Source organism: Streptomyces sp. NPDC001157 (assembly GCF_053598255.1).
Genome location: NZ_JBSFJW010000014.1, coordinates 1 through 56834 on the forward strand (window position 1 = coordinate 1; position 56834 = coordinate 56834).

Below are 56834 nucleotides of genomic sequence, written 5' to 3' on the forward strand. Positions count from 1 at the left end.
GATGACGTCGACCTCGGTGGAGTCCAGCACGATCGGCAGGGTGGAGGCGGTGGCGAAGCGGCCGGCCAGCTCCTGCATGTCGGCGACGCCGTCCCGGCCGACGTAGTCCACGCACAGGTCCAGCATGTGCGCGCCCTCGCGGATCTGGTCGCGGGCCATCTCCACACAGTCGTCCCAGCGGCCGGCCAGCATCGCCTCGCGGAACTTCTTGGAGCCGTTGGCGTTGGTGCGCTCGCCGATCGCCAGGTACGCGGTGTCCTGGCGGAAGGGCACGGTCTGGTAGAGGGAGGCGGCACCCGGCTCGGGCTGGGGGTTGCGCTCGGTGGGGGCCAGGTCACGGACCCGCTCGACGACCTGCCGCAGGTGCTCGGGGGTGGTGCCGCAGCAGCCGCCGACGAGGGAGAGGCCGTACTCGCGGACGAAGGTCTCCTGGGCGTCGGCGAGCTCCGGCGCCGTGAGGGGGTAGTGGGCGCCGTCCTTGCCGAGGACCGGCAGGCCCGCGTTCGGCATGCAGGACAGCTGGATGCGCGAGTGGCGGGCCAAATAGCGCAGGTGCTCGCTCATCTCGGCCGGGCCGGTCGCGCAGTTCAGGCCGATCATGTCGATGCCGAGCGGCTCCAGGGCCGTCAGTGCGGCGCCGATCTCCGAGCCGAGCAGCATGGTGCCGGTCGTCTCCACCGTCACCGACACGATCAGCGGGACCTCGTACCCGGCCGTTTCCATCGCACGGCGGGCGGCCAGGACGGAGGCCTTGGTCTGCAGCAGGTCCTGGGTGGTCTCCACCAGCAGCGCGTCCGCGCCGCCGGCGAGCAGGCCCTCCGCGTTCTGCTGGTAGGCGTCGCGGATGGCGTTGAAGGTGGTGTGGCCCAGGGTGGGCAGCTTGGTGCCGGGGCCCATCGAGCCCAGCACCCAGCGCTGCCGGCCGTCGCGGGCGGCGTACTCGTCCGCGGTCTCGCGGGCGATGCGGGCGCCGGCCTCGGACAGCTCGGCGACGCGCTCGGGGATGTCGTACTCACCGAGGGCGGTGAGGTTCGCGCCGAAGGTGTTGGTCTCCACGCAGTCCACGCCCGCGTCGAAGTACTCGGAGTGCACCGAGCGGACGATGTCGGGGCGGGTGACGTTGAGGACCTCGTTGCAGCCCTCCAGCTGCTGGAAGTCGTCCAGGGTGGGGTCCTGCGCCTGCAGCATGGTGCCCATCGCTCCGTCGGCGACCACCACACGGGTGGCCAGTGCCTCACGGAGCGCGGACACACGGGTCCGGCTGTCGGCGGAAGGGGTCAGTGGCGACGAGGCCATGAAAGGGGCTCCCTTTGGTGCGACGGCTGTCGGCTTTGCGCGGTCCGCGGAACTCTCCGCGATGGGCGCACCTCGCCAGGGTAACCGGGGTCGGCCGGGGATGGTCAGGGGCGTCCACGGGGCGGACGAGGATGACGGGCACGTCACTCCCGGGATACGAGTGACACAACAGAACCCGACGGATACGGACCGACCATTAGCGAGAGGTCGACATCGACCGGTAGTGTTCGACATTGCCGAACAGCGGCAGCGACGTCGCACGTCGACGGTCGAAGGGGACGGAGGCAGTACGGCGATGGCACGGAACATCCAGTCGCTCGAACGGGCGGCCGCGATGCTGCGGCTGCTCGCGGGCGGCGAGCGACGGCTCGGCCTCTCGGACATCGCCTCGTCACTGGGCCTCGCCAAGGGCACCGCCCACGGGATTCTGCGCACCCTCCAGCAGGAGGGTTTCGTCGAGCAGGACGACGCCTCCGGGCGCTATCAGCTGGGCGCCGAACTGCTGCGCCTGGGCACCACCTATCTCGACGTGCACGAGCTGCGGGCGCGCGCCCTGGTGTGGACGGACGACCTGGCCCGGTCCAGCGGGGAGAGCGTGTATCTCGGTGTCCTGCACCAGCAGGGCGTACTGATCGTGCATCACGTCTTCCGGCCCGACGACAGCCGTCAAGTGCTGGAGATAGGGGCCATGCAGCCGCTGCACTCCACGGCCCTCGGCAAGGTCCTGTCGGCCTACGACCCGGTCGCGCACAGCGAGGCGATCGAGGCCGACCGCAAGCCCTTCACCGACCGGACCGTGTGCGAGCAGGAGGACTTCGAGCACATCCTCGACATCTCGCGCGCGCGTGGCTATGCGGCCGACGTCGAGGAGACCTGGGAGGGCGTCGCGTCCGTGGCCGCACCCATCCACGACCGGCGGCGGATGCCGGTGGGCGCGGTGGGCATCACCGGCGCCGTGGAGCGGCTGTGCCGGGACGGCGAGCTGCGCCCGGAGCTGATCGCCGCGGTGCGGGACTGCGCCCGTGCGGTGTCGCGGGATCTGGGCGCCGGGCGGTTCTGAGCGGCGCAGCAGGACACAGGAGAGGGCCGGGGTGTCGGGCGACGTCCCGGCCTCTGCCGTGCCCGGGAGACGACCAGGCGAACCGGCCGGTCGGTACGCGCGGTGCTCATTACCCGGCCGTACGCAGTCGTACGCATCTGACCTGCAAGATCGACTGTTCACAGGCGATCGATAACGATCGCATTTTCGCGAACACAGGCCTTGACGCACACCTGACGCCGGAGCAAGACTCCCGTCCATCGGTCGGCATTGTCGAACACCTACCGGCAATACGCGCTAGAGTGTGACAACGCCAAGGGCCGGTATTCGCTCTCACCCCCGAGGGCAGCTCGAACTCCCGGAGGGACCCGGGGTTCGGTCCCCTGGACGAAGGACAAAGGAGTCGCGGGTGTCCAGCTCCGACATCTTCATCGGCGAGACCATCGGTACCGCCATACTCATCCTGCTCGGCGGCGGCGTCTGCGCCGCCGTGACGCTGAAGGCCTCCAAGGCCCGTAACGCCGGCTGGCTGGCCATCACCTTCGGGTGGGGCTTCGCGGTACTCACGGCGGTCTACACCTCGGCGCCGCTCTCCGGCGCCCACCTGAACCCGGCCGTGACGCTCGCGCTCGCGCTCAAGAAGAACGGCATCGACTGGAGCGACGTCCCGGTCTACTGGGGCGGACAGCTGCTCGGCGCCATGATCGGTGCGGCCCTGGTCTGGGTCGCCTACTACGGCCAGTTCCACGCGCACCTCACCGACAAGGAGATCGTCGGCGGTCCGGGTGCGCAGGCCACCGCGGCCAAGGCCGTCGAGGCGCAGGAGAAGGGCGCCGGCCCGGTCCTGGGCATCTTCTCCACGGGCCCCGAGGTCCGCGTCGCCTGGCAGAACGTCGCCACCGAGGTCATCGGCACCATCGTGCTGGTGCTCGCGGTCCTCACGCAGGGCCTCAACGACAGCGGCAAGGGCCTGGGCGTCCTGGGCGCGCTGATCACCTCGCTCGTCGTCGTCTCCATCGGTCTGTCCCTCGGCGGCCCGACCGGCTACGCGATCAACCCGGCCCGCGACCTCGGTCCGCGCATCGTGCACGCTCTCCTGCCCCTGCCCAACAAGGGTGGCTCCGACTGGGGCTACGCCTGGGTCCCGGTGGTCGGTCCCCTGATCGGCGCCGCGCTCGCTGCGGGCATCTACAACATCGCTTTCGCTTAGAACACGCGGTCGTAGCAAGCAGTCGTAGACAGTCCCCTTACTCATGGAACCTCAGGAGCACACAGTGACCGACGCCCACACCGCCGGCCCCTTCATCGCCGCGATCGACCAGGGCACCACCTCCAGCCGCTGCATCGTCTTCGACCGCGACGGACGCATCGTCTCCGTCGACCAGAAGGAGCACGAGCAGATCTTCCCGAAGCCGGGCTGGGTCGAGCACAACGCCAACGAGATCTGGACCAACGTCCAGGAAGTCGTCGCGGGGGCCATCCAGAAGGCCGGCATCACGCGTGACGACATCAAGGCCATCGGCATCACCAACCAGCGTGAGACCACGCTGCTCTGGGACAAGAACACCGGTGAGCCCGTCCACAACGCCATCGTCTGGCAGGACACCCGCACCGACGCCCTGTGCAAGGAGCTCGGCCGCAACGTCGGCCAGGACCGCTTCCGCCGCGAGACCGGCCTGCCGCTGGCCTCCTACTTCGCCGGCCCCAAGGCCCGCTGGCTGCTCGACAACGTCGAGGGCCTGCGCGAGCGCGCCGAGGCGGGCGACATCCTCTTCGGCACCATGGACACCTGGGTCATCTGGAACCTGACCGGTGGTGTCGACGGCGGCAAGCACTACACCGACGTCACCAACGCCTCCCGCACCATGCTGATGAACCTGCACACGCTGGAGTGGGACGAGAAGATCGCCGAGTCCATCGGCGTCCCGCTGGCGATGCTGCCGGAGATCCGCTCCTCCGCCGAGGTCTACGGCGAGATCAAGGGCGGCAAGCTGGGCGACCTGCTCGGCGGCATCCCGGTCGCCTCCGCGCTCGGCGACCAGCAGGCGGCCCTGTTCGGCCAGACCTGTTTCGCCGAGGGCGAGGCCAAGTCGACGTACGGCACCGGCACCTTCATGCTGCTGAACACCGGCGAGAAGATCATCAACTCGTACAGCGGCCTGCTGACGACGGTCGGCTACCGCATCGGCGACGAGAAGCCGGTCTACGCCCTCGAGGGCTCGATCGCCGTCACCGGTTCGCTGGTGCAGTGGATGCGCGACCAGATGGGCCTGATCTCCACCGCCGCCGAGATCGAGACGCTCGCGCTCTCGGTCGAGGACAACGGCGGCGCGTACTTCGTACCGGCCTTCTCCGGTCTGTTCGCCCCGTACTGGCGCTCCGACGCCCGCGGTGTGATCGCCGGCCTGACCCGGTACGTCACCAAGGCGCACCTCGCGCGTGCCGTCCTGGAGGCCACCGCCTGGCAGACCCGTGAGATCACGGACGCCATGACCAAGGACTCGGGCGTCGAGCTCGCGGCCCTCAAGGTCGACGGCGGCATGACCTCCAACAACCTGCTGATGCAGACCCTCTCGGACTTCCTGGACGCGCCCGTAGTGCGCCCGATGGTCGCCGAGACGACCTGCCTCGGTGCCGCCTACGCCGCCGGTCTCGCCGTCGGCTTCTGGACCAGCACCGACGACCTGCGCGCCAACTGGCGGCGGGCCGCCGAGTGGACCCCCCGCATGGACGCGGACGCCCGCGACCGTGAGTACAAGAGCTGGCTCAAGGCCGTCGAGCGGACGATGGGCTGGCTCGAGGACGAAGAGAGCTGACGAGAGCCACTCGACGGCTCAGCACGCTCTGATGAGGAGTAAGAACCCGAAATGACCAGTCAGTCCACCCTGCAGTCCGTGCCTGCCCTCGGTACGCGCCCGGCCTCCGGCTCCAACCCGAGCCGCGCCGAGACCCGGGAGCAGCTCGCCAAGGCGTCGTACGACCTCCTCGTGATCGGCGGCGGCATCCTGGGCATCTCCACCGCCTGGCACGCCGCGCAGTCCGGCCTCAGGGTGGCGCTGGTCGACGCCGGCGACTTCGCCGGCGCCACCTCTTCCGCCTCCTCCAAGCTGCTCCACGGCGGTCTGCGCTATCTGCAGACCGGCGCGGTGAAGCTGGTGGCGGAGAACCACTTCGAGCGCCGTGCGGTGTCTCGTCAGGTGGCCCCCCACCTGGCGAACCCGCTCACGTTCTACCTCCCCGTGTACAAGGGCGGGCCGCACGGCGCTGCGAAGCTCGGGGCGGGCGTCTTCGCCTACTCCGCGCTCTCCGCGTTCGGTGACGGCGTCGGTCACCTCCTGTCCCCCGCGAAGGCGGCGCAGGACGTGCCGGAGCTGCGCACCGAGAACCTCAAGGCCGTCGCCGTCTACGGCGACGACCAGATGAACGACGCCCGCATGGCGCTGATGACGGTCCGCGCGGCCGTCGAGGCGGGGGCGGTCGTCCTGAACCACGCCGAGGTGACGGGACTTCGGTTCACCAAGGGCCGGGTGACCGGCGCCGACCTGCGCGACCGTACTTCCGGTGACGAGTTCGGCGTCAACGCCCGGTTGGTGCTCAACGCGACCGGCCCCTGGGTCGACCACCTGCGCCGCATGGAGGACCCGAGTGCCGCGCCGTCGATCCGGCTGTCGAAGGGCGCGCATCTGGTCCTGAAGCGGACCTCGCCCTGGAAGGCCGCGCTCGCGACCCCCATCGACAAGTACCGCATCACCTTCGCCCTCCCATGGGAGGACATGCTGCTGCTCGGTACGACCGACGAGGAGTTCGAGGGCGACCCGGCGGATGTCTCGGTCACCGAGAAGGACATATCCCAGATCCTGGACGAGGCCGCTTTCTCGGTCCGGGACCAGCAGCTCAGCCGTGACCTGATCACGTACTCCTTCGCGGGTCTGCGGGTGCTGCCGGGCGGCCCCGGCGACACGGCGAAGGCCAAGCGCGAGACCGTGGTGACCGAGGGCAAGGGCGGGATGCTGTCCGTCGCGGGCGGCAAGTGGACCACCTTCCGGCACATCGGCCGTACGGTGATGCAGAAGCTGGAGGCGCTGCCGGGCGCTCCGCTGGGCGACGACTTCGAGCCCATCTCCTCGCTGCCGAAGAAGCTGCCACTGCCGGGTGTCGCCAACCCGCGTGCGGTCGCGCACCGGCTGCTCGTCGACCACCCTGCGCCGGGTCCGCGCATGGCGGCCGACACCGCCAAGCACCTGGCGACCCACTACGGTTCGCTGGCCTTCGACATCGCCCGCCTCGCCAACGACAACCCCGAGCTGGGCGAGCGCGTCCACCCCGACGCTCCGGAGATCTGGGCGCAGGTCGTCTACGCCCGGGACAACGAGTGGGCCGAGACGCCGGACGACGTACTGCGCCGCCGTACGACGCTGACGATCCGGGGCCTCGCCACGGACGACGTCCGCGCCAAGGTCCAGGACCTGCTCGACAAGAAGTGACCTCGCGTCGGCCCCTTCCCTGACCTGGGCCGGCACGATCGGGGAACGGTCCCTCTCCCCTAGGGGGCCGGATCCGCGAGAGGGGCGACTCCGCGCCGACGGAGCCGCCCTTTTCGCGTGCCCCCGCCGTTGTCACACGTGCCCCCGCCGTTGTCAGTGGCGGGTGTTTTCATGGGCGCATGAACACTGATCAGGCCGGTCCCGAGGATCTCGCCGTGCTGCGTGCGGCATTCGGTGTGGACGACGGCGGGGAGTCGGCGCTGGGCTGGGGGGCGGTGCATGCCTTCGAGGCGGAGCACGGGGTCGTCCTGCCCGAGCCCTATCGGACGTTCGTCGCGGAGATGTCCGACGGATCGCTCCAGGGGCCGCCGGAGTACGGGCTCATGGGGCTGGCCGAGCTGCCGGACGACTGGGGCGGCGAAGGGCAGGACCGGGAGCTGGGCAAGCCGTTCCCGCTCACTCGGGGTTGGCTCTGGGAGGAGGACGACGGGCCGTACGAGGATCCCGACACCGTCGTGGACCAGGTGCTCAACCACGGTTCGATCGTGCTGGGGACGGACGGATGCGCCATGAACTGGCATCTCGTTGTCACCGGCCCCCAGCGGGGCCACATATGGCACGTCACCGATGTGGGTGCCATGCCGTTCGGCGCGGAGTTCGGATTCACGACCTCCGCGCCCGGATTCGCCGGCTGGGTGAAGCACTGGGCCGACGGCAAGGAGTGGTTCGACGCGACGTCAGCCGAGTGAGGACACGGCCTCCCGTACGGTGTCCACGTCGCCCAAGTCCGCGCGCCGCACGGTCGGTTCGCGCCCCAGCAGCAGTGCACGCGTTATGCGGGACCGTGAGCTGAGGGCCCTCGGCGAGGGCGCCGTCCTCGCCGACCTGGAGATTCTCGCCCCGAGCTGAGCGTTCGACACCCCGTTCAGCCCACTGAACCCCCATAATGAAACCGAGACATCGGATGTCTGAACGACAGGTCTGAACGACAGGGAGGCCGCCCATGGCAGTCACCGACGAGGCGATCGAGAAGATCAAGGGAATGATCGTCTCCGGCGCGCTGCGCCCCGGCGACCGGCTGCCCAAGGAGAGCGAGCTGGCCGCCGAGCTGGGACTGTCCCGCAACTCCCTGCGGGAGGCCGTGCGTGCCCTGTCGCTGATCCGGATCCTGGACGTGCGGCAGGGCGACGGCACGTATGTGACCAGCCTCGATCCGCAGCTGCTGCTGGAGGCGCTGAGCTTCGTCGTCGACTTCCACCGCGACGACACGGTGCTGGAGTTCCTGGCGGTGCGCCGCATCCTGGAGCCGGCCGCCACCGCGATGGCCGCCTCCAGGATCAGCGAGCAGCAACTGGACGCGTTGTCCGCCCAGTTGGAGAAGCTCGGGGACGCTCCGTCGGTGGAGGAGCTGGTCGCCTGTGACCTCGACTTCCACCGGGGCATCGTGCAGAGCTCCGGCAACTCGGTGCTCTGCTCGCTGCTGGACGGTCTGTCCGGGCCGACCACGCGGGCCCGTATCTGGCGCGGACTCACCCAGGAGGACGCGGTCAGCCGCACCCTGCACGAGCACCGGGCGATCCTGGCCGCCCTGCGCGACCGGGACGCGGAGGCCGCGCGGTCCTGGGCGACGGTACACATCGCGAGCGTGGAGCAGTGGCTTCGCTCCACGCTCTGAGCGGCTTCGCGGGCGGGGCCGGCCCGCGGTGGCGATCATGGGTGTTCGAGGGCCCCGGACGGGGCAGTGATCCGTTCACTCCCCCGTGCAAGGGGGCTGCGGGCGCCCCCGCGGAACGCCGTAAGGTTGGGTGGTCAAGCGGAGGGCACGTCGGAAGGAGGCCTGGGTGATCGAGCTCGAGGGGGTTCCCGAGCTGATCGACCCGGTCATGGTGGCCGCGTTCGAGGGCTGGAACGATGCCGGCGACGCCGCCTCCACCGCGGTCGCACATCTGGACAGGGAGTGGAAGGGCGAGGTGTTCGCGGCGCTGGACGCCGAGGACTACTACGACTTCCAGGTGAACCGCCCCACGGTGTGGATGGACGGCGGCGTGCGCAAGATCACGTGGCCGACGACAAGGTTGTCCGTGGTCCGGGTCGGCGGCGAGAAGCCGCGCGATCTCGTACTCGTCCGGGGCATCGAGCCGTCGATGCGGTGGCGCTCGTTCTGCAACGAGCTGCTGGGCTTCGCGCACGAGCTGGGTGTGGAGCTGGTGGTGGTGCTGGGCGCCCTGCTGGGCGACACCCCGCACACCCGGCCGGTCCCGATCAGCGGCACCACGTCCGACTCGGACCTGGCGCAGCGCATGGACCTGGAGGAGACCAAGTACGAGGGCCCGACGGGCATCGTCGGCGTCCTGCAGGAGGCGTGTACGCACGCGGGTGTGCCGGCCGTGTCGCTGTGGGCGGCCGTGCCGCACTACGTGTCGCAGCCGCCGAACCCGAAGGCGACGCTGGCCCTGCTCAACCGCCTGGAGGACCTGATCGACGTGCGCATCCCGCTGGGCGAACTGCCCGAGGACGCGCGCGCCTGGCAGGTGGGCGTGGACCAACTGGCCGCCGAGGACAGCGAGGTCGCCGAGTACGTCCAGACGCTGGAGGAGGCCCGGGACACCGCGGAGCTGCCGGAGGCGTCGGGCGAGGCGATCGCCCGCGAGTTCGAGCGCTACCTGCGTCGCCGGGACGGCTCAGGCCCGTCGAGCGGTGGACACGCGACCGCGGACGGCAGCGACAGCACGTCGTATCTGCGGGACAACCCCGGCGGTCGTACGAAGCCGCCGAAGCCGCCGAAGCCGGGTCCGGACGACGAGGAGTCGTCGGAGGAATAGCCGGGGCGACAGAACGCAAAGTGGGCGGTGCGCAGCTTTCGCACCGCCCACTTTGCGTTCTGTCGCCTCGCCCCATGACTGCGAACTCTGCAGTCTTTGGCCGGTTTGCTACGTGACATCGGTTTCAGGACGGATTGCACACGCTACCCAATTCAACTTGTTTTCAAACCGAGTTGGTGAAGACGGGGTGGACGCCTCGCCGAGATCGTGCTTGGTTGTGCACCGATGGCGCACCCGCACGGACCGAAGGGAGCGGTACCGATGAGCGACCAGGGACAGCCGGCGCAAGGGCCGGGAACGTCCGGGCCGGGGCCCGACGGAGCGGGATTCACCTATCGAGGAGCCGAGCCGGAACTGATCGTCGTCGCCCGTCCCGAGGCCAGGCTGCGCGCCCAGGCCGAGGGCGTCCGCTCAGCCGCGGGAGCCGACGTCTCCGCTCTCAACATGTTCCTCAGCGACGAACAGCTGGCCCTTCAGCCGCTGTTCGGCAGCGAGGAACGGCTGCAGCAGTCCGCCGCCCCCGGCGACGGCAACGTGCCCGACCTCGCGATGTTCTACCGAGTGCGCGGCGGCGAGAGCCGCGCCGAGGAGCTGCGCTCGCGGATCGCCGCGCTGCCGGGCGTCGAGACGGCGTACATCAAGCCCGGTGCCGTACCGGCCTCCCTGGCGGAGGAGAGCGGCCGACTGAAGGAAGGGGCGCCCGTCACCCCCGACTTCAGCAGCCGGCAGGGCTATCTGCGCCCCGCACCCGAGGGGATAGACGCCCACTGGGCCTGGCAGCGCCCCGGTGGGTCGGGTCAGGGGGTGACGGTCATCGACGTCGAGGGCGCCTGGCAGTTGGGCCATGAGGACCTGGCAGCCAAGCTGGCCGGCGTCGTGGTCGGCACCCCGCTGACCGACCTCGCCTGGCGCAACCACGGCACCGCCGTGATCGGTGTGATCGGCGGCGACCGCAATGAATACGGCGTCAACGGCATCGTGCCGGAGGCGGTGACCGCGGCCGCGTCCTTCCAGGGCATCGGCACGGCGGCCGCGATCCATGCGGCGGCCGACCGGCTCGGCCCCGGCGACGTCGTACTCGTCGAACTGCACCGCCCCGGACCGCGGTTCGAGTACGCCGAGCGAGACGACCAACGCGGCTATGTCGCGGTCGAGTGGTGGCCGGACGACTACGCGGCGATCCGGTACGCCACAGCCAAGGGCGTCCTCGTCGTCGAGGCGGCCGGCAACGGCGGGGAGTCGCTGGACGACGCGGTGTACGAGCGCCGCCCGGACGAATTCCCCGAGTGGTGGCGCAACCCGTTCAACCCCTCCAACCAGTCCTCCGGTGCCGTACTGGTCGGCGCGGGCGCACCGCCGCCCGGCACGCACGGCCGCGATCACGGCCCGGACCGGTCGAGGCTCGCGTTCTCCAACTACGGCGCCCGGCTTGACGCCCAGGGCTGGGGACGCGAGGTCACGACCACCGGCGGCTTCTGGGACAAGCCCGGCGATCTGCAGGGCGGGCCCGAGGAGATCGCCTGGTACACGGACACGTTCTCCGGGACCTCCTCCGCCTCCCCGGTGGTGGTCGGCGCGCTGGCCGCGCTGCAAGGGATGCTCAAGGCAGCCGCCCAGCCGCCGATGTCCCCGGAGAGTGCCCGCGCGGTGCTGCGGGCCACGGGCTCCCCGCAGCAGGACGCGCCGGGCCGGCCCGCCTCCCAGCGGATCGGCAACCGGCCCGACATCAAGGCGGCGGTCACCCATCTGCTGCCGGAGGCGGTCGGCTCGGGCCAGGCCGAACGGTACTGGGACGAGCTGCTGCCCTACCCCCGTGAACTTCCGCCGAGGCTCAGGCTGTTCGTGGCCGGTGCCTGGCGGAACCTGAACCACCCGTCCCCGGAGATCCGCCAGGCGGTGCACTCCGCCTTCGCGGGGGGACGGCCCGACGTCCGAGTGTGGTTCTCGGACGACGAGATCGTCGGCCTGGTCGTCACGGGCTGACGAATCCCAACCATCAAGGGAAGGTGACACCCGCATGAGCACCACCCCGCAGATGAGCCAACTGGGACAACAGCAAGGCCAGCAGTTCCCGAGCACGTCGCCCTACCAGCAGTACCAGCAGCAGCCGTTCGGACAGCAGCAGGGCTACGGCCAGCAGCAGCCGTTCGGGCAGCAGCAGCCCATGGGCATGGGCATGGGCGGCTCGCTGGAGCAGCTCCAGCAGCTCGGCCAGCAGCAGCCCTTCCAGCAACTGCTCCAGCAGCTCGGCCAGCAGCAGCCCTTCCAGCAGCACATGGGCCAGCAGCAACAAGTCGAGCAGCAGGTGCAGCAGCAGCTCCACCAGATCGCCCAGGTCGCCGTGCAGCACGCCCAGCAGCAGGTGCAGGCTCAGGTGCTGCAGGCCGGTATCGCGGACGGCTACATCGACGTCGTCCAGCCGCTGCCGGGGCAGCCCAGCCTGATCGCGCTGCGCATCAACGGCCAGCTGAGGATCTTCGCCAACCCGAACCCCCAGACCCACGACCAGATCCAGGAGGCCTTCGCGTTCGGCCACCAGGTCGTCGGCATCTGGGACTCCGGCTCACCGCAGGTCCTGCGCAGCATCCAGATCCGCAGGATCTGATCCACACGTCTGATCCAGGCGGTCCGACCCACGCGAAGTGACACAAGGGGCGCTTCCTCCACCGAGGAAGCGCCCCTTGCCCGTGCCCAGCCGGCTGCGGCTAGAGGGCCACGCCCAGCAGAGCGTCCACGGCCCGCGACACGACACCGGGTGCGCCGATGTCCGTACCGCCCTCGGCGTCCTGCAGTGCGGCCCAGCGGTCGACCGCGGCGAGCGCGGCCGGGGCGTCCAGGTCGTTCGCGAGGGCCTCGCGGATCTCCTCGACCAGCGCCTCGGCGGGCGGCCCGTCGGGCCGGGAGACGGCGGCGCGCCAGCGGCCGACCCGGGCCACGGCGTCCTCGAGGACCTGATCCGTCCACTCCCAGTCGGACCGGTAGTGGTGGGCGAGCAGCGCCAGCCGGATCGCGGCCGGGTCCACCCCGTCGCGCCGCAGCGCGGACACGAAGACCAGGTTGCCCTTGGACTTGGACATCTTCTCGCCGTCGAGGGCGACCATGCCGGCGTGGACGTACGCCTTGGCCATGGGGAACTCCCCGGTGAGCACCTGGGCGTGCGAGGCGCCCATCTCGTGGTGCGGGAAGGCGAGATCGGATCCGCCGCCCTGCACGTCGAAGGTCATGCCGAGGTGGTCCAGGGCGATGGCGACGCACTCGATGTGCCAGCCGGGGCGACCGCGCCCGAGCGATGCGCCGTCCCAACTGGGCTCGCCCTCGCGGGCGGCCATCCACAGCATCGGGTCGAGGGGGTTCTTCTTGCCCGGACGGTCCGGGTCGCCGCCGCGCTCGGCGGACAGCAGCCGCATCGCTGCCGTGTCCAGGCCGGAGACCTTGCCGAAGTTGGGGTCGGACTCGACGGAGAAGTAGATGTCACCCTCGAGTTCGTAGGCGGCGCCCGCGTCCCGCAGCCGCTCGACGAGCGGCACGATGCCCGGTATCGCCTCGACCGCACCTATGTAGTGCTGCGGCGGCAGCATCCGCAGGGCGGTCATGTCCTCACGGAAGAGGGCGGTCTCCTGCTCGGCGAGGGCGACCCAGTCGACGCCGTCACGGTGCGCCCGCTCCAGCAGCGGGTCGTCCACGTCGGTGACGTTCTGGACGTACTGAACCTGCCGCTTGGTGTCGAGCCACACGCGCTGAACGAGGTCGAACGCGTTGTAGGTCGCCGCGTGACCCATATGGGTCGCGTCGTACGGCGTGATGCCGCAGACGTAGATACGGGCGACGGGACCGGGGTCGAGGGAGACCAGACCGCCGGTCGCGGTGTCGTGGATCCTCAGGTCGCGGCCCTGACCAGGCAGGGCGGGGACCTCGGAAGCGGGCCAGGCATGCATGTCATGAGCCTAACCGGACGGAAGTTCCGTATACGAACCGGACCGGGCCGGATGGCCGGTAAGGCGCTCTTGCGTGATACCGGCCAGTCTGCTTCTACACCGGCGGCCAGGGAATGGCCGGCCACTCACCGCTCGGCTCAGGATGCCTCCCCGTCTCCAGGAGTACGGTGACACGCGCGCGCGTGGCGTCCAGTTCGGCCTCCGTGATCAGCGCCGCCAGCCGCGTGGCCAGCGTTCCTTGGGCACTGAGGGCCCCCTGGAGGGCCTTGAGAACGTCGATCGCCTCCGGATCGAGCGGCTCCCCCGCCCACCCCCACAGCAGCGTCCTGAGCTTGTTCTCGGTGTTGAACGTCACTCCGTGGTCGATCGCGTACAACCGGCCCTCGGCCGTGGGCAGCAGATGGCCGCCCTTGCGGTCCGCGTTGTTGATCACGGCGTCGAGCACGGCGAGCCGCCGCAGCCGCTCGTCGTCGGCGTGCACCAGCAGCGCCGTCTTCCCCTCGCCGACCTCGGCGAAGCCGATAGCCTTCCAGCCCGGCTCCGGCTCCTCACCGTCGACCAGGGCGAGCAGCTCGGCCTCAGGGCTCACCTCGATCCACAACTGGACCATCCCCTCGCCGTACGGCCCCTCCCGCAGCACGGTGGGCGGGACGAGCCCCCAGCCGGTCGCCACGGACACCTCGTAGGCGGCCACCTCGCGCCGGGCGAGGTTGCCGTCGGGGAAGTCCCACAGGGGCCGCTCGCCGGCGACGGGCTTGTAGATGCAGGACGCTTCCCTGCCGTCGTGGGAGATCGTGCAGTACAGCGCCGCGTTGGACGCCTCACGGATGCGACCGCGCACGGTGAGCTCGCCGTGTGTGAGCAGGTCGGCGAGCGGCTCGTCGGTCGTCACGCTCCGCGGCGGTATCCGTTCTGGCGCGGACATACGTGTCCTTCCGGGTCGAGCGGGAGGCTGCACAGCGGACACGGCGGCCGCCCGGCGTTGACGACGTCGAGGGCGCGCTTGGCGAAGGCCCTGGCCTGCGCGCCGGTCAGCCGGACCCGCAGCATCGGGGGCCCGTTCTCCTCGTCCTGGAGGAGACGTTCCTCCGCCTCGGCGAGGTCCTCCTCGGAGTCGGCGTCGAGCTCCACGAGGGCCTGCGCCTCGACGATCATGCGCTGTTCCTCGCCGTCCCAGGCGAGGGCCATGGTCCCGACCCGGAACTCCTCCTCGACGGGGGTGTCCAGCGGATCGGTGTCGGAGATCTCGGTGGAGGCCACGGCCGGGACGGCTGCGCTGCCGCCACTGCGCCGTACGACCTCGTCGAGCAGTTCGTCCATGCGCTCGGCAAGGGCGGCGACCTGGGTCTTCTCCAGGGCCACGCTGGTCACGCGGGGTCCCGCGGTGGCCTGGAGGAAGAACGTACGGCGTCCGGGCATACCGACCGTACCGGCCACGAAGCGGTCCGGGGGGTCGTAGAGGAACACCTGACGGGACACGTCCTGTCTCCTGGAATCGTGGATCGACATCGGACCGGATGACCGCACGAACTGCTGGTGCGGACGGGTGCGGCGCTATTGCGACCGCTTCACCCTACTGCGCCCGACGATCACGGTGCGCCCGCACCGCCCCCGACCGTGGCGTCCCCGGCCGGGGGTTCCTCGCGCGGCGCCAGCGACGCGAAATCGCCGGTGTCACCGAGCCGTACGAGAAACGGCCTCAGACGTGTGTAACGGATCGCGGTGATGGAACACGGTTCAACGGAAATCCTCTGGAACAGGTCGAGATGAAGTCCAAGTGCCTCCGCGACGAGCGACTTGATGATGTCGCCGTGCGAACACATCAGGTAGACGGCGTCGGCGCCGTGGTCGCGCTCCACGCGCGCGTTCCATTCTCGTACGGCTTCGGCGGCGCGGGTCTGCATCGCGCGCATCGATTCGCCGCCGGGGAACGCGGCGGCCGAGGGGTGCGCCTGCACGACCTCCATCAGCGGCTCGTCCCCCAGCTCGGCGAGCTTGCGGCCGGACCAGTCGCCGTAGTGGGCCTCCCCGATCCGCTCGTCGGTGTGCGCGGTCAGCTCGGGGCGGGCGTCGAGGAGTGGCTGGATCGTCTCCTGGCAGCGCTGCAGCGGGCTGGTGACGACCTCGGCGATGGGCAGCCCGGCGAGGCGTCCGGGCAGTGCGGCGGCCTGCGTGGCGCCGCGCTCGTCGAGAGCGACACCGGGCGTCCAGCCGGCGAGCACCCCCTCCGTGTTGGCGGTGGAACGTCCGTGCCGGACCAGGATCAGCGTGGGCATGCGGCCAAGAGTAGGCGCACGACGAGGTGCGGCCGGGGGCGGGCGGCGGGAGAATACGCTCCGTGATCGTCGACTGCGCCATCTACCGGGACGGGCGCCGGACGGAGGGGCCCGCGGACTTCTCGCACGCCCTGGCGCAGTGCCGTCGGGGGCGTGACGCCTTCGTCTGGATCGGCCTGTACGAGCCGACGGAGAAGGAGTTCGAGCGGGTCTCGGAGGAGTTCGGGCTGCATCCGCTGGCCGTCGAGGACGCACTGAACGCACATCAGCGGCCGAAGCTGGAGGTGTACGACGACTCGCTGTTCATGGTCCTCAAGCCGGTCGGTTACGAGGCGAAGAGCGACATCGTCACCTCCGGGGAGGTCATGGTCTTCATCGGCGACTCGTTCGTGGTGACGGTCCGGCACGGCGAGGAGGCGCCGCTCGCGGCCGTGCGGCACCGGCTGGAGGAGGAGCCCGACATGCTGCGGCACGGGCCCACGGCGGTGCTGTACTCGATCGCCGACGCCGTGGTCGACCACTACCTGGAGGTGGCGGGCGAACTCGGCACCGACCTGGAAGAGCTGGAGACCGAGGTGTTCTCGCCGACCGCCGGCGGCTCGCGGCACACGGCGTCCCGCATCTACGCCTTCAAGCGGCAGGTCCTGGAGTTCCGCAGGGCCACGGGCCCGCTGGCGCAGCCGCTGGCCCGGCTGGCGGGCGGCGGTGTCTTCAGCACCCGGGTGCCCTTCGTGCACGAGAAGGCACAGCCCTTCTTCCGGGACGTCAGCGACCACCTCACGCGCGTGAACGAGTCGGTGGAGGGCCTGGACCGGCTGGTCTCGGATGTGCTGTCGGCGCATCTCGCGCAGATGAGCGTGCGGCAGAACGACGACATGCGGAAGATCTCCGCGTGGGCGGCCATGGCGGCCGTCCCCACGATGATCGCGGGGATCTACGGCATGAACTTCGACCACATGCCGGAGCTGCACTGGTCGGTGTCGTACCCGGCGGTGATCCTGGCGATGGCCGCCCTGGAGGTGCTGCTGTACCGACTGTTCAAGCGCCGGGGCTGGCTGTGACTCAGGCGAACCCGGGTGCGGTCGTGGCGGGTCCGCCGAGCGCGTCGCGTCGCTCGGGCATCCGCAGGCTCACCATCCGCCGCCAGCCCGCGCACCGCTCGTACGCGTAGACGGCGTGGATGCCGGCGGCGAGCAGCGCCGACTTGGCGCGCGGCCAGCCGAGGATGCGCCCCATGCGGTCCATGACGGCGAGGCTGACGTCCCGGTAGATGCGGATCTCCGCGAGCGCGCACTCCCGCAGCGTGCGCTGGATGGCGCGGCCGTGTCCTGCGTACGCGAAGCGCAGCAACTCCTCGTGGCAGTAGGCCAGGTGGTTGTCCTCGTCGTCGGAGATCATCCGCACCGCGCGGCCGATGTCGGGGTGGTCGGCGAAGTGCCGGCGCAGCAGTTCCATCTGCTCGGAGGCGCGCTGCTCGGTGACCCGGCTGTGGGACAGGTAGGTGACGATGTCCTGCACGGTGAGCGGTTCGTCGTTCCTGAGCTTCTCGTGGGGGAGGCCGATGCCGTTCTTCTCCAGGAGCATCGTGTAGTCGGTCTCGGGCGGTACGGGGACGGGTTCGAGACCGCGCTTCCTCATCAGGGCGTTGAAGATCCGCCCGTGCTTGTCCTCGTCGGCGCCGTGCCGGGTGATCTTGGGGGCGAGTGTGCGCTGGCTGTCGGGGACGAGTGCGGCGATCCGCCCGTTCTCCCAGCCGCCCTGGGACTCCCCGCTGGCCGCGATGGAGCAGAACAGGGCGAACGACTCGTCGTCGTCGAGGATCTCCTGGAAAAGACTCCTGGCCGAAAGCATCGTGGGCACCTCTCTGCCGGTCTCTGTTCTGCCGGTCCCGCCCGGATTCCGTGGGATTCCGCAAAGAACGAGTCAAATGCGGCGCAAGAGGTGCTGCAACAGCTGTGTCGGACAACTCGGCCAAAAGGAGGACCCAAGGAGTCGGTTCGGAGGCGTAACCGCGCGCGCCCGGGCGCGTTGTTCCCCGTGACGGCCGTGGCGGGGAAGACCCCCGAGCCCCCACCACGGCCGCAGAAAATCTCCCCCGGCCCGCTCCGTTCGTTACGCCAGTCCGGCGCGCTCCAGGGCTTCGGTGCCGGCCCGCAGCGAGGCGATCCGCTCGTCGAGCGTGAAGCCGGCCGGGTTGAGGCTCAGGGTGGTGACGCCGGCCTCCGCGTACTGCTTCATCCGGTCCGCGATGCGGTCCACGGAACCGAGCAGCGCCGTCTTGTCGATCAGGTCGTGCGGGATCGCGGCCGCGGCGCCCTGCTTGTCGCCGGACAGGTACTTCTCCTGGACCTCGGCGGCCGCCGCCTCGAACCCCATGCGCTGGGCGAGCTGGTTGTAGAAGTTCTGCTTGGCGCTGCCCATCCCGCCGACGTACAACGCGGTGTAAGGACGGAACGCGTCGGCGAGGGTGGCCACGTCCTTGTCCTCGCCCACGGAGAGCGGGAGCGTCGGGCAGACGTCGAAGCCGTCGAGGGTCTTGCCGGCCTTCTCCCGCCCGGCGCGCAGGTACTTGATCGTGGTCTCTTCCAGGTGCTCGGCGGAGGGGAAGATCAGCAGGGCGCCGTCGGCGATCTCACCGGTCTGCTCCAGGTTCTTGGGGCCGATGGCGGCGATGTAGAGCGGGATGTGCTCGCGCTCGGGGTGCACGGTCAGCTTGAGCGGCTTGCCCGGGCCGCCGGGCAGCGGCAGGGTCCAGTGCTCGCCCTCGAACGACAGCCGCTCGCGTGTCATCGCCTTGCGCACGATCTCGACGTACTCACGCGTGCGTGCCAGTGGCTTGTCGAACTTGACGCCGTACCAGCCCTCGGAGACCTGCGGTCCGGAGACGCCGAGGCCGAGGCGGAAGCGGCCGCCGGAGAGCGAGTCGAGGGTGGCGGCGGTCATCGCGGTCATCGCGGGCTGCCGGGCCGGGATCTGGAAGATGGCCGAGCCGACGTCGATGCGCTCGGTCTGGGCGGCGACCCAGCTGAGCACGGTGGCCGCGTCCGAACCGTAGGCCTCGGCGGCCCAGCACACGGCATACCCGAGCCGGTCGGCCTCCTTCGCGACCTCCAGGTTGTCCGCGTCCATTCCGGCACCCCAGTAGCCGAGGTTGATCCCGAGCTGCATGCCGATACCCCTTACCGATCAGTAACGTCCCTGTTCGCCAGACCCTAGCGTGCGGAAACTGGTTGTCCACAGGCCCCCACGCCGAACGGTCGGGCCAGTAATCTCGGCGTTCATGGAGCAGAGGTATCTCGGCCGGACCGGCCTTCGCGTGTCCCGCATCGGACTCGGCACGCTCACCTGGGGCAGGGACACCGACGAGCACGACGCCGCGGACCTCTTGAAGACGTTCTGGGAGGCGGGCGGAAGCCTCGTCGACACGGCGGACGTGTACGGCGACGGGGAGGCCGAGTACCTGCTCGGACGCCTCATAGAAGGCCTGGTTCCGCGCCGGGACCTGGTGATCTCGACCAAGGCGGGCAGCGTGCCCGACCCGGACCGCCGGGTGGACGGCTCGCGCGGGCACCTGCTCTCCGCACTGGACGCCTCGTTGACCCGGCTCGGCACGGACTACGTCGACGTCTGGCACATCCACGCCTTCGACCCGTACACCCCGCTCGAAGAAACCCTCCAGGCCCTCGACCTGGCGGTCAGCAGCGGCCGTGCCCGCTATGCGGGCATCTCCAACTTCTGCGGCTGGCAGCTCGCCAAGGCGGCCACCTGGCAGCTGGCGGCTCCCGGGCTGCGGACCCGGCTGGCGAGCACGCAGATGGAGTACTCGCTGCTGCAGCGCGGCGTGGAGCGCGAGGTGCTGCCGGCCGCGCTGGACCTGGGCATCGGCCTGCTGCCGTCCTCGCCGCTGGGCCGCGGGGTCCTGACGGGCAAGTACCGGGGCGAGGCCATGCCGCCCGACTCACGCGGCGCCTCGGAGCACCTGGCGCCGTTCGTCGCGCCGTACCTCGACGACACCGCGAGCCGCATCGTGGACGCCGTGCAGACCGCGGCGGACGGCCTCGCGGTGACGCCCCTCCAGGTCGCCCTCGCGTGGATCCGCGACCGGCCGGGCGTGGCCGCGCCCATCGTCGGCGCACGCAACTCTTCCCAGCTCACGGCGGCATTGTCAGTGGAGGCCCTTAGTCTTCCTGACGAGATCTGCCGGGCGCTCGACGACGTGTCGGCGCCCGTGCACCGCTATCCCGATCACGACTGGAGCACGCTGTGAGCACGGAGCCCGAGCCCACCGAGGACGCAGAGAACGCCGAGCCGGGGACGCCGGGAGCGGCGGGACAGAGCGGCGAACCGGACGTCCCGGCCCCGTCGCCCGGAGCGGAGGACGGAACCGGGAACAAGAGCGCCGAGGGCGAGTCCGCCGCTCAACTGTCCGAAGCCGAGGCCGAGCTGGCCGCTCAGCGGCTGGAGCGGGAGCGGATCGAGCGGCGCAAGGCCGAGAAGGCGGGGCCGATCGAGAGCGGCACGAAGCTCAGCGGGAAGGCCGCGGATCTGCTGGCCGCGGTCCGTGCCGTGGAGAGCGGCGAGAAGCCCGTGGCCGCCGTGTTCAGCGACTCCGCTCCGCGCCGCCCCGCCCCCGAGCCGGTACGACGCCCGCAGCCGGCCCCCACGGCCGCGCCCGCTGCTCCCGCGCCGGAGGCCGTCGACGGGGTACGGCGGGTGCTGAGCGACGGCGGCGCGCCGGACGCGCTCGCACCGCAGGTCGCCGCGACCCTCGGCGAGGGCGCCGACGACCTTCTCCGGGAGGACCCCTGGCTGCTGTTGCGCGTCGGCGGTGTGCGGCCCGAGCAGGCCGACGGCTTCGCGCGGGCGCTGCTCGGCGCGGAGTGCGGTCCGGACGACGAGCGGCGAGGCCGGGCGCTGACGGGCTGGCTGCTGGAGCAGGCGGCGCTCGCCGGGCATACGGCGCTGGAGATGCCTGCGCTCACCGCGGCGCTGGCCCAGCGGGGCGTGCCCGACGCCGACGCGGCCGTGCACAGCGCCGTCGCGGAGGGCGAGGTCCTGGTCTTCCAGGACGCCCTCGACCCGACCGCTCCGGCGCCGCAGACAACCGAGGAGGGCGAGGAGGCCGAGGAACGTCCGGTACGGATCCTGGTCGGCCTGGAGCGGTACGCGCTCGCGGAGGAGAGCCTGGCCGACGGACTGACCCGCCTGATCAACTCGGTGCCGAAGGAGGACGGTTCGGCCGAGGCCTGGGAGCGAGCCGCCGCCTCCGCGCAGGACTCCACGGCCGAGCTCATCCGCGCGGTCGCTGGCCACGGCCTGGTGCTGCACACCGGCGGCGAGGCCTCCCTGACCGAACCGGCGGCACTGCTGCGGGCTGCCGCCACCCTCGGCCTGCGCGCCTGGGCCGCCACACACAGCCCTGTCGGCCGCGACCGGTTCGCAGCGTTGCGGGAAGGGCCGGGGCGCCCAGGCGGGGCCGCGCCAGGCGACAGCACGGTGAGCGGCGCCATGTCCGACCACGGCACGGCACGCGCCCTGCGCGACAGCCATACGCCGGGAGGCCCCGGGGCCGACGGCCGGGCGGCGGACGGCGCTGCGGCCGCCGGCACCGAGCCGGACACCGCCTCCGTCGCCACTGTCGCCGGGCTCCTCTCCGGTGATGAAGGGCCCGGGCGGGACACGGACGGGGCGCTCGATCTGGATCTTCTCGTCGTGCTCGACGCGCCCCAACTCGACGTCGAGACGGGGGCCCTGCTCGTCGAGTCGTTGCCCGACGGTGCCCGGCTGGTGCTGGCCGGGGATCCGGGAGTGCTGTGGTCGGCGGGGCCCGGGCGGGTGTTCGCCGATCTGCTGGCGGCGCGGGTCTGCCCCCGGATCGCCTCGCGACGGCCGGACCTCGGCCCCCTGGGCGAGCTGGTCTCCGGCATCGGCATCGGGGAGCTGGGCCAGGTCGAGGCCCCCGGCAAGGAGATCGTGATCGTTCCGGTCCGTGACGCGGGCGAGGCGGTCCACCGGACGGTGCAGCTCGTCGCCGACTCGGTGCCCCGGGCGATCGGCGTGCCGCCCGAGCAGACCGTGGTGATCACTCCGGGCCACGGCGGCGCGGCCGGCACCCGCGCGCTCAACGCGGCACTGAAGGAGCGCCTCAACCCCGGCCCCGGCCGCTTCGGCGGCTTCGACCCCGGCGACCGGATCGCCTACTCCCCCGGACCGGGCCGTACGACACCCGGCGAGGTCGTGACGGCCGACGCCGCCGGGTTGCACCTGTCGTGCGCGGGCACCCCCGTCGTCGTACCGAAGGAGCGGGTGGAGCAGTCCGTGCGGCACGGGTGGGCGCTGACCGCGCACCAGGCGGTGGGCAGCCGGTGGCCCGCGGTGGTCGTGGTGCTGCCCGGGGACGCGGCGCAGTCCCTCAGCCGACCGTGGGTCTACACGGCGTTCGGCAGGGCGGACCGCCACCTGTCGGTGGTCCACGGCGTGGACCAGGCCCTCCCCCGAGCAGTGGCCGAGGTCCCGGCCAAGCCCCGCACAACCCGTCTGCCGCTTCTGCTCACCACACAGGTCCCGGCCACGGACTGACCACGGGTCACGGCACCCGCCAAGGGGCGCGGGGCTGTGTCGATTTGCGGCTCCGCCGCGTGGGCGCGACCAGCCACAGTCGACCCACGGACAGGCACCAACCGCACAGACCACGCACCCAAGCGGCGGCGGCGTTCACGGAGATCATCCGTGAACGCCGCCGCCGAAAAACGGTCCAGCCCCGCGCCAGCGGCCCGCGCTAGCGATCCGCGTCCAACGGCTCCAAGTCCTCTTCGCCGTCCAGATCCGTGTCCAGGTCGTCCTCGAGGTCGTCGTCCACGCCGACCAGGCCCCCGTCGTCGATCTCGTCGTCGAAGACGGAGCTGACGTCGAAACGGCAGACCACCCGCTGCGGGTCGATCTGCTCGAACGGCGCCTGAAGCCAGTCGCCCGGCTCGGCGGGTTCGTCCGTGGCCGTCACCCAGAGCGTGGAGTCGCCCTCCTCCAGGCCGAACTCCTTGTGCCGCGAGGCGATCTCGTCCGGTTCGAACTCACCGAACAGAACGCCCAGCGCCCCGTGCACGGTCGCGGAGGCCTCCGCCCCCCGCTCGTCGTCGTCCGCCGCCTCCACCCGCTGCGCCTGCGCCAGCAGCCGATGCGGCTCCGCGACGGCGTAGTCGCGGCGGATCAGCACACTCAGCGCATTCGGCTCCTCGGGGCCCCTGTACGGCGGCAGCGTGTCCTCCGCACCGGGGATCTCGAAGGGCGTGACCTCGTCGTAGCGGTCGTAGAGCAGCTCGTCGTAGGTCTCGGCGGCCGCGGCCAGCTCGTTGAACGCCTCGTAGACGGCCTGGTCATCCTCCCCGGACCTGCGTTCGACCGCGGCCAGGTGGCGGTCGAGCGCGGTCTTGACCGCCTCGGCGGCGGCTCGTACCTCGGCAGCGGTGGGCTGCGCAGCATCAGACATAGTGCAGACGCTATCCGTACCGGGCCCCAGCCCGCACAATAGATGCGATGCCGGAATACGAATTTGTCGACGTGTACGTACCGCGCGGAGTTTCCCGCAAGGACGCCACACGCCTGCTGACGGACCATGCCGAGTACGGACACTGGGAGTTGGACCGCCTGAGCCTGCTGCGCGACGGCAGCCGCAGGGTGCGGTTGCGCCGGCGGATCATCCGCCAGGTGCGGGCCACGTGGTGAGCTGAGGCGACGACGGAGACGACGGAAACGGAGCGGGCCCCGCCAGCACGGGGCCCGCTCCGTTCTGTGCACCGTAGGGGAAGTTTGCGGTGCTTGGCGTGGAGATGCGCCGGTTCAGACCGAGGCGCGCGCCTTGCGGTACATCACCGCGCCCGCCAGCAGCGCTCCGGCGCCCACCGGGAGCACGACGCCGATCGGCAGGTCACTGCCGGTGTGCGCGAGCTGTGCGCTGCCCTGCGGCTGGGTCACCGTCTGGGTGCCCGGGTGGTTGGTGTGCGAGGAGCCGCCCGGCGTGCTCGGGTGGCCGGGGTGACCGGGCTGGTTCGGGTTGCCCGGGTGCCCAGGGGTGCCCGGGTGGCCGGGGTTACCCGGGTGGCCGGGGTTGCCCGGGTGTCCGGGGTGCCCCGGGTTGCCGGGCGGGGGCGTCTGGTGGCCGCCTCCCGGAGGCGTCGTGTGCCCGCCGCCCGAACCGCCGTTGGTGCACTCGTTCTCCTCGGCGGAGTTGCCGATGCCGACGAGGTCGACGGTGTTGCCGCAGACGTTCACCGGTGCGTCTACGGGCGCCTGGACGGTGTTGCCCGAGCCGATGCCGGGCGAGTCGCTGGCGTGGCCGCCGGCGTGGGCTCCGCCGCCGGAACCGCCGTGCCCGCCGGCCGAGCTGCCGCCGCCCTCGTTGCTGCACTCGTTGCCGCTCGCCGGGTTGAGCAGTCCGACGACGTCGATGGTGTTGCCGCAGACGTTCACCGGCGCGTCGACGGGCGCCTGGACGGTGTTACCCGAGCCGATGCCGGGCGAGTGACTGGCGTGGCCGCCGGCGTGGGCTCCGCCGCCGGAACCGCCGTGCCCGCCGGCCGAGCTGCCGCCGCCCTCGTTGCTGCACTCGTTGCCGCTCGCCGGGTTGAGCAGTCCGACGACGTTGACCGTGTTGCCGCAGACGTTCACCGGCACATGTACCGGCGCCTGCACCGTGTTGCCGGACAGTACGCCGGGCGAGTCCGAGGTGGAGCCGTTCGCGCCCGAGTCGGCGTGGGCGTAACCGCCCGCCGCGGCGAGCACACCGGTCGCCGCCATCACGGTCATCAGGCCCTTGCGGGTGACCTGTCGCATTGCTGAATTCTCCCTGCCTTCATTCCTGACCTGAAATCTCGCGACATCTCGCGTGGAAATTCGCGAAAAGGCCGGTCGGCTCCGGAGCGCATGGCGCGCGCTCCGGAGCCGACGGGCGTGACGACCCTCAGCGGGTCGACGTCACTTGTTGATGCAGGTGTTGCCGAAGGCGGGGTTCAGCAGCCCGATCACGGAGATCGTGTTGCCGCAGACGTTCACGGGGACATGAACGGGCACCTGAACGACGTTGCCGGAAGCGATACCCGGGGAGTGCACCGCGGCACCCTGAGCACCGGCGTCGGCGACGGCCAGGCCCGCACCCGCGAGAACCAGACCACCAGTGGCAGCCGCAGCGGCTACGACCTTCTTGAGCATTATTCCTCCTTGTTGGCAAAAGCGATCTCGTGTTGCTGATCGCATTACCTGTAACGAGGAGGAAGTAATGGAGCTACGAGCTGATGGTCGCATTCACCCTTCTCGGGCCCGCTCCGTACGCGCGGCCGATTACGAAGGTCACGAGGCGTCGATGAAGCGGTCCAGCACGCGCACGCCGAACTTCAGGCCGTCGACCGGCACCCGCTCGTCGACCCCGTGGAACATGCCGGCGAAGTCCAGCTCCGGGGGCAGCTTGAGCGGCGCGAAGCCGAAGCCGCGGATGCCCAGTTCGTCGAAGGACTTGGCGTCCGTGCCGCCGGAGAGCATGTACGGGATCGCCTTGGCGGCCGGGTCCTCGGCCACCAGCGCGGACTGCATGGCGTCCACCAGCGCCCCGTCGAAGGTGGTCTCGACGGCCTTGTCGGCGTGCACGTCCTCGCGCTTCACCTTGGGCCCGAGGATCTTGTCCAGGTCGGCGAGGAACTCCTCCTCGTAGCCGGGCAGGAAGCGCCCGTCGACGTGCGCCGTGGCCTCGCCCGGGATGACGTTGACCTTGTAACCGGCGCCCAGTTGCGTGGGGTTGGCGGTGTTGCTCAGGGTCGCGCCGATGAGCTTGGCGATGCCGCCGAGCCTGGCCAGGGTCCCCTCCATGTCCTCCGGGTCCAGCTCGGTGCCGAGCGCGTCGCCGAGTTCGTCGAGGAAGGCCCGGGTGGTCTTGGTCACCCGTACCGGGAACTTGTGCCGCCCGAGCCGCGCGACGGCCTCGGACAGCTCGGTGATGGCGTTGTCGCGATGGATCATCGACCCGTGTCCGGCGGTGCCGGCCACGGTCAGCTTCATCCAGTGCATGCCCTTCTCGGCCGTCTGGATCAGATAGAGCCGCCGCTGCTCGTTGACCGTGAAGGAGAAGCCGCCGACCTCGCTGATCGCCTCGGTGACCCCTTCGAAGAGGCCGGGGTGCTTGTCGACGAGGTGCCGGGCGCCGTACGTACCGCCCGCCTCCTCGTCGGCGAGGAAGGCGAGGACGATGTCGCGCGGGGGCCGGCGCCCGCTGCGCAGCCGGTCGCGCACGACCGCCAGGGTCATCGCGTCCATGTCCTTCATGTCGACGGCCCCGCGCCCCCACACACAGCCGTCGGTGACCTCGCCGGAGAAGGGGTGGTGGGTCCAGTCGTCGGCGTTGGCCGGTACGACGTCGAGATGGCCGTGGATGAGGAGGGCCGGCCGTGACGGGTCCTCGCCCTCGATCCGGGCGACCGTGGAGGCCCGGCCCGGGTGCGACTCGAAGATCTTCGAGTCGAGACCCACCTCGGCGAGCTTCTCGGCGACGTACTCGGCGGCGGCCCGCTCACCCGGTCCCGAGTGGTCGCCGTAGTTGCTGGTGTCGATCCGGATCAGCTCGCGGCAGAGGTCCACGACCTCGTCCTCGCCGGTGACGCCCCTGGTCGTGTCCGTGTCGCTCACGTGCTTCCTCCCGCTGTCACTGCTGGTGGTAACCCTCATCCTCCCTCTGCGCCCGACTGCTCCCCAAGACCGGACCCCCTCCGTCACACGCCGTTCACGCCGGACGGGGGGTGACCGGGGACGTCTCGAAAGCCTGGTAATGTTTCCTTCGTCGCCGCGGGGGAAACCCCGCACGACAGACACCTTGTCCGGGTGGCGGAATGGCAGACGCGCTAGCTTGAGGTGCTAGTGCCCTTTATCGGGCGTGGGGGTTCAAGTCCCCCCTCGGACACCAGCCGAAGCCCCCGGCCGCTCAGCGGCCGGGGGCTTCGTCGTACGTTCACGGCCGGTCTGGCCACAACCCGCCGTCCGCCGCCGTTCCCCCGCGGATTCCGCAAGATTCCCCGAGGTCGGGCGAAGCCCCAGCTCCCCGCGTGCGCTCCGGCGCGCGCCGGGCTCCGAGACGCCCTCCGGATTTACATTTCACTTGACTCGACCTTACAGGGCTTGTTGACTGGTTCGGAGCCAGTGACTCCCAGGTGACAAGAGGTGAAGCTCTGTGACGACCCAGGGAAGCCTGACGATGGAGCGTCGGCCGGAGGCCGTCCCGAGAGTCACACCGGGGCGCCCGCAGCCACTGGGCGCCACCGTCGACGCCGACGGCGTGAACTTCTCGCTCTTCTCCGAGCACGCCACGCGCGTCGACCTGCTGCTCTTCGACCGCTGTGACGCACCCCTGCCGTCCCGTGTCGTGCGCCTGCACCCCGAGCGGCACCGCAGTTTCCACTTCTGGCACTGCCATGTGGCCGGCGTCGGTCCGGGTCAGGTGTACGCGTACCGGATCGACGGCCCCCGCAACACCCACCACTCGGGGGCCCGCTTCAACCACCGCAAGGTGCTCCTCGACCCGTATGCGCGCGCCAACATCAACAGCTGCTGGGACCGCACGCACGCCATCGGCGGCGGGGACAACGTGGAGCACTGCATGCGCAGCCTGGTCGTCGACCTCGACGACTACGACTGGGAGGGCGACCGTCCGTTACGGACGCCGATGACGGACACGGTCATCTACGAGATGCACGTCCGCGGCCTGACCGCCTCGCCCACCTCGCGCGCCGCCCACCCCGGCACCTTCTCCGCGGTCGTGGACAAGATCCCGGAGCTGAAGCGGCTCGGCATCACCGCCGTGGAACTGCTGCCCGTCTTCGACTTCGACGAGACGCAGATCCTGCGCACCGGCCCGGACGGCACACTGCTGCGCAACTACTGGGGCTACGACCCGTACGGCTTCTTCGCCCCGCACACCGGCTACTGCGCCGAGCCCCATCTCGCGGGACACATCACCGAGTTCCGGGACATGGTCAAGGCGCTGCACCGGGCGGGCATCGAGGTCATCCTCGACGTGGTCTTCAACCACACCAGCGAGGGCAACGAGTACGGGCCGACGATCAGCTTCCGGGGCCTGGCCAACGAGGCGTACTACCACCTGTGGCCGCAGGACCGCAGCCGCTACATGGACTTCACGGGCTGCGGGAACGCGGTCAACGCCAACCATCCGATGGTCACCAAGTTCATCCTGGAGTGCCTGGAGTACTGGGTGACCGAGCACCATGTCGACGGCTTCCGCTTCGACCTGGCCTCGGAGATGTCCCGTGGGCCCATGGGGTACGAGATGGCCGTACCGCCGGCCCTCTGGGCGATCGAGCTGTCGCAGGTGCTCGCCGAGACGAAGATCATCGCGGAGCCGTGGGACGGTGGCGGGCTGTACCAGGTCGGCCGGTTCCCGGGGAAGCGCTGGGCGCAGTGGAACGGGCCGTTCCGGGACGACGTACGGCGTTTCGTGCGCGGGGACGCCGGTCTGGTCGGGGAGATCGCCTCCCGGCTCGGCGGTTCGGCCGACCTGTTCTTCCCGCAGCAGGTGCTGCCCACCAACAGCATCAACTTCGTGACCTGCCACGACGGGTTCACCCTCAACGACCTGGTCTCGTACCAGCACAAGCACAACCACGCCAACGGCGAGTCGAACGCCGACGGCGCGCACGAGAACTTCAGCTGGAACTGCGGGGTGGAGGGCCCGACGGACTCCGAGGAGGTGGAGCGGCTCAGGGTGCGGCAGATCAAGAACTTCCTGTCGATCCTGATGCTCAGCCGGGGCGTGCCGATGCTGCTCGCCGGGGACGAGTTCCGCAACAGCCAGCAGGGCAACAACAACGCCTACTGCCAGGACAACGAGACCTCCTGGCTGGACTGGGGGCAGGCGGAGAAGGAAACGGAGATACGTTCCTTCACCGAACGGGTCATCGGGCTGCGCAAGCGTTTCAGGACCTTCCGTGAGGCCCGTTTCTTCACCGAGCGCCGCAATGAGCGGGGCCAGGCCGACGTCACCTGGCACGGCACCAAGCTGCTGTGTCCCGGCTGGGACCACGCGGACGCCCGGGTGCTGGCGGCCACGCTCGGCGGCTTCGACGGCGACCCCGACCTGCATCTGATCCTGAACATGTACCACCTGGGCCTGGACTTCGAGCTGCCGCCCGTCGAGGGCCACCGCTGGTTCCGGGTTCTGGACACGGCCTGCTCAGGGCCGCACGACCTGCTGCCCGCCGGCGCGGAGGAACCGGTCGACGGGGCCGTCTTCCACGCCCACGGCCGCAGTGTCGTCCTGCTAGTGGCGCTACCCGACGAGAAGGGCACATGACGAGATGAGTGCCACCACCGACCGCCGTATCTTCTCCGACACCCTCGCGGGATATGTGACCTACCACAGCCCCACCCAGCACCGTTTCGGGCTGCGCACCTCCGACGGCCGCGAGTTCACCGTGCACCTGGCCCGCAACGTCGTCTCCCGCATCGTCCGCAACCTGGGCGACCCGTACCAGGACACCACCTCACGCACCCGGGACATGCTGGGCACCGGGCGCTTCCTGTTCGCGTACGGGATCTTCTACGAGTGGGAGGGCGGCGCGCGCTTCGAGGCGAAGGAGATCACCTTCCCCGAGGAGAGCCGCGGCCACTACGTCTTCGAGCACCCCGACTGGTGGGTGCGGCAGGCCGCCGCGATCGCCGACTTCTATCTGCGCGGCCAGTTCCCCGACGGCAAGTTCGACTGGCGCAACTACCGCACGCACCTGACCCTCGACGGGGCGCACCTGCCCGAGCACGCGGGTGCGAACGTGCGGCAGGAGACCGACACCATCTCCCGGCTGGTCTACGGCCTTTCGACGGCGTATCTGCTGACCGGCGAGGACCGGTTCCTGGACGCGGCCGAGAGCGGGACCGAGTACTTACGCCAGTACATGCGCGTCGACGACAAGCAGGACGGGATCGTCTACTGGTACCACGGCATGGACATCACGCCGACCGGGCGCCGCAAGGTGTACGCCTCGGAGTTCGGGGACGACTTCGACGCCATCCCGATGTACGAGCAGATCTACGCGCTGGCCGGGCCGACCCAGACGTACCGGGTGACCGGCGACCCGCGGATCCTTCAGGACATCGACCGGACGGTCGCCCTGTTCCAGCGGTACTTCCGTGATGAGGAGCGCGGGGGCTTCTTCTCGCACATCGACCCGATCAACCTCTCCCCCTGCGACGACGCGCTGGGCCGCAACCGCTCCCGCAAGAACTGGAACTCGGTGGGCGACCACGCCCCCGCCTATCTGATCAACGCCTATCTGGCCACCGGTCGTGAGGACTTCGCGGAGCTTCTGGAGGAGACCGCGGACACCATCGTCGCGCGCTTCCCGGACGAGCCGGACAGCCCGTTCGTACAGGAGCGCTTCCACGAGGACTGGAGTCCGGACCGCACCTGGGGCTGGCAGCAGGACCGGGCGGTGGTCGGGCACAACCTGAAGATCGCCTGGAACCTCACCCGGATCCGCGCCCTGCACGACAAGCAGGAGTACGCCGAGACCGCCCGGCGGATCGGCGAGATCATGCCGCCGGTCGGCAGCGACCAGCAGCGCGGCGGCTGGTACGACGTGGTGGAGCGGCGGGCGGACGCGGACAGCGGCATCCACCGGATGGTGTGGCACGACCGCAAGGCCTGGTGGCAGCAGGAGCAGGCGATCCTCGCCTATCTGATCCTGGCGGGGACGGCGGACGACCCCGAGTCGCTTCGCCTCGCGCGGGAGGCCGCCTCCTTCTACAACGCCTTCTTCCTCGACCACCAGGACGGCGGGGTCTACTTCAATGTGCTCGCCGACGGGATCCCGTACCTGGTGGGCACCGAACGGCTCAAGGGCTCGCACGCCATGGCCGGTTACCACTCGCTGGAGCTGTGCTATCTGGCGGCCGCCTACACCGGACTGCTGATCAGCCACGAGCCGCTCACTCTGTACTTCCGGCCGCGCCCCGACGACCTGCCGGAGCGCGAACTGCGGGTGGCGCCCGACCTGTTGCCGCCCGGCTCTGTGGAGCTGACCCGGGTGTGGGTCGACGGGCGCGAGCACCATCACTTCGACGCCAAGCACCTGACCGTGAAGCTCCCCGAGAGCGACGGACCGGTGCGGGTGCGGGTGGAGCTGGAGCCCGTGCAGATGCGCCTCAGGATGCGCAGCGAGTTCGACGGCGGTACCGCGCACGTCCGCTGCGGCGGCGCGGTCGACGGCGGCGAACTGGACAAGTTCCGCCGGGTCCTCGGCGAGGTCATGGCCGCGGGCCCCCGGCGCGTGGAGTTCCATCTGTCCGAGGTCAGCGAGATGTGCCGGCCCGCGGTCAACGAACTGCTCGTGCAGCGCACCAAGGCAGGGCTCGACGTCGACTTCGTCGTCGTCGGCTCCGTCCTGCCCGAGGTCCGCGAAGCCCTGATGGCCACCGACGCCTTCCTGCTAGAGGGCGAGGAGGACTGAACCGTGACCACCACCCTGCCCCCCGGAATCCTTGCCGCGGAGCCTGACTTCGGCCCGCCCTACGAGGTGCCCGTAGAGCCGGTGGACCTGTCCGCCTACTGCCAGGACCTCTTCGGCACCCTGAGCCGCTCCGACCAGCGGCGCTGGGGCGAGGTCTATGTCCGTGGACTGCTGGATGTGCCCGGCCGCAAGACCCCGGCCCGCATCTCCGAACAGGTCCTCGGCCGCCGGGCCGTCCAGCAGATCCAGCAGTTCGTCAACCAGAGCCCGTGGCCGTGCGGTCCGGTGCGCCGGCGGCTCGCCGGGCAGCTGAGCCGGGCCCTGAAGTCGGAGGCCTGGTGCGTCGACGAGGTCGTCTTCGCCAAGAACGGCGACCGCTCCGTGGGCGTGGCCCGGCAGTACGCGCCCTCGCTGGAGCGCACCGTCAACTGCCAGCTGGCGCTGGCCACTTCGCTGGTGGGCCGGCACGGCGGGGTCCCGGTCAGCTGGCGGCTGATGCTGCCGGCCCGCTGGGACCGCGACGAACGGCTGCGCACCCAGGCGCATCTGCCGCCGGAGGAGCGGTCCAGGCCGCGCTGGCGGTACATCCTGGAGGCCGTCGACGAGATGCTGGAGGAGTGGTATCTGGAGCCACTGCCGGTGCTGGTGGACTGGCGTGGCGAGGCCGATGTGGCGCCCCTGCTGCGTGGTCTTGAGGCGCGTGGCCTGGCGTATCTGGTCGAGGCCTCGCCCAGCACCGCGGTCACCCTGCCCAGGCCGTGTGCCGGATCCCCGTACGGCAGTGGGACGTTGACGGAGCTGGCCGTGCACGCCGTCCAGCACCGCAAGCGGATGCCGATCGCCTGGCAGGACCGGACGACGGCCCGGATGCGGCAGTCCCAGGTCCTGTCCGCGCCGGCCCTGTTGCTGACCGAGGCGCCCCACGGCGGGGGTGCGGGCGCCCGGTCCGCGGGGGCGCAGCCGCCGCAGCGGCCGAGGCATCTGGTCACCGACTGGCCGTACGGGCGGCCCACCCCGCGTACGTACTGGCTGACCAATCTGCCCGGGCGCAGGCTGTCGGACGTGCTGCCGCTGGCGCAGCTGCGGGCGCTGTCGGGCGAGAGTCTCGGCCGGCTGCAGCAGGACTTCGGGCTCGCCGACTTCGAGGGGCGGTCCTTCCGCGGCTGGCACCATCACGTCACGCTCGCCTCGGTGGCGATGGGCTACGACACGCTGAGCCGGCCCTACCGCTGCCAGCCGACCGCGGTGAAGTCGATGTCGCCGAGGCCGGGTACGCCGTAGTTGGCGAGGCCTTGCCTGACCGCGAGCACCTGCGGGCGCTGGTAGAGCAGGACGTCGTGGCCCAGCTGCCAGATCAGGCGGTCGGCCTGGTTGTAGAGCTGGTCGCGGCGTCCTGCGTCCAGGGTGTGCACGGCGCGACCGAGCAGGGAGTCGATCTCGGGGCTGGAAATCCTGCCGTAGTTCTCGTAGAACTGGCCGCCGCTCGGCCGCCGGTAGACCGGGTACAGGGTGCTGGGATAGGTCAATCCGGTGAATCGGAAGATCGCCAGGTCGAAATTCCCGCGGTTGAGGTACTTGGACAGGTAGTCACCGGCCGGGACTTTCTGGATCTCCACCGAAATTCCCGCGCGCCGGAGCATCTGCTGGATCAGCTGAGAGAGGTCGAGACCAAGTCGGTTGGTGGACTGGCTGAGTACGAAACGCAGGCGCAACTCCTGTCCGTTCTTGGCACGGGTGCCGCCACCGCCCGTACGGTGCCATCCGCGCTGATCCAGAATTCGCTCGGCGGCCTTCGGATCGTATGTGCCCGGCGAAGCGGAATTGTCGGCGTATCCCGGCTGGTTGGTCATGAAGAAGTGGTTTCCGAGCAACGGCACCCCGACCGGCAGGCCGCTTCCCGCCACCTCGGCGAGGGCATGGCGGTCGATGGCCCGCAGCACGGCCCGGCGCACCTGGACGTCCGCGAGGGGGCCCGCGGCGCCGTTCAGGGCGACCTGGACGTCGTCCCAGGCGGAGCCGGTGCGGATGTCGGTGTCGGCGGCGTTCTTGAGCCGGTCGTAGAGGTCGGCGGAGGCGGCGTTGACGGCGTCGATCTCCCCGTTGAGGAAGGCCTGGACGGCGGTCGTGGGGTCGAGGGTGCGGAAGACCACCCGGTCGAGGCGGGGGCGGGTTCCCCACCAGGCGGGGTCGGGCACGAGGGTCAGGGTCTGGGCGGTGTCGTCCAGCGAACCGATCCTGAAGGCGCCCGAGGTGACCGGCGCCTTCCCCTGCCAACCGGCGTTGAAGTCGGCCGGGTCGCCGAAGTCCGCAGCCGGATACAGCGGCGTGAACAGCCGCTGCCAGTCGGCGAACGGCCGCTCGAAGGTGACCTTCACCTCGTGCGCGTCCGCCCCCTGACGTACCGAGGCGATGTCCTCGTAGCCACTCGGATCGGCGATCCGGTACCGCGTGTCACCTCTGCCCAGGGCACGCCACTGGGCCGCGAAGTCCCGCCAGCCGAGCGGCCTTCCGTCGGTCCACTTCGCTTCGGGGTTGAGGCGGTAGGTGACTGTCTGCGGGGCGGTGGAGGTGACGGAGGCGGAGCGCAGGTAGTCGGGCACGCGTTGGGGTGCGCCTCCTGCGTCGCGGGTGAACAGGCGTGGCTCCAGCATGCTCATGACCGTGAAGACGTCGTCCAGAGTGCCGTCCGCCTGGAAGTAGTTGAACTGTGTCAGCCACTGGTAGATCGGCAGTGTCAGGGTGCCGCCCTGCCGGAGTTCGCTGCGCGGGTGGGGGTTGACGTCGGTGCGGCCGTAGGCCGGAACCGCCGCGCTGGAGCTGCTGTTGCCGGGGGCGGCGCGGCCCTGGGCACCGGTGCAGCCACCCAGCAGAGCGCAGAGAGCGATCCAGACCAGCGCGGGCCACAACCGTCTGCCGCGTATACGGAACCCCGTCATTGCGATGCCCTCTCCCCCGTGCGAGTTCGCCTCAGCGAGCAGTCTGCCGTAAGAAAGCGCAAACACGTCTTCAAGGGGCGACGGCGAGCTTAACATTGGCCCATGTCAAGCACTTGAAGCCGACGGGTTGCCGAGGAGTCCGACACCCGATGCTCGCATTGTTGGCAAAACGTCTGACGAACAGGCTCGTATTGCTTCTCGCTTCAACGTTTCTCTGCTATTTGATTTCCTCCGCGGCACTCGATCCGAGGTCCTACTTCGAGGACCGTACGCCCCGGCCGCCGGTCGCCGTGGTCGATGCGCGGCTCGCCGAAATCGGGCTCGACAGCGGGACTCCGGTCACCGAGCGGTTCGGCCACTGGGCCTGGCGGGCTCTGCACGGGGATCTCGGCCGCACACTCGACGGCACGCCGGTGGACGCCGAGTTCGGCCGGCGGGTGGGGGTCACCGCGCGGTTGCTGATCGTCGGGACGGCCGTGGGGACGGTGCTGGGGGTGCTGGCCGGGGTGTGGGCGGCGGTGCGGCGGGGGCGGCTGCCCGACCGGGCGCTGACTCTGTTCTCCTTCGCGGTGCTGTCGGTGCCGCCGTTCGTGCTGGGGTTGCTGCTGCAGGCGGGTGCGCTCACGGTCAATGACGCGGCGGGCCGCACGGTGATCCGGTACACGGGCGAGCGGACGCCCGGCCTGGAGGGCGGCCCGGCGGCCCAACTCCGGGACGTTGCGGTGCACTTGGCCCTGCCGACGGTCTCGGTCGCGTTGGGCGCGATCGCCGTGTACAGCCGCTATCAGCGGGGGGCCACGCTGGACGTCCTCGCCTCGGACCATCTGCGCACCGCCCAGGCCAAGGGGCTCACCCCGGGGCGCGCGCTGCTCCGGCACGGCCTGCGGACCTCGCTGATCCCGCTGACTGCGTTCTTCTCCTTCGGGTTTCTGACGCTGTTCACGGGCGCCGTGTTCACGGAGAGGATCTACGGCTGGCACGGCATGGGCAGTTGGTTCATCGAGTCCGTGCAGCGTGGCGATGTGAACGCGGCCATGGCGGTCGAGGTGTTCAGCGCCGCGCTCGTCCTGCTGGCCGGACTGGTAGCCGATCTGCTGCACAGCGCGCTCGATCCGCGGGTGCGGTACGCGTGAGATCCGCTCGGGGGGCGGAGGTACGGCGGCGGCTGGTCCGCTCACCTGGCGCGGTGGCGGGCGGTGCTCTGCTGCTCGGTCTGTTCCTGTTCGCCTTTGCCGGGCCGCATCTGTCGGGGTGGGGTTACGCCGACATCGACTACTCGGCGCTGCACCGGCCGCCGGACGCCCGGCACTGGCTCGGGACCAACCGGATCGGTCAGGACGTCTACGCGCAGTGCGCCCGGGGGCTGCAGAAGTCGCTGCTCATCGGGGCGCTGGCAGCGGGCTTCTCGACGGGGCTCGCGGCGGTCGTGGGGGTGTGCGCGGGGTACTTCGGGGGCTGGGCTGACCGGGCGCTGATGGTTCTCGTGGACCTGATGCTGGTGGTGCCGGCGCTGCTGGTCCTCGTGGTGGTGGCGCCGCGGCTGCGGGCTCTGGGCTGGCTCGCGTACGTCGGACTGATCGCCGCGTTCGGCTGGATGATCACGGCGCGGGCGGTGCGGGCCATGACCCGATCGCTGAAGGAGCGTCAGTTCGTGGTGGTGGCCCGGCACATGGGGGTCGGCCCGGTCACGGTCATCCGGCGGCACATCCTCCCCCACATGGCGTCCTTCCTCGTCACGGACGCGACGGTGGCGGTGGCCGGGGCCGTCATCAGCGAGACCGGACTGTCGTACTTCGGCTTCGGGGTGCAGCCGCCCGACGTGTCCCTCGGCACACTGATCGCCGATGCCGCGGATGTGCCGACGACGTATCCGTGGATGTTCTACTTCCCGGCGGGGCTGCTGGTGCTGCTGGTCCTGTCCTTCCATGTCATCGGCGATGCGTTGCGGGCTGCGCTGGATCCGGAGGCGGAGGCGGTGGTGACGGCCGGCAGGGATGCGGGGGCTGGGCGTGACGGGTGACGGGCGGGAAAGCCCGGGGCGGGTCATGGCAGGGGGTGCGCCGCACGAGTAGGGCGAACCGCCGGAGCCCGTCATGACAAGCCACCCCCTGGCGAGGAAGCCCGCAGCACGCAACACGGTCCAACCGGCACACGGACTTCGGCATGGGCGATCGGAGAAGCGAGGCGGGACGTGACAAGTGACAGGCAGGAAAAGCCCAAGGCGAGTCAAGGCAGGGGAGCACCGCACGAGAAGGGCGAACCGCCCGGAGCCCGCCCACAACAAACCACCCCCCGGCGAGGAAGCCCGCAGCACGCAACACGGTCCAACCGGCACACGGACTTCGGCATGGGCGATCGGAGAAGCGGGGCAGGACGTGACAAGTGACAGGCAGGGAAAGCCTGGGGCGGGTCATGGCAGGGAGCGCCGCGTGCGAGGGCCAAACCGCGGGGGCCGGGCGTGACGGGTGATGTGCTGCTTGAGGTGTGTGGGCTGCGGGTCGGGGTGGTGGGGGCGCGTCGGTCGTCCGGCAAGGAGCTCGTGCGTGGTGTCGATCTCCGGTTGTGCCGGGGGGAAGTCCTCGGGCTGGTCGGCGAGTCGGGCGCGGGGAAGAGCCTCACCGCCCTGGCGCTGCTCGGTCTGTGCCCGCCCGGCGTGGAGGTGAGCGGTTCGGTGCGGCTGCTCGGGCGGGAGCTGGTGGGGCTGCCCGTGCGCGAGCTCGCCGGGGTACGGGGGCGGCACATCGCCATGGTGTTCCAGGACGCGCTCGGCGCGTTCACTCCGGTGCAGCGGGTGGGGGACCAGATCGGTGAGGTGCTGCGTATTCATGAGCGCCCGCGCCCGGGGCGGGAGGGGGCACTGCGGGTCGCGGCCGAGCTGCTGGATGCGGTCGGGGTGCCCGAGGCGGGCCGGGCCGCCCGTTCCTACCCACACCAGCTGTCGGGCGGGATGCGGCAGCGGGCCATGATCGCCATGGCGATGGCGGGCCGCCCCGAGGTGATCGTGGCCGACGAACCCACCAGCGCACTGGACGTGACCGTGCGGGCCCAGGTGCTCGCGGCGCTGACGACGGCACGGCGGGCCACCGGCGCGGCGCTGCTGCTGGTCAGCCATGACCTCGGCGTGGTGGCGGGGACGGCGGACCGGGTCGCGGTGATGTACGCCGGGCGGATCGTCGAGAGCGCCGATGCTGACGCGCTCTTCGCGCGGTCCCGGATGCCGTACACCAAGGGGCTGATCGGGTCCGTGCCCCGCGTCGACGGGGAGACCCCGCCCACCCCCGTGCCGGGCGAACCGCCCGCCGCGGGTGGCAGCGGACCGGGTTGCGCCTTCGCCCCGCGGTGTCCGCTCGTCGAGCAGAGGTGCCGGAAGCAGATACCCGAACTCAGGGGGGATGACGGGCATGTGGCCGCCTGCCACCGGGGCGACGAGGCCGTGAAGCGCAGCTCCGTCGAGCTGTTTCCGCCGTCCGTGTACCGCAGACCGCCGGCGGGAGCGCCCGAGCCGGAGCCTGTTCTGAGGATCACCGGGCTCGCCAAGTCCTATCCCGCGCCCGGCGCCTTCGGGCCGTGGAAGGCGTCGAGGCCGTGGCGCCCGCGCCGGGGGCGACGGACGGCGGGTGAACGCGTCGTACGCGCCGTGGAGTCGGTCGATCTGGAGGTGCGCCGGGGGGAGACCCTGGGGCTGGTGGGAGAGTCCGGGGCCGGGAAGTCCACCACGCTGCTCGAAGTGATCTCCCTGGCGGTCCCGCAGAGCGGGACGATCGAGATCCTCGGGCAGGACACCTCGTCGTTGTCGCGCGAGGCGGCCCGGCGGCTGCGGAGTGCGGTGCAGATCGTGCCCCAGGACCCGATGTCGAGCCTGGACCCGCGGATGCCGGTCGGTGACATCGTCGCCGAGCCTTTGTGGGTGCAGCGGATGCCGGCCGAGCGTGTCGCCGCGCGGGTGGCGGAGGTGCTGCGGCTCGTCGGGCTCGGCCCGCAGGACATGTCCGCCTGCCCGCACCGGTTCTCCGGCGGCCAGCGGCAGCGCATCGCCATCGCCCGGGCCCTGGCCGCCCGGCCGGCGCTGCTGCTGCTGGACGAGCCGCTGTCGGCACTCGATGTGTCCGTGGGGGCCGGGATCCTCGATCTGCTGCGCAGGCTGAGGGAGGAGCCCGGCCCGGCCTGTCTGTTCGTCTCGCACGACCTGGCCGTGATGCGTCAGACGGCCGACCGGGTCGCGGTCATGCATGCCGGTCGCGTCGTCGAGACCGGCGAGGTCAAGGAGGTGTTCGAGTGGCCTGCCCACCCGTACACCCGGGCGCTGCTCGACGCGGTGGCGGTGCCTGATCCCGCGCTGCAGCGAGCACGTACGACCGGTGCCCTGCGGGGCGATCCGTCGACGGTCGGCGAGTACGTGACGGGATGCCGGTTCCGGACACGCTGCCCCGTGTTCGCTTCACTTCGACGGGAGGAACAGCGCAGGTGTGAACGGGAAATCCCGGCGACCCTGAAGACGGCTGTGGGGGGTGGCCGTTCAGTCGCCTGTCATTTTCCGCCCACGGACCCTCGGGGCGTATCCGGGTAGGACTCCCTTTTACGGCGGTCGGCCGAGGTGCGCCGGCCGGTTCAGCAGCAGCCGCCGCCCGCGGGTCCGTTTTCCCTGGCGGGCTGGACCGTCTGCACGGACGCCCCTCCTTCTGCGAGGAAGGTCCCGCCGCCGACCAGTCCGGCGACGAACAACACAGCCACAAGCATTGCGGCGATTTTGTGAATCACTCCTTTTCTCCATTCCCCCTAGAGGTTTTTTATTTACTATGAGAGTCAATCGAACATTACTTAATCAGTCAAGTGCGTTTCAGTAAAATGGAGATTGCATTTGGCATTGCCGGAATCGGAATTTCCGTGTCCCACTCGCGCACATGGCAACCGCAAGCGGAGCAGGGTGTTTTCGGCCGCTCCAGGCCACAGCCCGGTCAAGCCCATTGGCGTGGCCCAGTCATGCTGGTATTGTGATCTATGAATCTCAAGTCATGTGCTCACCTCTGGGAAGCCAAATGGATCAAGCGGAAAGCACATCTCCGGTCGAGCTGGGCAGGCGCATCCGGACCCTCCGCGTCAAACTCGGGCTGAAGCAGCAGGATCTGGCCTCCTCGGATATCTCGGCGAGCTACATCTCGCTCATCGAATCAGGGAAAAGGGCTCCCTCGGATGCGGTGCTCTCCGCTCTCGCCGGGAAACTGGGGTGCTCGCCGGACCATCTGCGCACCGGTCGCGACGACCACGCGCTGGAGGACACCAGGCTGAAGCTCTCTTTCGCCGAAATGGCACTGCGGAACGGTGACAACGGCGAGGCTCTCCAGGCCTTCGGTGAACTCCTCGCCAAACCCGCTCTGCTGGACCCGCACATGCGGCTGCGCGCGCGCATCGGCCAGGCGACCTCGCTGGAGAAGCTCGACCGGATCGAGGCCGCCATCCCCGTGCTGGAGGAGCTCGGCAAGGACCCGTCTCTCGCGGCCGGCTCCGACGAGTGGTGCCGCGTCCAGGTCGCCCTCAGCCGCTGCTACCGCAACATGGGCGACATCACCCTCGGCATCGAGATCGGCGAGCGGGCCCTGGCCAGGCTGGACGCGCTCGGTCTGGACGTCACCGTGGACCACATCCAGGTCGGTGCGACGCTCATCGGCTCGTACCTCATGCGCGGCGACATCACCCGCGCCCACCTTCTCGCCCAGAAGCTCGTTCCGGTGGCGGAGGACCACGGCGGACGCGCCGGCCGCGGCGCGGTGTACTGGAACGCCGGGCTGGTCGCCCTCTCCCGGCGGCAGCTCCCCGAGGCGCTCGCGCTGACCGAGCGGGCCCTGGCGATGATGGCCGACGACGACAATCTGCGGCATGTGGCGATGCTCAAGATGACGGTGGCCTGGCTGGAGCTGCAGTCCGACGTGCCCGACCCGGCCCGGGCGCTGGAACTGCTTCAGGACGCGGGCCAGACGCTGGCGGAGCTCGGCACGGCCGTGGAGCAGGCCAGGTGCGAGATCTGTCTGAGCGACGCGAACACCCAGCTCGGCCGCTGGGACGAGGCCGTCTCCCACGCCCGCCGCGCCCTCGGGCTGCTCAGCTCGGGTCCGCGCGTCGAGGCGGTCGGGGCACGCGTCAGGATCGCCGAGATCCATCTGCTGCGCGGGGAGACGGAGGAAGGCCTGCAGGGTCTGCACGCGGCGACCCGCCAGCTCAGGCATTTCGCGGCGTCGTACGAGACCGCGCAGGAATGGCGCCACCTCGGTGACGTGTGGAAGCGCCAGGGCCGCGCGAAGGAGGCCCTGGAGGCCTACGACCAGGCGCTGCAGGCCTCCGGGATGCCCACGACCTACGATCCCGCGCAGGCCCTGACCGGCCAGCGGCAGCACCAGAACTGACCGGCCCGTTCGGCGCGTTCCCCCGTGAGTGTTCATCAGCTCACCGCGCCCACAAGCCGGTGCCGGTGCTTCTCGTCCCGTGTGCGGCGAGCAGGTCGATGATGGTGCGGGCGAAGAGATGGCAGTGCTCGCCTGTGCGGGCGGTGACGAGGTCGTCGTCGACGACGACGTCCTGGTCGACGTAGCTGCCGCCCATGTTGCGCAGATCGCCCAGCAGGTTGTTGTGGACCACGGCGCGCCGGCCGCGGACCAGTCCCGGCACCGGGGCCGCGAGCCACATGCCGTGGCAGATGACCCCCTTGAGGATGGCGGGGTCGGCGAACGCGCGGCGCAGGAACGTTGCGGCGGGCGGGAGCCGGTCCGGGTCCTCGGTGTAGCGCAGCCGGTCGGCGACCATGCCGGAGGGGACGATGACGGCGCTGAACTCCTTCAGCGCGAACTCGTCGACGTCCTCGAGGGATTCGCCGACCGTGAACGGCATCCGGTGCTCGTGTCCCTGGAAGGTCATCTCCTTCTCGCCCCACAGCCGGGACAGGAAGTGGACCTCGGCGCCCTCCTCCGGGAAGCGGCGGGCGTAGTAGAGGATCTCGGGTTCGTAGAAGTCGCTCTCCATCAGTACGGCGATCTTGTGACCCGTCAGTCGCACCGCTACCGTCCCCTCCCCCGTTCGGTGACCAGGTCGATCAGGAACGGGCCGCGGTGCGACAGCGCCTCGTCGACGGCCGCCGCGACCTGGCCCGGTTTCTCCACGCGCAGGGCGGGCACGCCCAGGGACCTCGACAGGGCGACGAAGTCGATGGCCGGCCGGGAGAGGTCGAAGATCCCCGGGTGTTCGTGCTCCGGGATCCCCTGCTCCCTCCAGTACTGGTCGATGTTGAGTTCCAGCAGCCGGTAGCTGCTGTTGTTGCAGACGACGAACTTGGCGCCGATGTCGTGCCGGGCCGCCGTCCACAGCGCCTGGAAGGTGTACATGCTGCCGCCGTCGCCGGTGAAGCCGACCACCGTGGCATCGGGGCGGGCGAGTTGGGCGCCGAGCGCGCCGGGGATGCCGACGCCCAGGGAGCCCCCGCGGGTCTGGTGCCAGCGGCCGGGCTCGGCCGCCGGGAGCGGCCCGAAGAGGTCCGGGGAGGCGGTGAGGGACTCGTCGAACAGGACGACGTCGTCGGGGAGCCGGGCCGCCAGCTCCTCGGCGAAGGCGATGTGCGGGAGTTCCACCCCGTCGGCCCGCTCACGGGCGCCGCGGGCGGCGGCCGCCCGGGCCTCGGCCCGTGCGGCGGCCCCTCGTCGCAGCCGGTCCTGGGCCGCCGTACGGTCCTCGCGGCTCATCCGGGCCTCGATCGCGTCGGCGAGCAGCGCGAGGGACCGCTTGGGATCGGCCACGAGACCGAGGTCGACGGGGAAGTTCTTGGCGATCGCGTCGGTGTCCAGGTCGATGTGGACCACCGGCACCCCTTCGCCGAAGACACCCTCCAGGGCCGGGAAGACCTCGGGCAGCGCGTAGGTGCCGCACAGCAGCACGGCGTCCGCGGCGCCCGTGACATGTCGGCTGCTCTCACCGAACATGTGGCCCAACTGACCCGCGTAGGCGGGGTGTTCGGCGGACAGGTTCACCTCGGCCCAGTCGGCGCCCCACACCTCCGCGCCCCACACCGAGGCCAGGTGCCCCAGCTCTTCCTGTGCGCCGGAGAAGTGGATCCCGTCGCCCGCGATCACGATCGGTTTGCGCGCCGCGGCCAGCAGCTCCGCCGCCCGCGCCAGCGACTGGGGGTCTGGTGCGGAGGCGGTGTCGGGGTAGGACACCGGCACCGCCTCCTCGCGCGTGGGCCGGTCCATCACGTCGGCGGGCAGCACGACGAGGACCGGCCCGTACGGCGGGGTGCCGGCCACCTTGAACGCGCGGCGCAGCACCCGCAGCGTGGACTCGGGGTCCACGACCCGCGTCGCCCACTTGGTCACCGGCTCGGCCATGGCCACCAGGTCGGCGGCCATCTGCGCCTCCATCGCCTCGTAGCGCAGGCCGGCCTCGCCGACCAGGACGACGAGCGGGGCGTGGCCGCGCTTCGCCTGGTAGAGCATGCCGATGCCGTTGCCGAGGCCCACCCCGGAGTGCAGCTGGACCACGGCCGGGCGGCGGGTGGCGCGGGCGTAGCCGTCCGCCATGCCGACGGCCACGGCCTCCTGCAGGGTCAGCACGTACTCGATGCCGGGGAAGTGGCGCAGCTCGTCCAGGAAGCCCTGCTCGACCGTGCCGGGGTTGCCGAACATGTACGGCACCCCGTCGACGGCGAGCTGTTCGAGGAACGCCGCACGGGCCGGCCTGCTGTCCATGGTGGTACCGCCTCTCGTCGGGATCGGTGGCTACGACTGGGCGGCGGCCCGGAAGCCCCACTGGCGCAGGCCCTGGTCGAGCACCTCGACCGTCTTCTGGCCGGTGAGGTAGGAGTCGGGCGTCGAACGCCCGGTGATGAACGGATAGTCGACGATCACCGAGGTGGTCTTGCCGAAGTTGCCGTGGTACGCGCCGCCGGGGGCGGTCGCGTCGCGCAGGATGTACTCCAGCGGGTACGGCGGCGGGCCCATGTTGAAGTCGGTGCCGACGAACCCGGTGCCGTCGAGGTAGTCGTACTCGATGCAGTGCCCGGTGACGTGCTTGCCGCGGATGATGCTCTCCCGGTCCTCCTGGTCGCGGGCGAAGGCCAGGCAGGCCACGCCGTAGCACTCGGCGGCGATCGGGCGGTCCAGGTGGTGGAAGGCGAGGATCAGGTCGTGGACGCGCCAGTTGTTGGCGAGGTCGACGATCGGGCCGCTGCCGCCGACGATGAGGAGGGCGTCGTAGCGGTCGGCGATCTGCTCGCGGACCTTCTCCACGCGGCTGTTGTACGCCTCCCAGTCGCGCAGGAAGTACGGCTTCGAACGGTAGGGCCGGTCGGGCAGCCAGGACGACAGGTCGAGGGGGTTGTCGAGGCGGTCGGAGGCCTCGACGGCCTCGACCTTCGCCGCCATCTCCGGGGTCGTGACGGAGCGGCCGAGCGGCGGGTCGACGTAGTCGGGATCCATGCTCGGGGGCAGCGCCACGGGCCGCTTGCCGGTCGGGGTGGCGAAGGTGAGGTGGTATCCCGCCTTGTCGAAGGTCTCCAGGGGGCCGATGAGTTCCTCGCCCCAATAGCCGTACTCGGACAGGACGACGAGGATGCGCCTGCTCATGAGGTTCCTCTCGGTCGGCACGGTCGGCGTTCGCTTCGGACATGTGAACTGCCGAACTCATGTCTAGTTTTCGGGGTTTGGCCGGTACCAGAAGGGAGGGCTCCGGGTGGCGCACATCCCCAAGTGGCAGACCGCACTACGGCAAATCGGGCCGCGGGCAGGGTTGTTGTCCACTGCGCAACAAAGGACGCCCTCCGCTGGGCGGAGGGCGTCGGTGTCGGTGTGCGGGGTCAGAGGCGGAACAGCCCCGGGTCGGCGACCACGACGTCCAGGAGGACCGGGCCGTCGGCTGTCAGGGCGCTGCGGAGGGACTCGCGCAGGTTCTCCGGTGTCTCGACGCGTTCGCCGCGCACGCCGAAGCCTCGGGCCAGCTGGGCCATGTCGACGCCGCTGAGGTCCCAGCCCTTCTGCCAGGACTTCTGGTCCTGGAGGTAGTACTTGAGGGACAGATAGCCGGAGTTGTCGGGGATGACGAAGGTGACCGGCAGCCGGTGCTGGGCCGCGGTCCACAAGGCGTGCAGCGTGTACTGCGCCGACCCCTCGCCGACCACGACCACGGCGCGCTTCTCCGGGTGTGCGAGGGCGTACCCGACGGCTCCGGCGAAGGGGAAGCCGAGGGCGCCGCTGGCGGTGGCGAAGTAGCCGTTGTCCGCGCCGAGCGGGATCTGCTCGTGGAAGTCGGCGCGGGCGATGGGCAGTTCCTCGAACAGCTGGGCGTCCTCGGGGAGTTCCTGGGACAGGACGTGGAAGAGGTACGCCTGGGTGAGCGGCGTCGAGGGCTCGGGCACCGCTACGGGCTCGCGCACCGGGGCGAGTTCGACCCGCTCGCGCTGCTCCACCAGCGGCACCAGGCCCTTCACGACCGCGCCGGGCGGGGCCACGAAGCCGGTGTTCGCCAGGGTGGCCGCGGCGGCCTGCGGGTTGTCCGTGACGTGCAGGAACCGTACGTCGGGGGTGAGTTGAGGCCGAGGCGTCCTGTCCAGGTCCGCGGGCGCGGTCGAGAACAGGTCCCAAGCCGTGAAGAGCGTGAACGCGGGGCCGCCGAGGACGACGACCACGTCGTGCTGCTCGCCGAGCCGCTGGTTGACCAGCTCGGGGATGGGCGGCAGGACGCCGGCGAACAGGGGGTGGTTCTCCGGGAACGCGCCGCGGTTCCACACCGGGGCGCCCCACACCCGCGCGTTCAGCTTCTCGGCCAGGGCGATCAGGTCGCCGCGCGCGCCCTGCGCGTCCACCGGACCGCCGGCCACCAGACCGGGCCGCTCGGCGCCGTTCAGGGCCTCCGCGATCCGCTGCAGGACCGCCGGATCGGGTACGACGGCGCTCTCCACCTCGGCGATCCGCACCGGCTCCGGATCGGCCGGGCGGACCCAGTCGTCCTCGGGGACGGCCACGAACACCGGGCCCTGCGGGGCCTGTTTGGCGATCTGGTAGGCCTGTGCGATCAGCGCGGGCACGTCCTGCGGACGCCCGGGCTCGCCGGCCCACTTGATGTACGGCTTCGGCAGCTGGGTGGCGTCCTTGGCGACCAGGAAGGGGTCCCCGAGGAGCATCTTGCGGGCCTGCTGCCCACCGAGGATGACCATCGGCGTGTTCGCCGCGGCCGCCGTGTACACGCTGCCCATGGCGTTGCCGAGGCCGGGTCCGCCGTTGATGAGGACAAGGGCCGGTTCGCCGGTGCCCTGGGCGTAGCCGTCGGCCATGCCGACGACGGCGGCCTCCTGCAGGCCCATGACGAAACGGAACTCGTCCTCGGGCCAGTACTCGAACAGCTTCATCTCGGTGTGGCTGGGGTTGCTGAAGACAGTCGTCAGTCCTAAAGCGCGCAGGACGTCCAGGGTCGCGTCCCGCACGGTGCGGGCGGTGCTCGCCACTTCGGTCATGGTGATCAGGCTCCTGAGTCGGTAGGGGTCGGTTCGAGCGCCGCCACCGCGCTGAAGACGTGGTCCGGGTCGTAGCGTTCCTTGGTCTTCAGCAGCCGTGCGGTGCCCGGGCCGAACGCGGCCGCGGCGCGCCGGCTCTCGTTGGGGCCGAGCAGATTGGGGTAGCCGCCGGGCAGTGCGTGCTCGGCGAACGCGGTGGAGACCTCGTGCGCCCAGCGCCGGTGCGGCGCGGCCCGTTCGGCGCCCTCCCAGGCCGCGGCGACCTCCACCAGCAGATGGTTCCGGCGCAGTGCGAAGGCGGTGTCTGCGGCCGGTACGCGGGCGGCGGCGCCGTGGAAGTGGTGGATGTACAGGCCGGAGTAGGGCGAGGTCGCGCCGGCCGCTGCTTCGACGATCAACTCGACGGTGGTGTCGGTGAGTTCGGGCAGCCACTGGGTGCCCATCTCGTTGTGCCGGCCGTCGACCACGACCTGGTCGAACATGCCGAGGACGCCCGCGTACTCCTGCGGGCAGACCTGTCCGGCCAGGGGTGTGCCGAGGGCGGTGAAGCGGTCGATGACCGGGCGGCCCCGGGCGATGTCGCCGCACCACACCGGCAGGACGTAGATCAGGGGCTGTCCGTCGGGTCCGCCGAAGAAGCCGGTCATGACGGTCAGTTCGTCGGCCGCGGAGGCGATGATCTCGCGGTAGCCGCGCAGGACGGAGGCGGCCTGTGCGAGGGGGTAGAGGATCATGCCGGCCAGGACGGTGCTGATGGGGTGCAGGCGTACGCGCAGTTCGGTGACGACACCGAAGTTGCCGCCTCCGCCGCGCAGCGCCCAGTACAGGTCGGGGTTCTGCTCGGCACCGGCGACGACGGGGCGGCCGTCGGCGAGCACGACCCGGGCGGAGACCAGGTTGTCCAGGGCGAGTCCGCACCGGCCCGCGAGCAGCCCGTAGCCGCCGCCGAGGGTGAGGCCGGCGAAGCCGACCGCCTTGACGGTGCCGGTGACGGGGGCGAGCCCGAGGGCCCGCGTCGCCTCGACGAGGTCACCGGCCCGGGCGCCGCCCTGCGCTACTGCGGTGCGGGAGGCCCGGTCGACGGTGACCCGGCGCATCGCGGACAGGTCGATCATCAGGCCGTCGTCCGCGGTTGCCCGCCCCGCCCAGTCGTGGCCGCCGCCGCGGACGGTCAGCGGCAGCCGGTGCGTGCGGGCGATGCGGACCGCCCAGGTCACGTCGGTCTCGTCGGCGGGCCGGACGATGACCGCGGGCCGTGCGTCGACCGCGCCGTTCCACACGCGCCGCGCCGACTCGTAGGACGGGTCGCCCGGCGCGAGCACGTTCCCCCGCAGGGTGGTGCGCAGTGCGCGTACGGCGGCGGCCGACGCGGGAGTGGTCGTTGAGGGTGCCATGGCTCCCACTTCTTCTCTTGTGTCGACAGGTGGGCCGGGCCGGCTCCGGATCCCTCACAGTCCTGGAGCCGGCCCGGCCGGGGAGAAAGTCCGAGGAGAAAGCCCGAGGGAAGACCTCAGCTCTCGATCAGCTCGTAGCGGCCGGGCTGTACGGTCTCCAGATCGACGGCGGCGAGGAAGGCCTGGGTCTCGGGGGCGGCGAAGAAGGCCGCGATGGTGGCCTCGGCGTCCTCGGGGGACGCCCAGTGGACGATCACCAGGTACTCGCCGTCGGCGCCCCGGGCGGTCGAGCGGGCGAGGAAGCCGGCGCGGGCCTCCAGGTACTCCTTCTCCATCGTGCGGTTGAGCTGCTGGAACTCGGCGTCGTCGACGGCCTCGCGCAGCTTGAACCGGATGGTCTCCACAGTGGTCATGTGCTCCACCTCTCTTGGGCGAGACGTGCGTCGAGGGGGCGGTTGAAGACGGGGGTGCCGGGCTGCTGCCGGCGTCCTCCCCCGGCGAGGGAGCCCGTCGGCAGGGGGGCGAAGCCCAGTTCGTCGAGGAGTTCGGTGACGAGCCGGTTGGCCTCCGGGTCGTCGCCCGCGACGAACAGCGCGGTCCGCTCCTCGCGGGGTGCGCCCGGCCGGGCGAGGTCGAGCAGGTACTTGTAGTTGAGGGTGTTGACCGCCTTGACCACACGGGCGCCGGGGAGATGGGCAGCGATCAGCTCGGACGACGTGGTCCGGTCCGACTCAAGCTCGGGGAAGGTGCCGTCTCTGCCAGGTGTGTAGTTGGTGGTGTCGACGACGACCTTCCCGGCGAGCGCGTCGGCCGGCAGGCTCTCGTAGGCACCGAACGGGATGGCCACCACGACGAGTGGGTCACCGAAGGCGATCGCCTCCTCGACCCCGGCCGCCCTGGCCCGTCCGCCGAGTTCCGCGACCAGCCCGGCGAGGGAATCGGGCCCGCGCCGGTTGGCGACGGCGATCTCGTGTCCGGCGGCGGTGAGCAGACGGGCGAGGGTGCCGCCGATCTCGCCGCCGCCCAGGATGCCGATCCTCATGTGCGGGTCCTCTCAAGCGCCCGGGCGGTTGTACGCGTACGACTCGTTGGTGTCGGCCTCGTCGGGGACGAACTCGGTGACGACGTCCTTGGCGGCATGGATGTTGACCATGCTGGCCCGGCCGGGGCCGAGGTTGGCGAACTTGTGCGGCACTCCGGCCGGTACGACGCAGATGTCGTCGGGCGTCGCGTCGACGGTCTCGCCGCCGGCCTCCAGCCGTACCGTGCCCTCGACGATCACGAAGATCTCCTCGTAGGGGTGGGTGTGGCGCGGGGGGCCCGCGTCGGTCGCGACGTCGACGATGAACGCCGAGACGCTGAGACCCGGATGGTCGCTCGCGTTGAGGATGTGGGCGGCCACCTCGCCGTTGATCTGCACGGTGGGCAGGCTGTTCTTGGCGATGATCTGCATGGGGCGGTCCTTTGGGTCTCAGGTGGGGTCGGCGACCGGGGACACCGCCTGGACGGGCTCGTCGGCAGCCGGACGCAGCCGCGTCGCGGCCCAGGTCGCGGGCAGCGCCACGACCATGACGATCAGGGCGAGTACGAACACCGAGTCGACGCCATGGGCCTCCACGGCCCAGCCGCCGGCGGCCGCTCCCCCGGCGATCCCCGCGTTGACGGCGGAGGCGCCGAGGGTGGCGGCGAGGTCGCCGCCGGGTCCGGCCAGGGTGATCACCCGCAGCTGGAAGGAGGGCACCAGGCCGAAGCCGACCAGCCCCCACACGGCGAGCGCGACGGCGGTCAGCGCCGGGTTGTCGCCGACGTAGTGCAGCGCGGTCAGGATGAGGGCGAGCGCGACGTTGGCCACCACCAGCGTGGTGGCGGCCCCGCGGTCGGCGAACCGGCCGCCGCCGAACACGCCGACGGCGCTGGCGATGCCGTAGACGAGCAGGAAGGCGCTGACCACGCCGCCGGAGATGCCGGTGACGTCCTCCAGGTAGGAGGCGAGGTAGGTGAAGGCGGCGAACTGGCCGCCGAGCAGCAGCAGTCCGACGCCCAGCTGGGCCAGCACCCTGGGTGCGAAGGCGTGTCGGGCCTGTGAGCCGAGGCCGGTGGGCCCGGTCAGGCCGACCCGCGGGACGAAGGCGAGCGTGGCGACCAGGGCCAGCGCGCCGAGGGCGACGATGCCCACGAAGGTGGCCTGCCAGCCGATCGCGTTGCCGACGAGGGTGCCGAGCGGCACGCCGATCACGGTGGAGACGGCGATCCCGCCGAACACCATGGCCACGGCCCGGCCCTGCTGGCCGGCCGGGACCAGGTGCGCTGCGAGCGCCGAGGCCACGCCGATGAACAGGCCGTGGATGGCGCCGGTGATGACCCGGGCCACGATCAGGGCGCCGAAGCTTGTCGTGACGGCGGCGAGCAGGTTGCCGACGAGGAACACCGACAGCGCCGACCACAGCAGCAGATGGCGGCCCAGCCGGATGGTCACGGCCGTGAGCAGGGGGCCGCCGATGCAGATGCCGAGGGCGTAGGCGGTGACCAGCAGGCCGGCCGTGCCGACCGAGACGCCGGTGTCCTTGGCGATGAGGTTGAGGATGCCGACGATGACGAGTTCCGCCGTGCCGATGACGAAGGCGCCCAGGGCGAGGGTCGCCAGGGCGAGTTGGGTGCGCCCCGGGTTTCCGTCCGTGTGCTCAGCCGTGTTCACGTGCGCTGTCCTCCGAGCCGATGATCCAGTGCTCCTTGACCGCCATGTGGTGCAGATAGCGGGGCTGTACGAAGGTGACGAGGTCGTCCTTGGCCTTCGCGTACTCCTCGGAGGCCGCTGCCTTCTCCAGGTCTTCGAGGCTGTCGAAGGAGAGCAGGTAGGCGGCGTCGAGGAGGGCTTCGCCGATGGCGTAGGCGCCGTCCCGGGTGAAGCACTGGAGGTAGCGGCGCAGGCCCGGCACCTGGAGCATCAGCTCGGCGTGCTCGCCGAGGCTGCGCTCGCGGAACTGCTCCACGGTGGTGCCCTCGGCGCGCTTGACCAGGGCGACGATCTTCACGCCGTCCTCGGGTGCCGGGTGGTCACCGGCCCGCAGGACGTGGGCGTCGGTGTCGAGGACGACGGTGCGCCAGAAGGCCGCCCACCTGGGCTCGTCGAGCCGGGCGCCCTGAAGGAACTCCGGCGTCTGCAGGGAGGCGAGCTGGTCCTCGTCGTTCTCCAGCCAGATCTCCGCGATGCCGCTCCACAGCGGGTCGTCCGGTTCCGGGCCGAAGGGGATGCGGGTGTCGATCAGATACTTCTTGATCTGCGGGATCTTGCTCGCGTACTGCACCGCGTGGACGTCGACCCAGTAGTCCTGGAACTCCTGCTCGGACATTCCGGGTTTGGGATGGGCGAAGATCAGCTGGTGGATCATGACGGTCTCCAGGGGAGTCGGTCGGTCGGAAGGGAAGCCGGTCGGTCAGACCTTGTAGGCCTTCTTCACGTCCTCGGCGAAGCCCAGGTAGTCGCGCAACGGCCAGACCTCCTCGAACTCGAGGTACTCGCGCATCGGCAGCCGACCGAGGGCGGTGCGGTCCAGTTCCTCGGCGCTCGGGGACTCGATGATGCCGATCACCCGCTTCTGCGCGGCGACCTTCCACAGGCCGACGGCGAATCCGGAGTCGAGGGTCTCCTGGGCGTGTTCGGCCTCTTCGCGCTCGATCTCCCAGAGTTCGTCCAGGGAGATCCGGCCCTCGTGGTTCCAGCGCATCTGGACGTAGAACAACATGGGGGTTCCTTATGGGAGTTGAGGGAGTCGGCGGCACGCCGCCGCGAGTGCCGCGATCCGCCGGGTGATCGGGTCGTCGTCGCCGAAGACCTCGACGGCCAGGTCGAGCGGGGTCTTGCCGTCGTGGCCGACCAGGTCGGTGCGGGCGCCGGCGTCGAGCAGGACGGTCACGCAGTCGGCGTAGCCGTGCCACAGGGCGTCGTGCAGCGGGGTGTAGCCGTTGGTGGCGCCCTGGAAGTCGAGGTCGATGCCCGGGTGGGCGACCAGTTCGGCGGTGATGTCGGCGTGGCCGTTGTAGACGGCCTTGTGCAGGGGTACGGCACCGAAGCAGGGCTCGACGGCGTTGATGTCGGCGCCCGCGTCCAGCAGCAGCCGGACGATCCCGCCGTGGCCGTCGCGGGAGGCGACGAGCAGCGGGGTGTGGGCGTCGTTGAAGCCGTTGAGGAAGGGGGCGCGGGCGTCCACCTCGGCGCCGTCGACGAGGAGTTGACGTACTTTTTCGGTGTCTCCGGCGGCGGTGGCGGCCATCAGGGGCTGCGCCTCGACGGCGCCCGCGTCGGCCTCCCGGCGCTCCTTCAGGAGCTGCTCGGCGCGCAGCAGCTTGTCCTTGCCGAAGGTGTTGACGTTCAGCTCGTAGGCGAAGTGCTCTTCGAGCGAGAAGCCGTAGTGGGTGTGGAGCTTGAGGCCCGCGCCCTGGTCGAGGAGGTACTCCACGAGGTCCGGGTACTTGTACCAGAGGGCGTCCATCAGCGGGGTGTGCCCGGTGGTGGGGGCGACGGCGTCCACGAAGGCGCCGGCCTCGACGAGCTGCCGTGTGACGTCCAGGCTGCCGCCCTGGCAGGCCTTGTGCAGCGCGGTCGCGCCGGCCCGGGAGTCGGCGGTGTGGACGTCGGCGCCGGACGCGATCAGCGTCTCGGTCGTCGCCGGGTCGGCCTGGCCCGCGGCGATCATCAGGACGGTGAGCCCGGAGGAGTGCTCGCGCGTGCTCGGGTCGGAGCCCGCGTCGAGCAGCCGCTGGACCTCCTCTGTGGCGCGGCCGCGTACGGCCGCGATGAGAGCGGCGCTCATGAGGCCACCGCCTGGCCCCGGATCGCCCGGATGATCTGCGAGGGGTCGGTGTGGGACTCCCAGCGGACGATCCGGCCGTCGCGGACGGTCAGCCAGTGCGTGAAGATGATCTCGAAGTCGATGCCGGTCTCCTTGACCCGGGAGATCTCGTGGATGATCCCGGCGGCCTTCTCGCCCTCGACGACGAGGTCGAGCAGTTCCTCGGAGATCACATCGCACTGACCGGCGAAGACCCCGACACTGTCGGCCACTTCGGCGCTGCTGTGCAGGGTGCCGATCCACTTCATGTCGTCGTTGTAGCCGGGCACGGGGCGGTAGTTGATCCATTCGACGTCGTCGGCGAGGAGGCCGAGCGCGGTGCCGAAGTCGCCGCTCGTCAGGGCGGCGAACCACCGCTTGGCAACGTCCCGGGTCTGCTCGGTGAGGTCGCTCATGTCGTCTCCTTGTGGCCGTTTCGCGGCCTACTGGCTGTCCGGAGGGGTCATGATCTGCTGGTTGCCGTCCGCCCACACCGCGGTCATCACCACGCCGGTGATGCGCCAGCCGGGTCCACCGCGGGTCAGGCCGAAGCGGTAGCGGCCGCCGAGCGTCCAGGTCGGGCCGCCATGGGGGCCCGGCAGCAGGTGGGTCGCCTGGAAGTGGGCGGTGAGGACCGCCTCGTCCCCGTACACCTCGGCGATCTGGTTGCCGATCATGTGCTGGGTGGCCTTCAGATGGCCGAGCCCGGCCCGCCAGTCGGCGATGACCCGGTCGCGGGTGCTGACCACCGCTTCCCCACCGAAGAGGCTCGTGTAGTCCAGGGTCACCTTCTCCGCGAGCAGGGCCGGCAGGGCCTCCCACTGGCGCAGGTCGACGTGCCACAGCATCCTGGTGCAGGTCTCGATCACGTCGATCCGGTCTTCGGCGGAAGTCATCGGCAACTCCGTGGGGGCGCGCCCGGGTTGAGGACGGGCGTGACGATCGGTCCCGGCCGACGCTAGTGACGGGGCCGGAGGCGAGGTCAGGACGCCGGGTCCGCCCGGCACACTCTGCGAGCTCCACCTGGGTACTACGTCAGTTCCTTCGAACTGACCGCTCACTTGACGCAGTGTCATCCGTCGTGTGACAGAGTGCCGGAACCGGTGGGGCGGCCCCGCCCGGGCGAGGGGTCGGCTGGGGACGGTGGGACGACCGGATCGACCCACGAGGAGGCACTGATGGTGAACGGCAGCGCACTGCGGACCACGTCCTCAGAGGACGACGGCTGGGGTCTGGTCGGCTGAGCATGCGTATCGGTGCGGTGTTCCCGCAGACGGAGATCGCCGCGGACCCGGGCGCGGTGCGCGCCTGGGCCGAGGCCGTGGAGGGGCTGGGCTTCCGGCACGCGGTCGCCTTCGACCACGTACTGGGCGCAGGCACCGCCACCCGCCCCGGCTGGTACGGCTACACCAGCGAAGACCTCTTCCACGAGGTCTTCGTGCTGTTCGGCTACCTCGCCGGGATCACCCGCACCCTGGAGCTCGTCACCGGGGTGCTGGTCCTGCCGCAGCGCCAGACCGCCCTGGTGGCCAAGCAGGCCGCCGAGGTCGACGTCCTGAGCGGCGGCCGGCTGCGGCTCGGCGTGGGCATCGGCTGGAACCGCGTGGAGTACGACGCCCTCGGCGCGACGTTCACCGACCGGGGCGCCCGCAGCGCGGAACAGGTCGAGGTGCTGCGGGCGTTGTGGGCGGAGCCCACGGTCACCTATGAGGGGCGATGGCATCGCGTCGAGGACGCGGGGATTCTGCCTCGGCCGGTGCGGGGGCTTGTTCCGGTGTGGTTCGGCGGTAACGCGGAGCCTGTTCTGCGGCGGGCGGGCGAACTGGGTGACGGATGGTTGCCGCAGCGGGGGCCGGACGAGACGGCTCGTGCGATGGTGCGGCGTGTGCGGACGTATGCCGTCCAGGCCGGCCGTGATCCCGGTGCGATCGGGTTCGAGGCCCGCCTCAAGCTTGCGGAGGTGCCGCGGGCCGAGTGGGCGGATTTTGTTGCTGGTTGGCGTGACCTTGGGGCGACGCATCTTTGTCTGAGCACCATGGGGTTGGGTCTGGCGACCGTCGATGACCACATCCGGGTGCTGGGCAGTACGTTGCGGGAATTGGGGCCAGTCGCCTGTGAGTAAGTCTGCGGGTCAGTGGGGGCTTGTCGCGCCCACGCGGCGGAGCCGCATATCGACACAGTCCCGCGCCCCTAAAAGCCTCAGCGGCCGTATTCCTCTGCCAGGAACCGGATTGATTGGTCCGTGAAGACCCGCATCTCACGCGTGAGGTTCTTGCCGCGGCGCCAAGCCAGTTGTGTGAAGACCTCGAAGGGAATGTCCCAGTCCAGTTTCACCAGCACTCCGGAATCCAGGGTGTCCTGAACACAGGCCGTCGGCAGCAGGCTGATGCCGAGGCCCGCCGCAACCCCCCGCTTGATGGACTCGATCGTGCCGAATTCCAGGAACGGCAATGCCTCCCCCGTGCCGTCGTTCAGCTCGGCCTCGAAGAGTTCCCGGTAGGCGCAGCCCGCCTCCGCGGAGATGACCTGAGTTCGGCGGAGTTCCTCCGTGGTCACCTTCGGGAGCTGGGTGAGCGGATGGTCGGGGGCGGCCACCACCGTCAGCGGTTCGGAGCCGAGTACCTCGGTCTGGACGCCGGGGTGCTGTGTCTCGGCCTCCATCAGGAAGCCCATGTCGAACATCCCCTGCCGCAGCGCATGGCAGGTCTCCGCGCACAGGCTCGGCCTCAGCACGATGTGCAGGGCCGGGTAGCGATGGTGGAAGAACTCCAGCAGCGGAGGCATGCGGTAGGACGTGATGCTCTCCATCGAGCCGATGGTGAGGACGCCGGAGGGGTCCCCGGAGCCGACCGTGGCGCCGCGGGCCTCGCCGGCCAAAGCCAGCATCTGCTCGGCGTAGGGCAGCAGGCGCTGGCCCGCCTCGGTGAGCTGGATACGGCCGCCGAGACGGTCGAAGAGGTCGACGCCCAGGGACATCTCAAGTCCCTTTATCTGGCTGGTGACACTGGACTGCGCGTACTTCAGTTCCGTCGCCGCCTTCGAGAAACTGAGCAGCGTGGCCACCTTGTGGAACGCCGCCAGCTGCCTGATATCCATGGTGTTCTCCTGCATGGGCCGACAACGGATGGATTTCCTGTTCCAGCGAATCACCGGGCGGGCGCGGACGCCATGTCCCGGCGGTGTCCCCTTGGGGACAGGCGACGTCAGCTAGCGGCCAACATCCCCGTTTTCCCGGGCCTCGCCGTTCTCCCGGTTCTCGCGGCCGATTATCAGGCCTGCCTGGAATCGGCTGACCGCGCCCATTTCCTCCATGACGGCGGAGATGTGGCGGCGGCAGGTCCGGGTCGCCATGCCGAGCCTGCGCGCGATGACCTCGTCCTTCAGCCCGAGGGCCATGAGGCGAATGATGGAATGCCGTACTTCTTCCGCGACTTGCGGGTATTCGACGGTCTGCTGGTCCACCTCGAAGAGCCGGCCGACCTGCCATACCGACTCGAAGGTGCGGGCCAGATAGCCGACGACCGTGGGTTCGGTGATGACGGCGGCGCCGGGCGGCTGCCGGCCGGTGCGCTCCTTGGGGATGAAGGCGATTCTGCGGTCGTAGATGATGAGCCGCTCGGAGAGTTCGTCGACGGTGCGCACCTCGGCGCCGCGTCGGCTGATCTCCTGGACGTAGGTGCGGGTGGCGAGGCTGGTGCGGGCAGTGTGCTGGTAGAGGGTGCGCACGCGGACGCCTCTGCGCAGCAGCTCCAGGGTGTGTTCCCGGTCGGCCTCGAGGAGTTCGGGCGGGCGGCCGCCGCCGGACTGCAGGCTCATGCGCTCCTGGGTGCAGCCGTAGCGGGCCCGGTCGATCTCGCGGCGCACCTCCTCGACGTCGTCGAGGACGGTGATGGGTACGTCGGCCGGCAAGACGCCGGGCCGAGCGCGGTAGTCGGCGGCGAGGGACCGCAACTCCTCGTGGATACGACCTATCTCGCGTCGGCGCCGTCCGATCTCCACCTCCAGTGGCGTGACCAGTTCGGCCTCGGCGACCTCGGGGTCGAGGGGGACGACGGGGCGACCGGGGGCGCTCGGGCTGAGCAGATGCAGGTCCTGGAGGGACTTGCGTAGCTCCTCGACCCCGGTGATCTCCGCGTCGAGTGCGGCGGCGATCTCCTCGTCGTCGAAGCGGCCGTTCTGCAGAGCCGTTTCGTAGGCCTTCACCGCGAGGTCGCCGAGAAGAGGAATCTCGTCCGTCAATTCCTCACCCCCACATACGCCCGAGCCCCACGAGGCGGCGCGTCTCCGCGCACACACTGCTTCTTGCCGTGTCAGCCTAGGACTCCGTCTTTCGCCCGAACTCCCGTGCGGCGGCTGCCGACTTGAGAGCGTTAGGTACGGCACCGCATTCAGTAATGAACGCGCCGGTCCTCGGGCGTGGCCCTGTAGCGCACGTTCCACAGGTTGCGGCGGATGTAGGTGCGTTGGAGCCAGCGGTCGCGGCCGTCGTGGTGGGCCCGGAAGGTGGAGCGGGCGTGGACGCCCTTGCGGTTGTTGATCAGCAGGGCCTGGCCCGGTTCCAGCAGTACGGTGTGGGCGACGGACCGGCAGGCGTCCTGCAGCGCGTCGAGGGCGGTGCGGGCTCCGCGGGTGAGCGGGCGGGTGCCGTTGGCGGAGACGGTGATCTCCGGGAAGCGGGCGGCGCCGCTGAGGATGGGCACCGGTTCGGACAGCACCTCCTCCCCCACGCTGCGGGTGTAGCTGCCGGGGGCGTTGAGCCGGTACAGCGGGCTGCGCAGGGTCTCGACGAGCGGGTCCGGCAGGTGCCGGCACAGGTCGCGGGCGTCGGCGTAGTACGTGTAGGC

Annotated in this window: 51 protein-coding genes and 1 tRNA gene (1 of these 52 running past the window's edge); 23 read left to right on the top strand and 29 right to left on the bottom strand. The window is 70.5% G+C overall.

Translation table 11 applies throughout. From position 1 onward, the window contains the following. A partial coding sequence (locus ACWDAG_RS24065; RefSeq protein ID WP_450697618.1) for a homocysteine S-methyltransferase family protein occupies window positions 1-1296 on the bottom strand: 1296 nt, incomplete at its 3' end. A 295-nt stretch (window positions 1297-1591) separates the two neighbouring features. Between ACWDAG_RS24065 and ACWDAG_RS24070 the strand changes: the two genes are divergently transcribed. The 10 genes from ACWDAG_RS24070 (at window position 1592) to ACWDAG_RS24115 (ending at window position 12246) form a co-directional block, all read left to right on the top strand. Continuing rightward, the gene (locus ACWDAG_RS24070) at window positions 1592-2356 is read left to right on the top strand and encodes an IclR family transcriptional regulator (protein ID WP_390696625.1); all 765 of its coding nucleotides are present in this window, start codon (window positions 1592-1594) and stop codon (window positions 2354-2356) included. 388 nt (window positions 2357-2744) lie between these two features. Then, on the top strand, window positions 2745-3545 hold the full coding sequence (locus ACWDAG_RS24075; RefSeq protein ID WP_450697619.1) for an MIP/aquaporin family protein: 801 nt from the start codon (window positions 2745-2747) through the stop codon (window positions 3543-3545). A gap of 64 nt (window positions 3546-3609) precedes the next feature. After that, window positions 3610-5151, top strand: coding sequence for a glycerol kinase GlpK (gene glpK / locus ACWDAG_RS24080; RefSeq protein ID WP_361259838.1), 1542 nt, complete (start codon window positions 3610-3612; stop codon window positions 5149-5151). A gap of 51 nt (window positions 5152-5202) precedes the next feature. After that, entirely contained in the window at window positions 5203-6819 is a 1617-nt protein-coding gene (locus ACWDAG_RS24085) for an FAD-dependent oxidoreductase (RefSeq protein WP_450697620.1), read from the top strand. A 179-nt stretch (window positions 6820-6998) separates the two neighbouring features. Further along, on the top strand, window positions 6999-7568 hold the full coding sequence (locus ACWDAG_RS24090) for an SMI1/KNR4 family protein (RefSeq protein WP_450697621.1): 570 nt from the start codon (window positions 6999-7001) through the stop codon (window positions 7566-7568). 19 nt (window positions 7569-7587) lie between these two features. Next, the gene (locus ACWDAG_RS24095) at window positions 7588-7728 is read left to right on the top strand and encodes a hypothetical protein (protein ID WP_450697622.1); all 141 of its coding nucleotides are present in this window, start codon (window positions 7588-7590) and stop codon (window positions 7726-7728) included. A 94-nt stretch (window positions 7729-7822) separates the two neighbouring features. Next, on the top strand, window positions 7823-8494 hold the full coding sequence (locus ACWDAG_RS24100) for a FadR/GntR family transcriptional regulator (protein ID WP_030947615.1): 672 nt from the start codon (window positions 7823-7825) through the stop codon (window positions 8492-8494). A 166-nt stretch (window positions 8495-8660) separates the two neighbouring features. Then, window positions 8661-9641: a PAC2 family protein gene (locus ACWDAG_RS24105; RefSeq protein ID WP_450697623.1), complete on the top strand. Its 981-nt coding sequence runs from the start codon at window positions 8661-8663 to the stop codon at window positions 9639-9641. Window positions 9642-9902: 261 nt separating this feature from the next. After that, the gene (locus ACWDAG_RS24110) at window positions 9903-11624 is read left to right on the top strand and encodes a S8 family peptidase (RefSeq protein WP_450697624.1); all 1722 of its coding nucleotides are present in this window, start codon (window positions 9903-9905) and stop codon (window positions 11622-11624) included. Between the two features lie 34 nt (window positions 11625-11658). After that, window positions 11659-12246 (top strand): hypothetical protein, encoded by a 588-nt coding sequence (locus ACWDAG_RS24115; RefSeq protein ID WP_450697625.1) that lies wholly within the window; start codon window positions 11659-11661, stop codon window positions 12244-12246. A gap of 100 nt (window positions 12247-12346) precedes the next feature. Here ACWDAG_RS24115 and mshC read toward each other — a convergent pair whose 3' ends face one another. From mshC to ACWDAG_RS24135, 4 genes are all read right to left on the bottom strand, one after another. Continuing rightward, complete coding sequence (mshC, locus tag ACWDAG_RS24120; protein ID WP_450697626.1) at window positions 12347-13576, bottom strand: cysteine--1-D-myo-inosityl 2-amino-2-deoxy-alpha-D-glucopyranoside ligase; 1230 nt, start codon at window positions 13574-13576, stop codon at window positions 12347-12349. 94 nt (window positions 13577-13670) lie between these two features. Further along, window positions 13671-14501: an SCO1664 family protein gene (locus ACWDAG_RS24125; protein ID WP_450697627.1), complete on the bottom strand. Its 831-nt coding sequence runs from the start codon at window positions 14499-14501 to the stop codon at window positions 13671-13673. Then, window positions 14465-15055 carry a DUF3090 domain-containing protein gene (locus ACWDAG_RS24130; RefSeq protein ID WP_123964039.1) on the bottom strand — a complete coding sequence of 197 codons (591 nt, stop codon included), beginning with the start codon at window positions 15053-15055 and terminating at the stop codon, window positions 14465-14467. The genes ACWDAG_RS24125 and ACWDAG_RS24130 overlap by 37 nt, the downstream gene beginning before the upstream one ends. Before the next feature lie 110 nt (window positions 15056-15165). Beyond that, window positions 15166-15852 (bottom strand): histidine phosphatase family protein, encoded by a 687-nt coding sequence (locus ACWDAG_RS24135; protein WP_450697628.1) that lies wholly within the window; start codon window positions 15850-15852, stop codon window positions 15166-15168. 62 nt (window positions 15853-15914) lie between these two features. Between ACWDAG_RS24135 and corA the strand changes: the two genes are divergently transcribed. Then, window positions 15915-16913, top strand: a complete 999-nt coding sequence (gene corA / locus ACWDAG_RS24140) for a magnesium/cobalt transporter CorA (RefSeq protein ID WP_450697629.1) — start codon at window positions 15915-15917, stop codon at window positions 16911-16913. Window position 16914: 1 nt separating this feature from the next. Here the strand turns inward: corA and ACWDAG_RS24145 are convergent, their stop codons facing one another. Both ACWDAG_RS24145 and ACWDAG_RS24150 read right to left on the bottom strand, forming a co-directional pair. After that, window positions 16915-17703, bottom strand: coding sequence for a ferritin-like domain-containing protein (locus ACWDAG_RS24145; RefSeq protein ID WP_450697630.1), 789 nt, complete (start codon window positions 17701-17703; stop codon window positions 16915-16917). A gap of 261 nt (window positions 17704-17964) precedes the next feature. Next, complete coding sequence (locus tag ACWDAG_RS24150; RefSeq protein ID WP_450697631.1) at window positions 17965-19020, bottom strand: LLM class F420-dependent oxidoreductase; 1056 nt, start codon at window positions 19018-19020, stop codon at window positions 17965-17967. Window positions 19021-19132: 112 nt separating this feature from the next. Here ACWDAG_RS24150 and ACWDAG_RS24155 point away from each other — a divergent pair, with 112 nt between their 5' ends. Together ACWDAG_RS24155 and ACWDAG_RS24160 are read left to right on the top strand one after the other, a co-directional pair. Then, window positions 19133-20119, top strand: a complete 987-nt coding sequence (locus ACWDAG_RS24155) for an aldo/keto reductase (protein ID WP_450697632.1) — start codon at window positions 19133-19135, stop codon at window positions 20117-20119. Then, window positions 20116-22431: a helix-hairpin-helix domain-containing protein gene (locus ACWDAG_RS24160; protein ID WP_450697633.1), complete on the top strand. Its 2316-nt coding sequence runs from the start codon at window positions 20116-20118 to the stop codon at window positions 22429-22431. Before ACWDAG_RS24155 ends, ACWDAG_RS24160 begins: the two co-directional genes overlap by 4 nt. 199 nt (window positions 22432-22630) lie before the next feature. Here the strand turns inward: ACWDAG_RS24160 and ACWDAG_RS24165 are convergent, their stop codons facing one another. Beyond that, a complete protein-coding gene (locus ACWDAG_RS24165; RefSeq protein ID WP_450697634.1) occupies window positions 22631-23338 on the bottom strand; it encodes a hypothetical protein in 708 nt (235 codons plus the stop codon). Window positions 23339-23385: 47 nt separating this feature from the next. Here ACWDAG_RS24165 and ACWDAG_RS24170 point away from each other — a divergent pair, with 47 nt between their 5' ends. Then, window positions 23386-23574 (top strand): DUF5703 family protein, encoded by a 189-nt coding sequence (locus tag ACWDAG_RS24170; RefSeq protein WP_005485166.1) that lies wholly within the window; start codon window positions 23386-23388, stop codon window positions 23572-23574. A gap of 114 nt (window positions 23575-23688) precedes the next feature. On the opposite strand, the gene ACWDAG_RS24175 is transcribed toward ACWDAG_RS24170, so the two are convergent. The 3 genes from ACWDAG_RS24175 to ACWDAG_RS24185 all read right to left on the bottom strand — a co-directional run bounded on the left by ACWDAG_RS24175 (window position 23689) and on the right by ACWDAG_RS24185 (window position 26520). Beyond that, entirely contained in the window at window positions 23689-24681 is a 993-nt protein-coding gene (locus ACWDAG_RS24175; RefSeq protein ID WP_450697635.1) for a chaplin, read from the bottom strand. A gap of 141 nt (window positions 24682-24822) precedes the next feature. Next, entirely contained in the window at window positions 24823-25056 is a 234-nt protein-coding gene (gene chpH / locus ACWDAG_RS24180; RefSeq protein WP_030947654.1) for a chaplin ChpH, read from the bottom strand. 138 nt (window positions 25057-25194) lie between these two features. After that, complete coding sequence (locus ACWDAG_RS24185) at window positions 25195-26520, bottom strand: M20/M25/M40 family metallo-hydrolase (RefSeq protein WP_450697636.1); 1326 nt, start codon at window positions 26518-26520, stop codon at window positions 25195-25197. Window positions 26521-26706: 186 nt separating this feature from the next. Between ACWDAG_RS24185 and ACWDAG_RS24190 the strand changes: the two genes are divergently transcribed. The 4 genes from ACWDAG_RS24190 to ACWDAG_RS24205 all read left to right on the top strand — a co-directional run bounded on the left by ACWDAG_RS24190 (window position 26707) and on the right by ACWDAG_RS24205 (window position 32627). Continuing rightward, window positions 26707-26794: transfer RNA gene (locus tag ACWDAG_RS24190), tRNA-Leu, on the top strand. Between the two features lie 264 nt (window positions 26795-27058). Then, window positions 27059-29194, top strand: coding sequence for a glycogen debranching protein GlgX (gene glgX, locus ACWDAG_RS24195; RefSeq protein WP_450697637.1), 2136 nt, complete (start codon window positions 27059-27061; stop codon window positions 29192-29194). A gap of 4 nt (window positions 29195-29198) precedes the next feature. Beyond that, a complete protein-coding gene (locus tag ACWDAG_RS24200) occupies window positions 29199-31346 on the top strand; it encodes an AGE family epimerase/isomerase (protein WP_450697638.1) in 2148 nt (715 codons plus the stop codon). Window positions 31347-31412: 66 nt separating this feature from the next. Further along, a complete protein-coding gene (locus tag ACWDAG_RS24205) occupies window positions 31413-32627 on the top strand; it encodes an IS701 family transposase (RefSeq protein ID WP_450697784.1) in 1215 nt (404 codons plus the stop codon). Here ACWDAG_RS24205 and ACWDAG_RS24210 read toward each other — a convergent pair. Beyond that, window positions 32570-34282: an ABC transporter family substrate-binding protein gene (locus ACWDAG_RS24210; RefSeq protein ID WP_450697639.1), complete on the bottom strand. Its 1713-nt coding sequence runs from the start codon at window positions 34280-34282 to the stop codon at window positions 32570-32572. The genes ACWDAG_RS24205 and ACWDAG_RS24210 overlap by 58 nt on opposite strands. A gap of 149 nt (window positions 34283-34431) precedes the next feature. Here ACWDAG_RS24210 and ACWDAG_RS24215 point away from each other — a divergent pair, with 149 nt between their 5' ends. The 4 genes from ACWDAG_RS24215 to ACWDAG_RS24230 all read left to right on the top strand — a co-directional run bounded on the left by ACWDAG_RS24215 (window position 34432) and on the right by ACWDAG_RS24230 (window position 40680). Continuing rightward, a complete protein-coding gene (locus tag ACWDAG_RS24215; RefSeq protein WP_450697640.1) occupies window positions 34432-35415 on the top strand; it encodes an ABC transporter permease in 984 nt (327 codons plus the stop codon). Next, window positions 35412-36302: an ABC transporter permease gene (locus tag ACWDAG_RS24220; RefSeq protein WP_450697641.1), complete on the top strand. Its 891-nt coding sequence runs from the start codon at window positions 35412-35414 to the stop codon at window positions 36300-36302. The genes ACWDAG_RS24215 and ACWDAG_RS24220 overlap by 4 nt, the downstream gene beginning before the upstream one ends. A 519-nt stretch (window positions 36303-36821) precedes the next feature. Then, complete coding sequence (locus ACWDAG_RS24225) at window positions 36822-38849, top strand: dipeptide ABC transporter ATP-binding protein (RefSeq protein WP_450697642.1); 2028 nt, start codon at window positions 36822-36824, stop codon at window positions 38847-38849. A 469-nt stretch (window positions 38850-39318) separates the two neighbouring features. After that, entirely contained in the window at window positions 39319-40680 is a 1362-nt protein-coding gene (locus tag ACWDAG_RS24230) for a helix-turn-helix domain-containing protein (protein ID WP_450697643.1), read from the top strand. Window positions 40681-40720: 40 nt separating this feature from the next. Here ACWDAG_RS24230 and ACWDAG_RS24235 read toward each other — a convergent pair whose 3' ends face one another. The 14 genes from ACWDAG_RS24235 to ACWDAG_RS24300 all read right to left on the bottom strand — a co-directional run bounded on the left by ACWDAG_RS24235 (window position 40721) and on the right by ACWDAG_RS24300 (window position 52886). Further along, entirely contained in the window at window positions 40721-41326 is a 606-nt protein-coding gene (locus tag ACWDAG_RS24235; protein WP_450697644.1) for a DJ-1/PfpI family protein, read from the bottom strand. A 2-nt stretch (window positions 41327-41328) separates the two neighbouring features. Continuing rightward, complete coding sequence (locus ACWDAG_RS24240) at window positions 41329-43008, bottom strand: thiamine pyrophosphate-binding protein (RefSeq protein ID WP_450697645.1); 1680 nt, start codon at window positions 43006-43008, stop codon at window positions 41329-41331. Window positions 43009-43038: 30 nt separating this feature from the next. Further along, window positions 43039-43884, bottom strand: a complete 846-nt coding sequence (locus ACWDAG_RS24245) for a type 1 glutamine amidotransferase domain-containing protein (protein ID WP_450697646.1) — start codon at window positions 43882-43884, stop codon at window positions 43039-43041. 230 nt (window positions 43885-44114) lie between these two features. Next, the gene (mdlC, locus tag ACWDAG_RS24250) at window positions 44115-45767 is read right to left on the bottom strand and encodes a benzoylformate decarboxylase (RefSeq protein WP_450697647.1); all 1653 of its coding nucleotides are present in this window, start codon (window positions 45765-45767) and stop codon (window positions 44115-44117) included. 5 nt (window positions 45768-45772) lie between these two features. Then, window positions 45773-47161 carry an FAD-binding oxidoreductase gene (locus ACWDAG_RS24255; RefSeq protein ID WP_450697648.1) on the bottom strand — a complete coding sequence of 463 codons (1389 nt, stop codon included), beginning with the start codon at window positions 47159-47161 and terminating at the stop codon, window positions 45773-45775. A 116-nt stretch (window positions 47162-47277) separates the two neighbouring features. Beyond that, entirely contained in the window at window positions 47278-47574 is a 297-nt protein-coding gene (locus ACWDAG_RS24260; protein ID WP_450697649.1) for a hypothetical protein, read from the bottom strand. Then, window positions 47571-48203, bottom strand: a complete 633-nt coding sequence (locus tag ACWDAG_RS24265; protein ID WP_450697650.1) for an NADPH-dependent F420 reductase — start codon at window positions 48201-48203, stop codon at window positions 47571-47573. Before ACWDAG_RS24265 ends, ACWDAG_RS24260 begins: the two co-directional genes overlap by 4 nt. 12 nt (window positions 48204-48215) lie before the next feature. Continuing rightward, window positions 48216-48614, bottom strand: a complete 399-nt coding sequence (locus ACWDAG_RS24270) for a cupin domain-containing protein (protein ID WP_450697651.1) — start codon at window positions 48612-48614, stop codon at window positions 48216-48218. A gap of 18 nt (window positions 48615-48632) precedes the next feature. Continuing rightward, on the bottom strand, window positions 48633-49856 hold the full coding sequence (locus ACWDAG_RS24275) for an MFS transporter (protein WP_450697652.1): 1224 nt from the start codon (window positions 49854-49856) through the stop codon (window positions 48633-48635). After that, a complete protein-coding gene (locus ACWDAG_RS24280) occupies window positions 49843-50550 on the bottom strand; it encodes an EthD domain-containing protein (protein WP_450697653.1) in 708 nt (235 codons plus the stop codon). The genes ACWDAG_RS24275 and ACWDAG_RS24280 overlap by 14 nt, the downstream gene beginning before the upstream one ends. 45 nt (window positions 50551-50595) lie before the next feature. Beyond that, complete coding sequence (locus ACWDAG_RS24285; RefSeq protein WP_030947702.1) at window positions 50596-50904, bottom strand: muconolactone Delta-isomerase; 309 nt, start codon at window positions 50902-50904, stop codon at window positions 50596-50598. Between the two features lie 9 nt (window positions 50905-50913). Continuing rightward, window positions 50914-51972: an ankyrin repeat domain-containing protein gene (locus ACWDAG_RS24290; protein ID WP_450697654.1), complete on the bottom strand. Its 1059-nt coding sequence runs from the start codon at window positions 51970-51972 to the stop codon at window positions 50914-50916. Then, a complete protein-coding gene (locus ACWDAG_RS24295; RefSeq protein WP_351466060.1) occupies window positions 51969-52406 on the bottom strand; it encodes a nuclear transport factor 2 family protein in 438 nt (145 codons plus the stop codon). The genes ACWDAG_RS24290 and ACWDAG_RS24295 overlap by 4 nt, the downstream gene beginning before the upstream one ends. 27 nt (window positions 52407-52433) lie before the next feature. Further along, window positions 52434-52886, bottom strand: coding sequence for a nuclear transport factor 2 family protein (locus ACWDAG_RS24300; protein WP_450697655.1), 453 nt, complete (start codon window positions 52884-52886; stop codon window positions 52434-52436). Between the two features lie 350 nt (window positions 52887-53236). Here ACWDAG_RS24300 and ACWDAG_RS24305 point away from each other — a divergent pair, with 350 nt between their 5' ends. After that, the gene (locus ACWDAG_RS24305; protein WP_450697656.1) at window positions 53237-54112 is read left to right on the top strand and encodes an LLM class F420-dependent oxidoreductase; all 876 of its coding nucleotides are present in this window, start codon (window positions 53237-53239) and stop codon (window positions 54110-54112) included. A gap of 77 nt (window positions 54113-54189) precedes the next feature. Here ACWDAG_RS24305 and ACWDAG_RS24310 read toward each other — a convergent pair whose 3' ends face one another. The 3 genes from ACWDAG_RS24310 to ACWDAG_RS24320 all read right to left on the bottom strand — a co-directional run. After that, window positions 54190-55086 carry a LysR family transcriptional regulator gene (locus tag ACWDAG_RS24310; protein ID WP_450697657.1) on the bottom strand — a complete coding sequence of 299 codons (897 nt, stop codon included), beginning with the start codon at window positions 55084-55086 and terminating at the stop codon, window positions 54190-54192. 111 nt (window positions 55087-55197) lie between these two features. Further along, entirely contained in the window at window positions 55198-56229 is a 1032-nt protein-coding gene (locus ACWDAG_RS24315; protein ID WP_450697658.1) for a LuxR C-terminal-related transcriptional regulator, read from the bottom strand. Window positions 56230-56378: 149 nt separating this feature from the next. Then, window positions 56379-56834, bottom strand: the 3' end of a protein-coding gene (locus ACWDAG_RS24320; protein WP_450697659.1) for a TauD/TfdA family dioxygenase. Its footprint extends 528 nt past the window's final position; 456 of the gene's 984 nt are visible here — the last part of the coding sequence; the start codon falls outside the window, past its right edge — the gene reads right to left on this strand; it ends in the stop codon at window positions 56379-56381.

Coding starts and splice junctions, on each gene's coding strand:
- ACWDAG_RS24240 (WP_450697645.1), bottom strand. CDS start 43,008: ATGGACAGCAGGCCGGCCCGTGCGGCGTTCCTCGAACAGCTCGCCGTC.
- ACWDAG_RS24070 (WP_390696625.1), top strand. CDS start 1,592: ATGGCACGGAACATCCAGTCGCTCGAACGGGCGGCCGCGATGCTGCGG.
- ACWDAG_RS24170 (WP_005485166.1), top strand. CDS start 23,386: ATGCCGGAATACGAATTTGTCGACGTGTACGTACCGCGCGGAGTTTCC.
- ACWDAG_RS24290 (WP_450697654.1), bottom strand. CDS start 51,972: ATGAGCGCCGCTCTCATCGCGGCCGTACGCGGCCGCGCCACAGAGGAG.
- ACWDAG_RS24145 (WP_450697630.1), bottom strand. CDS start 17,703: ATGCTTTCGGCCAGGAGTCTTTTCCAGGAGATCCTCGACGACGACGAG.
- ACWDAG_RS24215 (WP_450697640.1), top strand. CDS start 34,432: ATGCTCGCATTGTTGGCAAAACGTCTGACGAACAGGCTCGTATTGCTT.
- ACWDAG_RS24300 (WP_450697655.1), bottom strand. CDS start 52,886: ATGACTTCCGCCGAAGACCGGATCGACGTGATCGAGACCTGCACCAGG.
- ACWDAG_RS24210 (WP_450697639.1), bottom strand. CDS start 34,282: ATGACGGGGTTCCGTATACGCGGCAGACGGTTGTGGCCCGCGCTGGTC.
- ACWDAG_RS24175 (WP_450697635.1), bottom strand. CDS start 24,681: ATGCGACAGGTCACCCGCAAGGGCCTGATGACCGTGATGGCGGCGACC.
- ACWDAG_RS24305 (WP_450697656.1), top strand. CDS start 53,237: ATGCGTATCGGTGCGGTGTTCCCGCAGACGGAGATCGCCGCGGACCCG.
- chpH (WP_030947654.1), bottom strand. CDS start 25,056: ATGCTCAAGAAGGTCGTAGCCGCTGCGGCTGCCACTGGTGGTCTGGTT.
- ACWDAG_RS24165 (WP_450697634.1), bottom strand. CDS start 23,338: ATGTCTGATGCTGCGCAGCCCACCGCTGCCGAGGTACGAGCCGCCGCC.
- mshC (WP_450697626.1), bottom strand. CDS start 13,576: ATGCATGCCTGGCCCGCTTCCGAGGTCCCCGCCCTGCCTGGTCAGGGC.
- ACWDAG_RS24110 (WP_450697624.1), top strand. CDS start 9,903: ATGAGCGACCAGGGACAGCCGGCGCAAGGGCCGGGAACGTCCGGGCCG.
- ACWDAG_RS24155 (WP_450697632.1), top strand. CDS start 19,133: ATGGAGCAGAGGTATCTCGGCCGGACCGGCCTTCGCGTGTCCCGCATC.
- ACWDAG_RS24230 (WP_450697643.1), top strand. CDS start 39,319: ATGGATCAAGCGGAAAGCACATCTCCGGTCGAGCTGGGCAGGCGCATC.
- ACWDAG_RS24245 (WP_450697646.1), bottom strand. CDS start 43,884: ATGAGCAGGCGCATCCTCGTCGTCCTGTCCGAGTACGGCTATTGGGGC.
- ACWDAG_RS24295 (WP_351466060.1), bottom strand. CDS start 52,406: ATGAGCGACCTCACCGAGCAGACCCGGGACGTTGCCAAGCGGTGGTTC.
- ACWDAG_RS24310 (WP_450697657.1), bottom strand. CDS start 55,086: ATGGATATCAGGCAGCTGGCGGCGTTCCACAAGGTGGCCACGCTGCTC.
- ACWDAG_RS24125 (WP_450697627.1), bottom strand. CDS start 14,501: ATGTCCGCGCCAGAACGGATACCGCCGCGGAGCGTGACGACCGACGAG.
- ACWDAG_RS24085 (WP_450697620.1), top strand. CDS start 5,203: ATGACCAGTCAGTCCACCCTGCAGTCCGTGCCTGCCCTCGGTACGCGC.
- ACWDAG_RS24270 (WP_450697651.1), bottom strand. CDS start 48,614: ATGCAGATCATCGCCAAGAACAGCCTGCCCACCGTGCAGATCAACGGC.
- ACWDAG_RS24280 (WP_450697653.1), bottom strand. CDS start 50,550: ATGATCCACCAGCTGATCTTCGCCCATCCCAAACCCGGAATGTCCGAG.
- ACWDAG_RS24100 (WP_030947615.1), top strand. CDS start 7,823: ATGGCAGTCACCGACGAGGCGATCGAGAAGATCAAGGGAATGATCGTC.
- ACWDAG_RS24115 (WP_450697625.1), top strand. CDS start 11,659: ATGAGCACCACCCCGCAGATGAGCCAACTGGGACAACAGCAAGGCCAG.
- mdlC (WP_450697647.1), bottom strand. CDS start 45,767: ATGACCGAAGTGGCGAGCACCGCCCGCACCGTGCGGGACGCGACCCTG.
- ACWDAG_RS24285 (WP_030947702.1), bottom strand. CDS start 50,904: ATGTTGTTCTACGTCCAGATGCGCTGGAACCACGAGGGCCGGATCTCC.
- ACWDAG_RS24150 (WP_450697631.1), bottom strand. CDS start 19,020: ATGCAGCTCGGGATCAACCTCGGCTACTGGGGTGCCGGAATGGACGCG.
- ACWDAG_RS24255 (WP_450697648.1), bottom strand. CDS start 47,161: ATGGCACCCTCAACGACCACTCCCGCGTCGGCCGCCGCCGTACGCGCA.
- ACWDAG_RS24090 (WP_450697621.1), top strand. CDS start 6,999: ATGAACACTGATCAGGCCGGTCCCGAGGATCTCGCCGTGCTGCGTGCG.
- ACWDAG_RS24265 (WP_450697650.1), bottom strand. CDS start 48,203: ATGAGGATCGGCATCCTGGGCGGCGGCGAGATCGGCGGCACCCTCGCC.
- ACWDAG_RS24260 (WP_450697649.1), bottom strand. CDS start 47,574: ATGACCACTGTGGAGACCATCCGGTTCAAGCTGCGCGAGGCCGTCGAC.
- ACWDAG_RS24135 (WP_450697628.1), bottom strand. CDS start 15,852: ATGCCCACGCTGATCCTGGTCCGGCACGGACGTTCCACCGCCAACACG.
- ACWDAG_RS24200 (WP_450697638.1), top strand. CDS start 29,199: ATGAGTGCCACCACCGACCGCCGTATCTTCTCCGACACCCTCGCGGGA.